Genomic DNA, 55,219 nt, shown 5'->3' with positions numbered 1-55,219 from the left:
GCGGGGGCTTGGCCCCTCCCGCGACCGGACTTTCACCGGCTAGAAGATGCGTGCCTCTGGGCACGCATAAACACAAAAAACGCACGCCCGCGGGCGTGCGTTTCCTATAAAGAGTCACCCCCGTAAAGCACGCAGTCCGAGCGCCAACGAGCCGCACAGTCCAGCGTTGTCGCCGAGTCCCGGAGGAACAATGTACTGATCGATGCCTTCCGCGAGCGCCGACGCGCTGACGTAGCCGTTCAAGTTGCGGCGCACTTGCTCGCGAATGAGCGGGAACAGCTGCATCTGGTGCATGACGCCGCCACCGAGAATGACGCGTTTCGGCGATACGAGTAGCACAGCCGAAGCGATCGCTTGTCCGATGTAGAACGCTTCGATCTCCCAGGCTTGATGGTCGGCCGGCAGCTCGCTGGCTTTGACGCCCCAACGGGCCTCGATCGCGGGACCCGCGGCGACTCCCTCCAGGCAATCGCCGTGATATGGGCAGACGCCGGCGAACGTTTCTCCCGGATAATGCCGCGTCAGCACATGGCCGCCCTCCGGATGGACGAGTCCGTGCGTTAATTTATCTTCGATATAAACGCCGACTCCGACGCCGGTGCCGATCGTATAGTACAAGCAGCTATCCAAGCCTTTGGCCACGCCCCAAGTCGCTTCTCCGAGAGCCGCCGCGTTCACGTCCGTATCCCAGCCGAACGGTACGTCGAACGCCCGCTTCAACTCCGGCAATACGGGGTAGTTACCCCAACCCGGCTTAGGGGTCGTCGTGACGTAGCCGTATTCCGGGCTGTTCACGTCTATATTAATAGGACCGAACGAGCCGATTCCGATTGCCGACACGTTCTTGTCGCGGAAATAGTCGATGACTCGCCCTAGCGTCTTCTCCGGTTGTTCCGTCGGAAAGCTTACCCGATCCAGCACTTCTCCCGCTTCATTGCCGATCCCGCAGACGAACTTCGTTCCGCCCGCTTCTACCGCTCCGATTAACACGATAATTCCCTCCAATGAATGACAATTGCTCATACATCTTCAAGTTTACCGTCCCCTGCCAAGTAACGCCAGTCCCTCCGGCAAAATATCGCTCACAAACGCTCCCGCAACCATCTCATCACAACGTCGACAGTCAGCGTAAGGTTAGATAGTCCGAGCGCGTTCACGAACGGCGGCTGATCCCGAAAATAATCCGCATGTCCCCCGATAATGCGCAGCCCGCTGGCATGCGCCGGCGCATGCTTGTCCATCCGCCACGAGGGCAACCGCCACCGCCCGATTTGCCAGCCGCCGAACGAGCCGAGGCGAGTGATTGGATCGCTCAGCCTGACCGTCATCCAGCGCGCGCCCGGCGACGACGTTCGCGCCGCGTACACATAGAGCACCGTATCGCGCAGCTCCTCGGGAATGCGGCATCGCGGAGAGCCGACCATGACGACGAGCGGCGGCGAACCACCTTCGCGAACATGCAGCAGCCGCGCCGCATGCACCGCCGCCACGCCTCCGGCGCTATGTCCGACGATTATCGTGCGCGGGCGGGATGCGCCGCTCTCCGTCCGGCGTTTGTCGTCGATCATCGCGAGTAATCGGTTGCCGCCCAGCGACCCGTCGAGCCAGCCGTCTTTTAGCCGTATGTCTCGGCCGACTTCCCTCAACTGCCCTAACAACGAACGCTCCCGGTCGCCGTAAGGAAACAGCAGCGAGGATCGAACGGATCCGATCGCCGTCTCCAAGCCGCTATGCAACGCTTGACGCAGCCGTTCCATGAATAACGGCGACGTCGCGACTCCCGCGGGCAAATATAACTCGATATCCTTATTGCTCATGCTGCTTTTCGAACTCCAATGCTTTGACGATTCGTTCCATGTCGCTCGGATGCGTGCTTCTGAACCATTTGACGAGGAGAGGAGGATTCATGTCGCTTAGCGATACGATCGCCATCGTCTGATCCATCGTTACAGAACCTTCCGCGCTCCCGATCAGCTTCAACGCATAAGCATCGGCCGCCGATTCCGCGTTACGCGAAATCGCGTTCGAGACCGGCAACGAGGCGAACGAGATCACCGACATGAGCAAGAGAGCCAGCGGCAACGCCGCCATATCGGACGGCCCCCGAATCCCCCATCCCGCACCCCGTCTACGCGCGATGCGGGCATATAACCATCCGCCGACGCTGAGCAAGACGAACGAACCGCCCACCGCGCCTACCGCGCTCCACTCTAGATGGTGCTTCACGTAATGACCCATTTCGTGCGCCATGATCAGCAAAATTTCTTTCTCGTCCAACTTCTTCAGCGTCGTATCCCACAGCACGATCCGAAGCGACGAGCCGAGCCCGGTCACGTAAGCGTTAAGCGCGTTCGTCTTCGTCGACATGTCGACCTCGTACACGCGATCCGCCGGAATGTCCGCCCGCTTAGCCAAGTCGAGAATATGCTTTTCCAGCACCGGATCCTTCAAGCGATAGTAGTCGTTATAGAGCGGGTCGATGATAACCGGCTGGACGTACATCATGAACACGGTAAAAGGGATCGAAAGCAGCCACAGCTTAAGCCACCAACGCCCCCCGCGCGAAATGATCCAGAACGCGACCGCGGACACCGCTAGCATAATGACGTAACCGATGCCGAAGTCGACCAGCTTATCGCGAATCCATCCGGACACCGGCTGCGTCGTTATGCCATAGCTTCTCGACAGCGAATACCCGATAATTCGTAACGGCATGTACAGCAAGAAAGACGCGCCCTGAACGAGCAACACGAATAGCGGAAAACGAATATAAATCGGCAACCCGCGCCGCTCTAGCGCATCCCGCCAATAGCGCGAGAGACCGCCTGCTAGCAACAGAACATAGATGAGCCACTCCCAAGGAGCGCTCATGAAGAAAATCCAAACGCGAGCCGCGTTTAACGTCTGGCTATCGTGAAGCTGCCCGGGCGTAAAAAACGTCGCCGGATCGGCAGCCGTTCCTTGATACGCGCTCGGCACGTTATTGGGCGACGTGTACCAGGCGAAGACCGCCATCGCGACGGCATATAGGACGAACAGAACGAGAACGCTCTTGAGAATCGATTTTTGGCGCGAATACAAAGGTATCTTCTCCCCTTCGAGGAAACGAATGGAATAATTATAGCCTATTCTTGACGTCTAAGCGACTTGGCCAAAGCTCCTTACGTTTGCAAACGCCTACGGCATTCTCATTAACGGACTCGGCGTTTGCCAAAGCTACGCGGAAGCGTTCAAGCTGCTGGCCGACGCGGCGGGCTTGCCTTCCGTCGTTATGACGGGTTAACTCGGCTCCGTGTCGCATGCCTGGAACATGGTTAAGCTCGACGGCATGTGGTTCCACGTGGACGCGACGAACAACGATTCCGATATCCCTTACGTCACGTACAACTCGAGCGACAATCTCGTCGCAAGCAACTATACGTTCGACGATTCCTTCGAGATCGACAGTCAAATCCCATCTTATAAGAGCACGAAGGACTCCTACGACTATTATGTTAAACAAGGTCTCTACGCTTCGAGCGAAAGCCAATTGCAGACGTTGATCGATCAAGGCTTCGCATCCGGAGACGACTTCTATATTAAAGTCGCATCCGCGATCCCGACGGACAAGACGATCGAGATTTTGTACGATCGGTTCCAGAACAACGCCTCGGCAGCCGACTATAATCTCTACGGCAGCGTGATGAACGTGCTCGCGGTCATGAAATAATCATTCGTTATCGTTCCTAAAAAGACTCCTCCGCCCGCGATGAAGGGCGTAAGGAGTCTTTTCGTTGAGCTTATGTTGCCGTTACATCTGTTGACCTTGCGATTGATCTTGATCCTGCGTCTGGCCTTGATCCTGCGTCTGGCTTTGATCCTGCGTCTGACCTTGATCCTGTTGCTGCCCCTGATCTTGTTGCTGACCAGGGTCTTGTTGTTGGCCTTGTCCGCGCTGTCCGCCTCTTCCGAAGCCTCCGCCGCCAAAACCTCCGCCCCCGAATCCGCCCATGCCCAGCGTAATCGTCTCGGCTTCCTGCGTGCCGTCCTTTAAGTCGATGCTAAGAATGTCGTCCGCCTTCAAGTCGGCAAGCGTAAGCTCGGTTTCCTGCATCTGATTGTCGACGAACTCCCGTTTGAGTATCTTCGTGCCGTCGGTCACCGTAACTTCGACGACTTCATCCGTGAACAGGTTGTCCATATTCATTTGACCGCGACCGCCGCCGAAGTTGCCGCCGGATGGCGGCTGCGCGTCGCCTTGCGGCTGATCGCCGGAATTCGCCTGCTGCTGACCGTCGCCTGAAGGGCGCTGCCTCGTCCGGTTCGCACCGCCTTGTCCCTGGCCCCCGCCGCCGGGCGTGAACGAAGACTTATACACGCTGATCGTGTTGCCGTCTATACTTTTCACTTTGCCGAACAAGTCGACGGGTGCGCGATTCACCCCGGAATTGCCGCCCTGCGCCTGCTGCTGCTGTTGCTCCTGGGTTGCCGCCGCGTTCGCGCTCCCGCCCGATTGGTTCGCGTCCTTAGAACCGCACCCCGTCATTAGCGTTAGCGCTAAGGCTGCCCCTATTGCGAAATATTGTGACCTTTTCATTCTACTCTCTCCTTCAAACGTATCTATCCCAAGTACGAATACGCAAGAAGAAAAGTCGCGCGAATGGCGATCTTATGTTAGTTCATGTTACTTGACTGACCCGGCGTGAATTGCTGGCGCTTAATCGAACCCCAGGCATGGCGGCCTCTTCTATACTTGAAGATACCCTCTATCCGGAACAGTATGGTGATCTGTCGATACCCCAAATTTTCCAGCAACGCGAATAGGACTAGACGCATAATATCCCCGAACGACGTATATTTGCGGAACGACATTTGTTCGAGCAAAATACTCCCGAGCGACAAGGTCGTACCCAGCAAGAACGCGACAACGAAATAAACAAGGAAGCTCTTGAACGCGAGCAACCCGAACAAGTAGGCCAGGGGAATGAAGATATAGCCTAGAAACTCGACGACGGGACCGAACAATTCGAACACCCAATAATACGGAATCGACAACATACCAACCGTGCCGTACTTTGGATTGAGCAGCATTTTCCGATAGGAAACCAGGTTGTCGAACAACCCGATCTGCCAGCGCCTGCGTTGCACGCGCAAGTCCTTGAGCGTTTCCGGGGCTTGGGTCCAGCAGATAGGATCCGCCAAAAATTTAATTTTGTATTTTCGTTTGTCGTCCCTGAATTTTCGATGCAGCTTCATGATAATATCCATGTCCTCGCCGATGCTGTTAACCTTGTATCCACCGCACTCGATGACTGCGTTCTTATTGAACGCGCCGAACGCACCCGAAATAATCAGAACGGAGTTCAACCGGCTAAGGCTCGTGCGTCCCGTTAGAAACGCCCGCAAATATTCGATGATTTGAAACCCCGCCACTTTGCTCTTAGGGATTCGCATATCGATCAGCTTGCCGTCCCGAATGTCCGAGCCGTTGGCCAGCCTGACGATTCCGCCTACCGCCACCGTCTCCGGATTTTCGACGAACAGCATCGTCAGCTTGATTAAGGCTTCGTTCTCCAATATCGAATCCGCATCGATGCAAGCGAAGATCGGGTAAGACGACACGTTGATACCCGCGTTCAAGGCGTCCGCCTTGCCCCCGTTCTCTTTGTCGACCAAGATTAACCGCTCGTACTGCTCGTTGCGGTAGATTCCCGTAATTTCGTTCGTCTGAAGGCTTCTCTTGACGGGCTGATTGACTTTAACGAGATCGAACTCTCTAATAATTAGATCCCGCGTCGAATCCTTGGAACCGTCGTTCACGACGATGATCTCGTATTCGTAATAGTTCAATCCGAGCAAAGACTTAATGTTATCGACGATCGTCTTCTCTTCGTTATACGCCGGCACGATAATGGAAATAGGAATCATGTTTTTGGAATCCACGTATCTTTTATAGTCCGACGACTTCATCTTCCTCAAGTAACCGAACAGATCGACGACGGACAACAGCATTTGGCCGTTATAGAACACGTTGATAGCAATCGTATAGAGCATGCAAAATTCGCTGAAAAATAAGATGAATTTCCAAAAGTAATACATTCGCGCCCCTCCTATCTTGGTTAAGGCGATACGGACATCACGCCGAGCAACGCGTCCCTTGCGAATTTATCGTCGCCATCGATGATTCGGTTCGCGATCTCTATTCCGCCGGGAATGGTTATAAGCGCGCTTGCGGCGTTCTGTCTAACCCACCATTCCTTATCTTGAACCGCTTTGCCTAGACTGGCGCAGCTGTTCTCCGTACCGATCTTCTCTAAGCTCTTGGCCGCTGCTGCCCGAACCTCCCACTCCGCGTCTTCGAGCATGTCGGCTACGTAGGACTCGTTAGCGGTATCCTCAAGCTCCGAGATCGCCCGTATGCACGCGATTCTCAAGTTCTTGTTATTGCTGCTCAAGTACCGAATGTAATAGTCGATCAGACCTTGGCACTTATTGTCCGCAGCTGCTTTGATCAAGATGCCTTTGATGTAATCGTCGCTATATTCGATCGTTTCCCTCACTAACTCCTCGAGCGAGCCTCTGAACGCCCTTACGATTTCTACGATGGCTCTGAACGATAATCCGAATTGGCCGGAATTCGCGCGAAGGCTTTCCGACAGCCCTTGCAGATCAGCCATCTTGGCCAACGCGAGCAGTGCGTTGTAGACAACATCGTTGTTGCTGCTTTGCATGAGAGGGTAGATGTAGGTTTGGACGCCGTGCACTCTCAGATCTCCCGCAAATCGGCATGCGAGCGATTGTTTGTGCGGATTTTTTGTCGAGAGCAGCTTGATCAGCAACGTTTGAATGCCGGACTGTTCTATGACGGACGCCATTCTGTCTTGATGGTCAACCAAGTATTCGTCTCCGAGCCGGATCAGCATTTGCATTAGCAATTCTTGTTTAACAAAGCTGTTCTTCACGTATCGCCGCAGCTTCGGGATGCCTAGACGTCCTTCTTCCTTTCTTAATACGAGCGCCAAGATGCCTTCTAACTCCCGGTTGATTGTCCGGACCGAGCGCATGCGAATATAGGAGTAGAGCCACGTGCATACGATCGCGAGGAAGAACGAAAACAGCAAACCCGCCGACACGATCAACAATAAACTACCGTCAATTGCCATAGGTCCCTCCGATTTCTATTCCGCTGCGTATGCGTTCCCGATGATGTCGTAGCTCGATTTCATGCGTTGCTCGAATTGCGGCACATCCCAAGCATTCCATGCGAAAGTTTTATAGCCCGGCGAGTTTATGCTCTCCGGAAAATGATAATCCACGTGCGATGTCCCTTGATCCATGACGACCAGAGAAGCAACGATTCCATCCGTTAATCTCACGGCAACAACGTTCCCTGGCGCAATCTTTCCCTTGCTCTTCTCGTCGTTAATAACGAGCAAACTCGATGGATCCGTGAAGTTCAACCGGGACCACGGAATTCGGACTTTCAAGACGTCTCCCTCCACGTTGAAGCTATTGCCGTTGTCCATATATGGACCCGAGATCAAAGAAGACGCGTCTTCGTGTACGGCGTTCACTCGGTCCCCTGATCTCGTGACATAAGCGGGAGTCAACTCTTTGATCATTTTCTCGTAGATGCCCGCCTTAGAGACGCGCGTATAATAGGAGCCTTTGCCCGTATTGTAGCTTGGAATGACGAGTAATTCGGCAGCATTAGCATCATGAACCCGGACGCTGAACTCCGCCCCCGACCAGTTCTCGTTCACGTCGGGCGCGAGCATGTATTCCCCGTTCTTCCGATCGATCGTATCCAGGTACAGCAAGATGTCTTTGCGACTCAGATCGGGCATGGCGCTGAATTTCGCTCTCAAATACAAATACGATTCGTCCACGGAGAGCGCGAGCGAGTCAAGCGGGGCGTGGCCCTGCAGCGTCATGGAGAATTGTTCAGGTTGCTTAGACTCCAGCGATACGATCCCGTAATTTTGAGCCGGATCGACGACGTTATGCCATAACGACGCGCGATCGGCGGGATTAGCGAAAGCGGACGTATAGGCGGACGTTTTCCCCCATTCGTCGGCCCACTCATAGATGAGACCGCCCATTGCGCCGCTATCGTTAATGATGGAGATCAGCGACGCTAGACCCTCGCCCTGCACTTTCTCCGACAAGCCGTTAATCGTCGGAATTCCGAATTCGCTAATGAGAATCGGATATTTATTTGGAGCTTGCAGCAACGCGTTAACATATTTCTTGAATCCGGCGAACGTGGAGGCAGAGATCCCCTCATCCCCCGGCGCGAAGCCGAAGCCTCGCTGATCCGGAAATACGTTGTAAGCCTCGAATAGCCCGCTCATGGCCCGATCACCCAGCTCCAGATGCTTCAGATCGATTGTCGCGCCTGTCTGCGTACCCACAGGATCGAACAGCTCATGATAGGACCGCTCCAGCTCGGGACCGCTCACGATCGACGTCGGGTGCTGCATGCCGTAGTGCGTTTGTTCGACCCGGTAGACGCGATCGGCCAAGGCGGCCAACCACGCCTCGGTGCGAGTCGCGTTGGCGACAGTAGAGACGTATTCGCCCGCGTATGTCGCCTTGGCATTGCTCGAATCCGTCGCCGCAACGGCTTCGGGAGTCCATTCGGGATCGATGAGATAACCTAATACATAGGCTGACACATCGCTCCAATACGCCGTTGATTGTCCGTCCGCCAACACCGTCTCCAAGTTCCCGTGCATGGCGTCGATCGTATGGTCGATCGTCCGCTCGAAAGCCCCGGCATAATCCGAATCGGTATACGGCCCGTTTTCCGGAGCTTGTTCGGGCGCGATATTCTGCAGCAAGTACAGTCTGCGATCAGGATGGCTGAAATTATAGTTATCTAACGCACGGTAAAATTCGGCCGGCATCAACTTATATACTCGAATGGTGTTCGCGTGCATTGCGGCTATCTTCTCTAGCCACTCCCCGTACATGGCGGGATCGTCGGGTAACGCGCCGCTCGTATCGCCGGGCATCGACGAGCCGATATTTACGCCCTTGACGACCCATTCGTTCCACGAGCCGTTCCGATAGACGGAAAACTTGCCGTCCTTCGCCTTCGATACGAGCTTGGTACCGTCATTCGCGACTGCGAGCTCGGGATCGAATTGCACCGAGGAATCTATCGGCTTCACGTCCTTCAGCACCTCGGTCATGAACGGCACGTAGAAAAGCCAATAAAAATATGAAAGGTCGCCTTCGCTTTCGATACTGAAGTAGCGATAGACCGTCGTTGCTCCAATGAACTGCTTAATCTTATTGGGGCCTCTGTAATCCGTAAAATCGCCCGCCATGTAATAGGCATGCTTGCCGCTGGCCCGATTGTCGATGATCGCCGGAAAGCGTCCGTTAAGTCCGAACGGCTTGAGCTGGGCTGCCCCCTCCTCCGTCAGATCGAGGTCATACCATGCGATGACGGACTGCTGATCTACAGGCTGCACGATCTCGAACCAGTTGTAATAATCGACCGAATGGGTATTGTACTTATCCGCATTGGCGTCGGTCATACTAATCCGTATAGATGTCCCATTAAATCCCGTCCCTTGTTGCAGAACAACGATACGGTTATTACCCGCGATGACGATTCCCGCGCCGGTCAAGCTCCACTTCTTCCCGTATTGCTGCTCGTAGATCGCGCGAATCCAGTTCGGCACGTCGGCCGTCGAGGATAAATCGGAGAAAAATTTGCCCGCCATGCCCGAATAGCGCACGCCGAAGATTTCTTCCAATTCCTTCGTCACGTTCGGCTTTGTCGGATCTCCCGCGATATTGTATTCGCCGATCACCGTCGTCCCTCTCGCATAGCTGGACGAGATGATACCGACTTCTTCTTTCGTCAACCCCGATACGCCGGGAGGAACGATGCTATCGACTCGCGCATTCCCCGTACCGTACATGTCGGAGAGGTAGATGACGTCGGGCACGTGAGTCAACCGTCGCAACGGTTTATTAACGAGTCGGCCGTTCTCAAGGAAGTTTCCATAATAATCACGGTTAACGTTATACTTCTTCTTCGTCTCCGAATTCGTGATCCCCATTTCATTAAGCAACCAATAAAGTCCTCGTTGCTTGCTGTAATCGAGCTTCTCCACTTGTCCGGAGGCGTTCACCCGGGTCGGAAAAGTTTTATTGACGACGACAATGTCTAGCTGGCGATGAACGGCGATTTTCCACCATGCAAAAGGCGTAACGATTACGAGTATCGCGAATGCCAGAATGACATAACGAATTTTGATTGTTCGCTTACTCATTCGGTTGTGCTCCATTGCCCGCATCGAGGTTCGAGAACCCTTGCTGCAGAATGTAGTAGGAAGGCTTCAGTCTCTCATGCGCGGTCGGAACGTCCCACTCGGGCCAACGATAAGCGGTCATTGCCACGGGCCCGGTCACGGACGGCTTGCCGTCCTTCAGCCGTTCGACGCCGAATTTGAATTCGTCCACTTTAAGCGGTGAGATTATGCCTCGCGCTTGCATATCGTCGATAATGATCTTCTTCGAGGGGTCCATCACGTTGAGCAATTGCCACGGGATTCGGATTTCCAATTGCCCTTTGTCATAATAGAAGTCGCTCAGCGAGTCGAATTGCGGGCTGCTCGGATTGGCGATGCCATAATGAAGCAAGCCGGTCTCGTAACCCGTGAAGGCAATCGCTTGATCGGTATTGGGCACTTTAAACGGCTTGTTTAACGCGAGCTTAATGGGGTTATAGATACCCGAGTTCTTCTGCTGGTAAGCTTCCTTCTTCTCAAGGAAGCTATTCTGAATCGCGTAGCGGAAGTAATAATTGTCGTAATACGCGTCGACTAACAGACGTGAATCGTTCCGTCCGTGGATCTTCAGCACGAAATCGGCCGGACTGCCGAACGCGACGCCATAATCGGAATACCCGTCATTCCCTTGTCCGCCGATCGTATCGATCGGTAGGATCAGCGTATCGCGATCGAAATCGTACGAAGCGGCATCGATTCTTAGATACACGTAAGCTTCATCGCTCGTTACATACAAATTCATACCGTCCTTTGAATATAGAGGCTTGTCGTTGCTCCAGTCGTCGACCTGACCGTCCACGTATCTGATGCTTTGGGATTGTCCCGGATCGAACGCCAGAAGTCCGAAATGCTGTTCGTTCGTCTGTACGTTGGACCAGTACGGACGGGAATCAGGCAAATCCAGGTCGTTGTTATTCCACGTACGCTTGAACCATTCGTCTTGCCACGAGAAGACGAGTCCGCCGGCCAGATTAGCCGAGTGAATATCGTTCATCATGTGCATCAGCATGTCGCCTTGCGTTGCCTCGTCAATAAACCCTTGGTTAAAGCCGGTGATTCGATTCTCGTGCGCCTTCCCGCGGGATGCCGGAATACCGAACTCGGACACGACGATTGGCATCGAGTGAACCTTCTTAATATCCTCCAAGTAGGCGAGATAAGGATCCGGCTTGCCATCTGGACCTTTGAACTGTATATAGTCCGTCTGATAGCTGAAGGAATCCGGGTAGTACGGATATACGTGATACGAGGCGAACATGCCCGGCTTGAAGGCTTCGTGTCGCTTCACGTGCTCTACGTTCACTTCCACGAGATCTTCGTTCTGGTAGGGCTCGTTCGGATGCTTCAACGGATCGGTCGTTACCCAATTGGAGAACGCAACCGGACGTTGCATGTTGTACTTCGACGTCTCATAACCGATAATCTTATCTCCAAGCTCGGCAAGAAATGTCTCGAAAGGTGAAGCTCCGTCCGTGTATAAATATTGTCCGTCGTAATGATTGCGAGCCGGGTTATTCTCGTTAGTTCCGACGACAAAAGAAGGATCCCACTCGATCCCGAGTATCCATCCGATGACGTACGGGGAGACGTCCGACGTATAGGTGCCATCCGCGTAACCTTTATGTACCGGCAAGTAATGCTGGCCGTGAATAATATCGACGATGTCCTTGCCGCTCTGGACGACGTCATTCAAGATCTTATCTTTGCTTCCGTAAGCATCGTCGATGGTCATGATGTCGCTCTCGTTCACCCACACGCCGTGAATAACATAGATCGGCTGCTTGCCCTCATGCTGCGCTTGCTTATTGAAGTCGTACAACGCATTGTAAAATTGCGGCCTTTGCGTCGTATATACTCGAATTACGTTGGCGTTCATTTCGGAGATATAACCGAACCAGCGATAATACTCATCGTAGGTAATCGCTACCTCGCCCGGAAAGGCACCGGGCTTGCCCGCCCCGAGATTAACTCCCTTTATAAAGGTTTTTTTCCATTCATTATCTTTCAACACATAAAATGCGGAGGCATCCGTCTTGCTAATGAATTGCAGTTCGCTCGGTTTATCGGATTTGCCGGACGGATTCGCATGATTCGACCTTGAATAGCTATATAAACCGATAGCAATCGCAATAACAGCGATTAACATGATCGATACAATCCCAATCTTCTTTCCAACCACAGCTACCGCCCCCCATCGCTTTATAATATAGGTACTTGTACCCAACGTCAACACTTATACATTTCTTGATCTATCTGCATTTTTATAGGCAATTTAGCCGTAATACTGTGAAAAAAAACCTTGTAAATACAATAAAATTCAATAAAAAAACAATTGCTAAATATGGATAATTGTAAGAAAACAAGTCAAAACGATCGGAATAGGCATTTAGTAGCAGTTGAGGTTTTCCATTGCAATCATTTGTTACCTGCCCTTCCGTATGCGATCGTAACGCGCCGACAACATTTTCATCCTTTTCCGGTCCGGACTGTTATATAATACCTGTATTAGTTAATGCGTTTAACGACAAGCCGATTAGGAGAATCGACATGGATATTATCGAACTCGCCACAGCGCTAATAGATGAAGATACGGACCAGCCCCGCTACCAATTCGACGACGAAGCGCTCCAGGAATTAATGAGCAGCATCGGGGAAATCGGCCTTCTTTCCCCGATCAAGGTGCGCGCCGTTCCGGGCGGCCGCTACAAAATCATATACGGCAACCGCCGGTACAAAGCTTGTAAAATGCTGAACCGTCCGACCATTCCGTGCATCGTCTCCACGACGACGGACGAGCTGGAAATCTACTTCGAGCAGATTGCAGAGAACTTGACGAGACAAGGCTTCTCTCCGATCGAGGAAGCGGAAGCGTTCCACAAGCTGCTCAACGATCCGAAATTCAGTAGCTCCGTCAAGTACGTGTCCAGCAAGCTCGGCAAGCCGGAAGCCTATATCAAGAACAAGTTGGAGCTGCTGAAGTTCAGCAACGCCGTCAAGAAGCTGATCGTCGGCGGCACGGAAATCCGCAAGGACAAGCTAACCGAAGACCAGCTCATGCCGCTGAAGGATTTGCCGATGGAGCACCGCGACTCCCTTGCGCTCATCATGGCTCGCGATGAAATGGCCGTGACCGACGTGAAGAAGATCGCCAAGCTATTCAAGGACAAGGATATTTCCGACAACACCAAAGGCAAGCTGTTGTTCAAGTCCGGCTACGAGCTTCTCGAGACGTGGGCCACGTTCGAGCACAACCGGAAAGAAAGGGAGAAAGCCGCCAAGCAACGGGAAGAAGAAGCGGACGAACCCAAAAAGCCGGTCGCGAAGCAACCGGCCGAGCCTATCGAACAAATCCAGCTATTACCCGAACAATTGGTTTCTCAACCTCAATTCACAACATCGCAGCCGCAACAGCCTGCGCAACCGGCGGCTTCTCTGCTCGGTTACCTTCAGCCGCTGCTCGCATCGATCCCGGCGCCTACACCGTTGCCGCAAGAAATCGTACAGTCGCTCGAGCGGCTAACGTCCGGCGAAACCGACCAGCTCATGGACGGCATCGACGCGCTCATCGGCAACTTGGAGAAGCATATCGCCGAGTGGCGCGCGATCCGCGACGCGGCTCACAAGTACCAAGCTCTGTAATCAACCCGTTCGTGCCTAAACTTCGCCCCAAAACACTTCGGTCTCGTAGTCGAAAGACACGAGGCCGTTCTCGTTGCACCGGTCGAAAATAGCCCGCAACTCCGCCATCATCGGCTCGTAATTCGGATGGCCCGGCATCGGACTGTAAGAGGACGATAGCAGCCGACCGCTGAGAGCTTCGTAATCCAGCAGTTGCCCGCTCGGAAACCGAGCGACGCGCATGTCGCCCGGTTGGAAAAACAACGCCAGCGCTTCTTCTGAAATATTCTTATGCCCGACCCGCGCATAGTCGATCCCGAACGTATGCAGCAGCCTGTCGTAGGCTTCGAGGAACGGAGTCCCCTGCGTCAGTCGCGAATTCCAGATGAGCGCTACCTTGCCGCCCGGACGCAAAATACGTTGGAACTCCGCCTTCGTCTTCTCCCTGTCGAACCAGTGGAACGCCTGCGCGCATACGACGTGATCGACAGATCCGTCCGGCAGCAGCGTGTCTTCCGCGGTTCCAGGTACAGCGCGGAAGCCCGGCATGCCGCCGAGCGTCTCCTCCGCCGCTTCCCGCATCGCGTCGTTCGGCTCGACCGCGGCAACGAGGCTTCCCCGTTCGCATAACAACCGCGTGAACTTGCCCGTCCCCGCTCCGACGTCCGCCACTTCTCCGCCTGCCCTCAGCCCGACCGTATCATACAAATAATCGATCGCCTCCGGCGGATAGCTCGGCCGGTATTTGACGTACGTCTCGACTCTGTCCGTGAACCTATTCGTGTTATCCATCGCTCACTACTCCTTCGCTCTAAGCTCTGTTCGTCCTTGCATATACGGCCGCAACGCCTCCGGAATATACACGCTGCCGTCTTCGCGCTGGTGATTCTCCAATAGCGGAATCAAAATGCGGGGCGACGCGATCGCCGTATTGTTAAGCATGTGGCAGTATTGCAGCTTCCCGTCCGCGTCCCGGTAGCGAATGCCCGCGCGACGCGCTTGAAAATCGTGCACGTTCGACGACGAATGCGTCTCCCCGAACGCTTCGCGGCTCGGCATCCACGTCTCGATGTCGTATTGCTTGTAGTTTTTTTGCGACATGTCGCCGATGCAGACCGATACGACCCGATAAGGCAATTCCAACAACTGCAGGATGCGCTCGGCGTTACCGGTAATTTCTTGGAGCAGGCGCTCCGACAGCTCCGGATCGTTCTCGCACAGGACGACCTGCTCGACCTTCGAGAATTGATGCACCCGGTATAGCCCGCGCACGTCGCGCCCCTGCGAGCCGACTTCCCTGCGGAAGCATGCCGACTGCGCGGCCAAGCGGATCGGCTGGCGAACGTCGACGATCTCGTCGCCGTAATACGCCGCCAAGCTTACTTCCGACGTCCCGACCAAATACTTGTTGTCGTCCGAGAGCGCATAAGTCTGTTCCCGCCCCAGCGGAAAATATCCCGAAACCAGCAGCGCGTCTTCGCGCACGAGCATCGGCACGTCCATCGGCGTGAAGCCCGCCTCTTCCAGCACGTCCATCGCGAGCTGTTGCACCGCTTGGTGCAGACGGAAGCCCGCTCCCTTCAGCACGTAGTTTCGCGCCCCCGCGATCTTAACCCCGCGCGGAATGTCGAACAGCCCGAGCAGTTCTCCTAGCGCGACGTGATCCCGCGGCTCGAAGTCGAACGACGGCTGCTCGCCGACCCGTCTGATCTCCACGTTATCCGCGTCCGATCGTCCCTCCGGGGTGTCGAGCGATACCGGATTAGGCACGAGCTTCATCAGCTCGGCATACGCCGTCTCCACTTCCGACTGCTGCTCTTCCAGTCTCGTTAACATATCGTTGTTCCAATTCACTTCCGCCTTCAAACGCTCCGCTTCATCAAGCTCCCGGCTCGCCATCAGCTTGCCGATCCGCTCCGAAGCCCGGTTTCGATGGTTGCGCAGCCGATCGATCTCCTGCATGAGTCCGCGCCTGCGTTCGTCCAGCTCCAGCAAGCGAGCAACCGATAACGGAATGCCTTTGGCGTCCGCCGTATGCTGCAGCATCGTTTCATTGTCCCTGATATAACGAATATCTAGCATAGCGTCCGCCCCCTTAACCGTTACGGCGCTGGAAGTCGCGCATGAAGTCGACCAACGCCTCGCAGGCCCTCACCGGAACGGCGTTGTAAGCCGAAGCGCGCAACCCGCCTACGCTGCGGTGACCCGCCAAGCCTTCAAAGCCGGCCAGCTCCGCTTCGCGGACGAACCGTTGCTCGAGCTCCTCGTCTTGCATGCGCCACGTTACGTTCATGAGCGAACGGTCGCCTCGCTCCGCGAAGCCGATATAGAAGCCTCCGCTCGCGTCGATCGTCTCGTACAGCAAGCCGGTCCGCTCGGCTGCTCGCCGCGCCATCTCCTCGACTCCGCCCTGGCGCTTCGTCCATTCCAGCACGAGCTTCATCACGTAGATCGAATGAACCGGCGGCGTATTGTACAGCGACTGATTGCTCGCGAACGTCGCGTATTTCAGGATCGTCGGGATTCGGCGATCCGCGCTAGTCTTAAGCAGGTCGTCTCGTACGATCGCGACGGTGACGCCGGCGGGGCCGAGATTCTTTTGCGCGCCCGCGTACATGAACCCGAGCTTCGTCCAATCCAGCTTGCGGCTGAGCATATCGCTTGTCATATCGGCGATCAGCGGTACTGCGCCGGCGTCCGGAAGCGCGCGGAACTGCGTGCCTTCGATCGTATTATTCGTCGTCAGGTGGACGTAAGCGGCACGTTCTTCCGCGCCAAGCCCGCCGATGTCCGGCAGCTTCCGCCACTTATCCGCCTTGCCGCTAGCGATCGCGGCCGTCTCGCCGATCGTTGCCGCCTCTTGATACGCTTTGTCCGAGAAGCTGCCCGATAGCACGTATTGACCGACCTTACCCTCCGTCAAGAAGTTCATCGGGATGAGCGCGAATTGCGTGCTCGCTCCGCCGCCCATGAACAGTACTTGATAGCCTGCCGGCAGCCCGAGCAAATCCGCGAGCAATTGCTGCGTCTCCTCCATCATGCGCTCGACCGGCTTGCTCCGATGCGACATTTCCATGAGCGACATCCCTAGACCGCCGTATTCCGTCAGCTCTTGCTTCGCTTGCTCCAATACTTCCAGCGGCAATGCCGCCGGACCCGCGTTGAAATTGTACTTTCTGTTCATCGTCCCCACGTCCTTATCAAGTTTAATGGCACAAGCATAAACACTTGCCGCTTTCCTCTGGAAATGCGGTATCGTGTTTGTGTCGGAGGTTATTCAAAAACGAGTAAACGCGAAGCTTACAGGTTCTGAATAACACAAAAAACGCCCTTCGCCTGATTGGGACGAGGAGCGTTCGCTCGCGGTGCCACCCAACTTGATCGATTCGCGCGCGCGGCTCGATCCTCTTGGTTCCGCGGTAACGGGCGGATGCCGGTAAACTTAGGACACGGTCTCGCAAGACCGCTCTTGACGGGTACGCCTCGGAGTTGGATTCTCGTCATCGGCATAATCACGTATCGAATTGTTATGCTTGATTATACGCCGATCGATTCCGATGTCAAGGGACGAATTCGGCGGGTAGCCGCAAATCGAGCCACTCCGCTTCCTGCGCGGTTAAACCGACATCTAACCCCTGCAGGCTGGAACGCAGCTCTTGCGGATTGTTCGGTCCGATGATCGCGCACGTCGGATAACGCTGATGGAGAACGTACGCGAGCGCGATCTGGTTGGCGTCGCAGCCCTTGCGGTCCGCTAACTGTCTGGCACGGCGAAGACGTTCCCAATTCGCCTCGCTATAGTAGACGCGCACCGCTTCGGCGTCATCAAGCCGATCCGGCGCGAATCGCCCCGTGAAAAATCCGCCGGCTTGAGACGACCACGACAGCAGCGGCAGCTGCGAACGTTCATGCCACGCGATTTCCGACTCGCCCGCGGATACGCAACCCGCCCAACGCGGCTCGTTCGGCTTCGCCAAGCTTAAGTTAGGGCTATTGCACGAGAAGCCGATCAACCCGTGCGCCTCGGCATATTCATTCGCTTCCGCGAGACGCTCCACACTCCAATTGGAAGCCCCAATCGCGCGGCATTGCTTCGCCTCCAGCAACGCGTTCAACGATTCGAGAATATAGCCCACCGTCTTGGCCGGATCGTCGCGATGCAGCATGTAAATGTCCACGTAATCGGTCTGAAGCCGATCCAACGACTCGTTCATATCCCGCGTCATCGCTTCCAGGGTCATCCTCGGACCGTGTTCGTCCGGATGCGCTCCTTTGCCGATAAGGACGAGCTCGTCGCGATTGCCGCGTTCGCTCATCCATCTTCCGAGCGCCTTGGCACCGGAAGCGCCGTAGACGTGCGCCGTGTCGATCGCGTTGCCGCCGGATGCCGCGTAGGCATCGAGCAGCTCGGCCGACTCGGTCATTTTCTCCTCGCTAAGCATCATCGAGCCTTGAATGAGCTTGGACACCGGCTGCCTTACGCCGGCGATGCGAATCGAGGGTAGGGTTGCTTGCGTCATCGTGAGTGATCCCCCTCGAGCACGATTCTCGTTCTGCCGCGCGCGGATTCAAGGCAAGCTTCGAGAATTTTCATGTTCCGCGCGGCGTCGTCCGCCGGGAAGCTCGGAGATTGCTCTCCCCATACGGTACGGGCGAACTCATTCACCTGCAGCGTATACGTATTGACCGATGCCGGCCGTTCCGTCCGTCTTCCGTCCCGCGTTATGACGTCGAAAGCCGCATCGTCGCCGTTCGCGATAAAAGCGTGAGGAATTTCGATTCGCCCGTCCGTGCCGACGATCTCAAAGTTTTGACGGAAGTCCGCCCACATGCCGCAGTCGAACGTCAACGAGACGCCTCCCGGGAATTCCGCTAGTCCCGAAGCCATCATGTCGACGTTGCCATGCTCGGGCGAGAACAACGCATGGACGGTTACCGCTTCCGGCTCCTTGCCCATGAAGTAGCGCGCCGCGCTGAGCGGGTAACAGCCGACGTCGTAAATACCGCCTCCGCCCCACTCTTCGCGATACCGAATGTTTCCCTTATCCCCCGCGTTATTGAATGTGAACGCCCCGCGAAACGCGCGCAGCTCCCCGATTTCTCCGCTTTCGATCAAGCTTCTGATTTGCTCCATCCGAGGGTGATAGCGGTACATGAATGCTTCCGCGAGCACGACTCCCGCCTTGTCGCAGGCGTCGATCATTTCCTCGGCTTCCGCGGCTGTCAACGCCAGCGGCTTCTCGCACAGCACGTGCTTGCCCGCTTCCGCGGCGCGAATCGTCCATTCCCTATGCAGATGGTTCGGCAAAGGAATATAGACCGCGTCGATGTTCGGATCCGCGAGCAGCTCTTCATAGCTGCCGTATGCCTGTTCGATTCCGAACTTGTCGGCGACCGCTCTCGCTTTGTCGATTCCGCGGCTCGCCACCGCTTGCAACATTCCCGTCTCCGACGCTTGAATGGCCGGCATGACCGCACGCACGGCGATGCCCGCCGCGCCTATAATTCCCCATCTCAACTTCTCGCGCATGTTGATCCCCTTCCAATGACTATACGAATATTGTTATTATAAAATCATCACTACCTTTCGTATATAAAACCATTTTGAACTCGATATAACGATATTGTCATCAAGGAGGCCGAAACGCGCATGCGCATCCATTGCACGCTCCCCACTATGGAGCCGAGTCCATACGTGATTCTGCCGGAGTCCGTCGGCCGCTATTCGGCCATGCCCGAGCATTACGCATATCGCGCGTCCGGAGCTTTGCCGTTCTTCAACCTGCACGTCGTCGCCAGCGGCGAAGGTTACGTGGAAGAAGACGGAGAGCGGCGACTCCTGCAAGCCGGAGACGCCTTCTTCTACTTTCCTAACGAAACGCAAAAATACGGTTCGAGCGAGCACGAACCGTGGGACGTGTATTGGATTCATTTTTACGGGACGCTTATTCCGGAGTTGTTGACGCAGCAAGGCTTCCGAGGTTCGACCGTATGGTCGATCCACCGGCCGGAGCGACTTCTTTACCATTTCGAATCGCTTATGCAAGAAGCGCAAGAGGGCACGCTGTTGCGGCCGGCCGCGCTGTCGTCGTTAACGTACGGCATACTCGCGGAATTTATTGCCGAAGCCGTTCCGTACCGCGCAAGACGAGCGACGAATTCGGACGCCGATCTGGCGGTCCTCGTGCCCGCGATGCAGCGAGCGGCATGCGAGCCGTTCTCTTTGGAACGCTGGGCAAGCGAGGCGAACGTCAGCACCCACTACTTTTGCAAGCTGTTCCGCCGGAACATGCAGATGTCGCCGATGGACTTCATTACGCTATGCCGCATCCGCCGCGCCAAACAACTGCTTTTGGACGACCCAGAGCAATCCGTGCAGCAAGTCGCCGACGCCTGCGGTTACCCGAGCGCGAGCTATTTCATTAAGCGGTTCAAGGAAAAGGAAGGCGTAACGCCCGCGGCTTACCGGATGCTGCACGGACGTTAACGACGCGAAGTTTAGCGGTTCAAAATATTGTCTTCGAGCACGGCGAACTTATCTCCGTACTCCTTGATAATATGCTTCTCCCCCCACGCGCATAGGGAGTCCAAAATGGCCTTCAGGCTCCCGCCATAATCGCTAAGCTCGTATTCAACCTTGGGCGGCACTTGGTTATAAACGATCCGATTGACGATGCCGTCCTCTTCCAATTCCCGAAGCTGTTGGGTCAGCATCTTTTGCGTGATGGCCGGCATAAGCTTCTTCAGGTCCCCAGTCCGCTTCTTGCCGTGTGTCAGATGGCACAAAATAACGCATTTCCACTTGCCGCCGATAACCTCCAGCGTTGCCTCCACGGATATATTGTATTTTTTCTTCGGTTCGGTTACTTTCTCCACTTGTTTCTCCTCCTACGCCGAGTCCCTATTACCTTCATAGGAACTTCAAAGTAACTATGATACTGTAAAGTACGTACTATCCATCCTAAACCTTAGCACGCATAATAGCACTTACCGGCCGGATATCGCAACACAGAAGAGGGAGAACGATGCTTGAACAGCAAAGAAACAACACGATGGCCTTGCTGGCGTTAGCCATTAGCGCTTTTGCCATCGGAACGACCGAATTCATAAGCGTGGGCTTGCTACCGCTTATTGCCGATGACTTGCATATATCCGTCACGACCGCGGGATTGACGGTTTCCTTATACGCACTAGGCGTCACGTTCGGTGCGCCGGTGTTAACGTCGCTAACTTCGCGCATGTCCAGAAAAACATTATTGCTGGCCATCATGGTCGTGTTCATCGCTGGCAACACGCTTGCCGCCGTATCGAGCGGAATCGCCATGCTGCTGATCGCGCGCGTCGTATCGGCGTTGTCGCACGGCGTATTCATGTCGATCGGCTCCACGATCGCGGCGGACCTCGTGCCGGAGCAACGCAGGGCAAGCGCCATTGCCATTATGTTCTCCGGACTTACGATAGCGACGGTGACAGGGGTTCCGCTAGGCACGTTCATCGGGGAACAACTCGGATGGCGGGCCGCGCTCGTCGCGATCGTCGCCATTGGCGTATTGGCTTTTGCGGCTAACCTGATACTAGTGCCAGCGAATTTGCGCAAGGGCTTGCCCATGCGCATCAGCGATCAAATCAAGCTTGTAACGAACAGCAGGCTTTTGCTCGTATTCCTCATTACTGCGCTAGGTTACGGAGGCACGTTCGTCGTCTTCACCTATTTATCCCCATTGCTCAGAGAAATATCGGGCTTCGGAGCAGGTACGATTAACGTAATTCTGCTTGCGTACGGAATCGCGATCGCCGTCGGCAACGTCATCGGCGGCAAAGCCGCCAACCGTAACCCGATCCGGGCGTTGCTATATATGTTCGTCGCGCAGACCGTCGTTCTATTCGCATTGTCGTTCGCCGCTCCATACCAGGCCGCTTCGCTTATCGTAATCTTCCTGATGGGTTTGTTTGCCTTCATGAACGTGCCCGGCCTGCAAGTGTACGTCGTGATGCTTGCCGAACGGTTCGCCCCGCAGGCAAAGGACGTTGCTTCAGCGGTCAATATCGCCGCGTTCAACGCCGGCATTGCGCTCGGCGCTTATCTGGGAGGCATCGTAGCCCGCGAATGGGGCATTATTCATACGACGTGGGTCGGAGCTTTAATGGTATTAGGCGCGGTGCTGCTAGCCGCGCGTGCCCGCTACTTGGACGACAAAGACAGAAATCCCGCCGCGATTCATCGGGCACATCGCATGGAGGAATCTCATCATGATTAACCATCTGCAAGACACCGTAACGCTCCATAACGGCATTAAAATGCCGGGTCTCGGACTCGGGGTATTCAAAGTGGAAGAAGGCGAAACGCTAGTGCAAGCGGTCAAGACGGCGATCGCCCACGGGTACCGCAGCATCGATACCGCGGCGATCTACCAGAACGAACGCAGCGTAGGTCAGGGGATCAAGGAAGCTTTGTCGGAAAGCGGCCTTCGGCGGGACGACCTCTTCGTGACCTCGAAAGTATGGAACGCCGATCTCGGCTATGACGCCACGTTGGCTGCTTATCAAGGGAGCCTGGACAAGCTCGGCCTCGACTATCTCGACCTATACCTCATTCATTGGCCCGTCAAAGGCAAATATAAAGAAGCATGGAGAGCGTTGGAGACGATCTACCAAGAAGGCCGGGTGAAGGCAATCGGCGTCAGCAACTTCCAGATTCATCATCTGGAAGACGTCATGCAGGACGCGCGCATTAAACCGATGGTCAATCAGGTCGAATTCCATCCGCACCTAACGCAAAAAGAGCTGCTCGCCTTCTCGAAGGAGCAAGGCATTCAGCTCGAAGCGTGGTCGCCGCTTATGCAAGGAGAGCTTCTCGATAACGACGTACTGAAAACGATCGCGTCCCAATGCGGTAAGTCCGTCGCGCAAGTTATTCTACGCTGGGATATTCAACACGGCGTAGTAACGATTCCGAAGTCTACGCAGGCTTCGCGTATCGTAGAGAACGCTTCGCTGTTCGACTTCGAATTATCGCAGGAGCAGATGGAGCAAATCGACGGATTGAACCTCAACCAACGCGTCGGTCCCGATCCGGACAACTTCGATTTCTGAATAAATAAAGCATACCCGATCCGCCGCTATGGCGCGAGTCGAGCATGCTTTATTTTAGTTCCGAAGCGAGAAACGAATCGTCTTCACTTCGAACGGAGTGAACGACAACGAGTAAGCATTAGAACCGCTAGCCGAGATGTCGGCGAGTTCAGCCTGCTCCATCATATCCGTCTCGCCAGCCCGATCCGTCTCGAATCCGCAGACGATCGCGCATCGGGTAGACGCGCCTTTCGCTTCGTACAGTCTTGCAACGATGTCCCCTGAGCCGTCTTCGGCCAGCTTCACCGTATCGATGATGACGTTGTCGCGATCGCATTTGATAAGCTCAAATGCCGGTTGATCGGCAAAGCGGCTTCCGCTGCCCGGTACCGCGACCACGGGACAGTTCAGCTCGTACGCTTTCCGGATGACCGGATTGCCCATGAAGCCGTCGTTCCAGACGTGAAGCGCGTAGACGAATTCGTGCACGCCTTCGTCCGCCCGATCGTCGGGATAAGTAGGCGATCGAAGCAGCGTCAAATTCATCGATTGGCCAAGTACGTTCAGACCGTACTTGCAGTCGTTCAGCAACGAGAAGCAGCGATCGCCTTCGACGAGCGAAGACCATTTGTGCTGGTTCACCTCGAACCGGTCGGCGTCATGCGGACGCGACAAGTGCGTCGGACGCTTCACGTAGCCGAACTGAATTTCATGCAACGCTTCCCGCGAGCGCAAATTCGTCTCGAAGCCGACCTTCAGCAGCTTGTGCTTCTCTTTCCAATCGATGCGCGTATGGAACTCGACCGTCCGGCTTCCCGCTTCCAACCGGATTTCCTGAATGAGCACGGAGCGGTTCAACACGCGCTCGACGCGAAGCGTCGCATAGTGCGGTTGCTCCGCAACGACGGTCATGCGCGCCGGCTCCGACAGATCGATCCGCGAAGACGCGTACCGGCGATCGATCTCCCAGGCATCGTAGTTCGAAGTTTGGTCCCGATACATCAAGAACCGGTTGCCCGTTCCTTGCAGCCATTCCGAGTTCGACTCCTTGTCGAACAAGCTGAAGATCTCTCCGTATTCATTGAAGCGAACGGCGAGTTTATCGTTCTCCAGCGAGCTTGGAGTGGCGTGAACGGCATACGGAACCGCCATCGCAGCCGTCGCAGTCACCGCAACTTCGGCTTCAGCCTCATCGCCTGCAATGCTAACGGTGACATACCCCATGGACGGTAACTGTACGCGCACGGGTACCGATGCCTTCTCTCCGGCTTTCGTCGGAAGCTGGACGATCGCCGTTCGCTCCCAAGGAAGCGAGTTGAACACGGTGTAAGTGCCGTCTTCAGCCGAACCGCCTCCGCCCGTTAGCGCTGCCTGCGCTTCAGACCTCAGCCTTCCGACTTCCGCCAACAGCCGCTCGTATTCCCGCTCCGCTTCTACATGTACCCGCGTAATCGAGGTTCCCGGCAGAATATCATGGAATTGCAGCAGCAACAGCGTCCGCCAAGCATCGTCGAGCGCTTCCTTCGGATACGCAAGCTTGCCTTGCAGCGACGCGATCGTGCTCCACAGCTCGACTTCCCGGAGAAGCAGCTCCGTCTTGCGGTTGCCCGTCTTCATCTTCGCTTGGGAAGTCAACGTGCCGCGATGCGCAGGGTAGTAGAGCTCTCCCGCGTAATGCGCGTCCGGCATGCCGCGTGCAACTTGATCCTCGAAATAGTCGATCGGCGAGCTGATTACCGTACGCGGTACGCCCTCGAGATCGCCCATCCGGCGAAGGAACTCCAAGTCGTCGCGGTTCGCTCCCCCGCCGCCGTCGCCGTAACCGAACTGGACGAGCCGCGTCGAGATGCCGTCCTTCTGAATGCGCTCATTCCATTGGAATTGCGCATACGAGACGTCGGTCGGGTTCGGGAACGGTCCGTAGTCCAGCAAATGAACCGGTACGGAAGAGCCGTCGATGCCTTCCCAAGTAAACGTATTATAAGGGAACGGATCGGCGACGTTGTCGTACGTCTGGAACATCTTGACCGAGGCGAAGTACTTAATGCCGCTCTTGCGCATGATCTGCGGCAGATTGCCCGAATAGCCGAATACGTCAGGCAACCACAGCATCTCGTTGTCTACGCCGAACTCCTCCCGGAAGAACCGCTTGCCGTAAAGGAACTGACGGACCATGCTTTCTCCGCTCGGGACGTTCGTGTCCGGCTCGACCCACATGCCGCCCTCGGGAATAATTCTGCCTTCGGCCACGTACTTCTTGATCCGAGCGTACAGCTCCGGATACAGTCGCTTCGCCAAATCAAACAAATACGGCTGGCTTTGCGTGTAGCGGTATTCCGGATACTGGTCCAGCAGCGCCAGCTGATTGGACATCGTGCGCGCGATTTTGCGCTTCGTCTCTTCGATCGGCCACAGCCACGCGATGTCCAGATGCGATTGCCCCATCATGAACAGCTTAGGCGCGGTCGAACCGTTGACGCATGCGAGCAGAGGATTCAAGATCGCCCGCCCTTGCAACGCGACACCCCGCAGCTTCGGGTCGGACACGGACCAATCCAACTCCGCGATCAACCGGCTGAAGCCGCGATCGATCTCGGCGACCCGCAGCTCGCTCGGCGCAAGCCCGTTACGCAGTTGATACAGCACGTTCAAATCGATGAAGAACTGATACAACTCTTCGTTCACGACGTGCGCGACCGACCGGCCTAACTCCGGTTGTCCCCCGCGATCGTGCCCGCCATACGCCTCGGCGACGATCTCGTAAACATCGCCCGGCACGCCCGACGTCGTCACCGTAATGCTGTCGTGCTGCAAATCGATCGCGCCCGCTAGCTTACCGTTAACATACACCGTGCTTTCCGCTCCGAACGCCAGCTTGAGCGAGATACGCTCGCCTGCGGCTTCCAGCGGAACCGTGAACGATCCGCGAAACCAGGCGTAACCCCACTTTTCGCCCCACTTCGTACCGGGCTCGATCGGACCGAACGGTCCCGCGATCGCGGTCTCGCAGCTCATCCACTCGTTCGCTTCGTAATATCGTAACGCCACCTGACCGATCGGACGGTAGATGAGACGATCTTTCTCTCTCAACCATTTTTCAATATGGAATAGTCTCTCTCTGGCATGCATGTCGTTATCCTCCGCGTCTCCTAGATGGGGTTCTTGTTAGCCCTTGGTCGCCCCAGCCGTCAACCCTTTCACGAGCGCTTTCTGGAATAGGATGAAAATAACGAGGACGGGAAGCGTCGTCACGATGCCCGAAGCGTTAAGCGGACCCCACTGAATGCCCGATCTCGTAATGAAATTGTTGATGCCCGCAGGTAATGTCCGCATTGCGTCGTCGCTGACGAACGTCATGGAAATGAGCATCTCTTGCCAGACGGTAATGCAGACGGTCAAGCCGACCGCGACCAATCCGGACCTGGCGAGCGGCAAAACCATGCGCACGAGAATGCCGAACGAAGAACAGCCGTCGATCGTCGCCGCTTCGTCTATGTCTTTCGGAATGCTTTTGAAATAGCCGGTCAATAACCAGATGGCCATCGGCGTAAGAATCGCGCAATAAGTCAGGATGATGCTAGTAAAAGAATTCAGCATGTCGAGCTTGCCCCACATAATGTAGAGAGGCACGATCAGCGTAGTTAGCGGCATGACTTGCGCGAACAAAATCGTAATGAAATAAGCGACTTTGCCGCGGAATTGATAGCGAGTGACGCTGTACGCCGCGAGGCTGGCCACCGTCAGAACGATGAACACGGTCGCTGCCGCGATCACCATGGAGTTATAAAAGTAGGTCGGAATTTCAGAGTTGCGAAAGACGTTCGTATAATGGGCCCAGCTGAAATGCTTCGGGAAAATCGTCGGCGGAGACGCGAAAATCTCGTCGCTCGGTTTAAGGGAAGTCGCGAGCAGCCAATATAACGGGAATAAAATCACGATGCCGATAACGAGCATGATTAACGCATGACTTCCGTGCCTTATGTTTCTCATAGCTGCCGTCACTCCCTAATAGACTTCAGCATCGAACGCATGTAAGGCGAGCAAATGATGCCGATCAGCACGAGACTGACGATCGCCATGGCGGAAGATTTACCGAAGTCGAAAAATTCGAATGCAAGACGGTACGTATAGATAGGCAGCGTCGACGTCGCGTCGAGCGGTCCGCCCTTCGTCGTCACCCAGATCAAGTCGAAATAATTAAGCGTCCAGATCGTTGTAATGACGCCCGTCGCGCCGATCATCGGACGCAAATGCGGCAGCTTGACGTAACGCACGATGCCCCACCATCTGGCTCCGTCGATTTTCGCCGCCTCGATCTGATCGCCCGGAATGTCCTGCAAGCCGGCAAGCAGCATAAGGAACCAGAACGGGAACGCCTTCCACGTGTTGACGAAGATGAGCGTCCATAGCGCGCGGTTGCTCGAGCCGAGCCAAGAGATATTGTCGTTAGTCAGATGCAGAAACTTCAGCACCTCGTTAATAATTCCGGTGTCGGTCTGCAGCATCCAGCTCCACATGAGCGCCGTTACGACGCCCGGAAGAACCCACGGCAACAACAGAATCGAGCGCAGAACGCCTTTGCTGCGACGTCGTTCGTCGACGTACAACGCGCATAGTAAACCAATGACCATTTGCAGGGCGACGCCTGCCACGGTCCATATAATCGTCGTTGTCATGACCTTCGTGAACACATCGTCCGTCAAAACCGACTTAAAGTTATCGAAGCCGTTAAACGGCCTATCCGGTCTGCTCAGCTGCCAGCGGTGAACGCTGACGTACAGGTTGTAAAAGAGAGGATAAGCAAGCAGCCCGACGATGATGACGATGGAAGGCAGCAGATATAGGTAAGGAACGGTTTTTCGGAAAAGCCGTTTTTGGTTCATATTCATGTCTCCCAGGTTGTTCGATTGACAAAGGGCAGAGGAAGCTTCAATCCTCCTCTGCCCTTATGCCGACTAGCGGTTTACTTATTTGGCTGCAGCGATTTCTTTGATCTTGCCTTCGAGATCCGCGACGGCTTCGTCTACCTTTTGCCCGCCGACGATGACTTTCGTAACCGTGTCGTATACAGCGGCGTCGATTTCTTTGTAGAACAACGTCTTCGGTTGCGATTGTCTTGCGAATTTAATTTGATCCATGAAGATCTTGTACGCCGGATCGGTCGCGAACTTGGATACCGCGAGCGAAGCGTTGTTAGCGGGAACGTCGCTCATCGTGCGAGCGTTGAAGTCAACGGAAGTGAGCAGTTGCGCCAGCTTGATCGCTTGCTCCGGATGCTTGCTGTTCGCCGATACTCCGATGCCGAAGCCGCCGCCGAAGGAACCGTCCGGCGCGCTTTCGTTCATTTTCGGTACGAGCGATTGACCGATCCATGCAGCGCCTTTGATGTCCGGATTTTGATCCGTGACCCACGTTCCGGCGATGACCATAGCGACTTTCTGTTGCGCGAACAGCGTGCCGACTTTCAAATGATCAAGCGTCGCGTAGTCGGATTCGTAAGCGGGTTTCATGTCCGCAAGCGTTTGCAGGTAGCCTTTGAAGGCTTCCGTGTTAACCGTCGGCGTAATGGCGCCGGCTGCGTCCACGCTGATGATGTTGCTGTCCGACGCGGTGAACAAGCTTTGCGCCGGGAATTCTTTAAGGCCGAGGTCCATGCCGTAGCCGGCCGCGTCCGTTTTCTCTTCGATTTGCAGCGCGTCGGCTTTCAGTTCCGCCCAAGTTTTCGGCGGCGAGTTCGGATCGAGGCCCGCTTTCGTGAAGAGGTCTTTGTTATACCAGAGAACGCGAGCATCCGTCGTGTACGGAAGCGCCATATTCTTGCCGTTCCATTTGTACATCGAGAGGATACCCGGGAAGTAATCGCCGAATGCCGCAGCATCCATCTTCGAACCCAGATCCAGCAAGTAGCCGGAGTTCGCGAACGTCGGGAAGTCCGGGTTGTTCACGATGAATACGTCTGGCGCGTTGCCGGAAGCGAACATGACTTTGTATTTCGTCTCCCAAGTGCCCCACGGGTCGCTTTGGAAATCGACCGTATAGCCCGGGTTGTCGCTCTCGAACTTCGCTTTCAGTTCTTCGAATACCGGAGCGTATGCCGGATCCGCCGTCCATTCCGAGAAGCCGTAGTACACGAGCGTTTCTTTCTTGCCGGAATCTTGGGAAGGTTCTGGCGTAGTGCTTGCGGAGGAGGAAGATGAAGCCGTATTGCTAGGCGATGCATTGCTGCTGTTGTTGTCGCTGTTGCCGCATGCCGTCGCGACGAGCGCCGTAACAGCCGTGATCAACAGAACGTTCGAGAGCTTGCCGAAGCTTTTTTTCATTGTCTGCTATCCCCTTTGTAGATTGTTTATATTGTAGCACGCCGTTTCGACACTCCGTAACGACAGCGCTTACAATCGGGTGAAAAAAATGATTCCTTCGTGTGCTTCTCCTGATGTCCCTTGCTCGACTTCGTTTAACAACTGTGTCACTTAGTTGATACAACATACCTTAATCTGTGTTACTTTTACAACGTAATCTTAAAATAAAGCGCATTCTGTGTCAATACATATTTATAATTTGATTTTATATTAATACAGTTGATACAAAAACAAGAAGACCCCGGAACGTATCCGGGGTCTTCTCGCCTTTACTAACGCTACTTTTTCAAAAACTCGTCGATCTGGCGTTGCTTCTCTTGGATGATCTTATCCACTCCGGCTTTCTTGAGCTTGGAGAGGAACTCCGCGTAACGATCCAGCAGCTGCGCTTCCGTGCCCGAGCCGCTCTCCAGTACTTTGCGATACTCGGTGACCACCGCGTTAACTTTGGAAATTTCGGACTTCACCGCATCCGGGTTAAACTCGAAGCCCGCGATGACGGATTTGACGAAATTGTTCGGATCGGTGATGAAGGCGATCGATTGTTTATCCGTCTCCGTCGCCGTCGCCGGAATACGCGCGTTTTTCCACGGCGTGACCATCCACCATTCGTTCTGGAACACCTTCGTGCGGTCGAGACCGTCGGGATATTTGAATTGGTTGTCGCCGACAGCGATGAAATCTTGCCCTTCGATACCATACAAGTAGTTGTCGCGGATATCTTTGTCCGCGTAGATCAGGTTAAGCAGCATGAGCACGCGCTCCGGATTTTTGGACGACGGGGACAGCACCGTAAAGTTACCGGCCTTGAACGAGCTGACCATCTTAACTCCTTGCTCCATGAACACTTGCTCGAACCGAGCGCCCGGCTCGATCTTGGAAATGGTTGCCGTGCGATCCCCGAGCGAGCCCTCTGAAGGGTTTCCGATCGATCCGATCGTTTTCGCGTCCGTGTTGGTTTCGTTCACGACCGTAGCCTTGTTATTCAAGGAGTCTTTGTCGACGAGTCCGCCGTTAAAGCCTTTGTTCGCGTAGAGCAGCACGTTCTTGTAATAATCGGTCTCGAATTGGTTAATGACCTTAGGCTCGTTGTTCAGCAGCATTCCCGGCGAGTTGAAGTCGTTGCTCGGAATATATTCCCGTTGCATGCCAAGGAACGCAAGCGCCTGATAGTTGCCCGTGAATTCGCCGTTCAACCGCCCGATGCGGGTCGGATCGGCCGCGACCGCCTTGAACGCGAAGTCTTGCACGTCTTCCTTCGTCTTGAGATTATCGGCCGAATAACCTAATTTCTCCGCTATATCCGCCCGATAGACGAACGCCATCGGATATTCTAGCGGTCCGGGTACGGGGATGCCGTAGATTTTGCCATTATAGCGGTTCGTGTTGACGTATTCCGCCGACAGTCCGTTATAGAGATCCGGCGCATATTTCTCGAACAGGTCGCTAATGTCCATCGCGCCGCCCTTGGAGAGAACTTGCGCGTAGTTTTGCCACCAGCCGTCGTAATAGAAGTCGAAGCTCTCGCCCGCGGCGAGCTTAACTAGAATTTGGTCCTTATAGCTATCCCAAGGAATGTACTGGACATCCAGCGTCGCTTGGATTTTCTCGGTGAGTTTGTCGTTGAGCGCCTTCATGACGTCGTCGTAGTGCTGCGGCTTGTCGCCGGGTAGCAGCAGCTTGAGGCTGACTTGATCCAGCTTCGCCGGAGCAGCCGACGGGGACGGTTCGTCTTTCGGGGTATCGCTCGGCTTCGCGCTTACCGCTGGCGACGAGGCTGCGGCACTCTCTTTATTATTGCCGTTATTGCCCGAGCAACCTGCCAATACGAGAATGATAGCTAGCGATAGCCATGTTGCCTTGAAGAAACGCGTCTTCATCGGTTCATAACCTCCCATGATTTATATGCTATACCGAGTAACGGTCTATAGCCAAGCTTAATATTCGGGCACTAGCCCTTAATGCTGCCGATCGTCAATCCTTTGACGAAAAACTTCTGAATGTACGGATATACGAGGAAAATCGGACCGATCGACACCATCGTCGTCGCCATCTGCACGCCGTTCGCCGGCACTTGGATAAATTTCGACGTGTCTATCTGGCTGGAAATGAACGTGAGATTGGATATCATCTTCTTGAGCAGCAACTGGACGGGCATAAGCTTGTCGGACTCGATGAAGTTGAGCGACAACCACCAGTCGTTCCAATAGGAGAGGGCGTAAAACAACCCGATCGTCGCGAGGCCCGGCGTCGACAGCGGGACGACAATGTTCAAGAACGCCCGAAAATGGCTTGCGCCGTCGATGCGCGCCGACTCCGTAATCTCCCTCGGTATCGTCTCGAAGAAGCTTTTGAGCACGAACATATTGAACGGGTTCACGAGATAAGGAACGATGAGCACCCAGAGCGTATCTTTCAGGTGCAAATATTTGGTGATCAGGATATACCAGGGCACGAGTCCGCCGCTGAAAAGCATCGTAACGAGCACATAACCGAGAATGACGCCGCGGAACTTCATTTCTCTTTGCGCCAGCGGATAAGCGAGCAGACTCGTTACGATCAGCGCGAATATCGTTCCAAGCACCGTCACGGTCGTGCTGACGAAAAACGATCGCATGACCGAGTTGAGCTGGAACACCGTCTCGTACGAGAAGAACGTGAAATGTTTAGGGATAAGCGCGAAGCCGACATCCTTCAAGCGGTCTTCCGATTCAAAGGAGCTTCCGAGCACGATAAGGAACGGTATCAGGCAGACGATGCCGAACACGGTAAAGAGCGCGTAATTGAACGCGTTGAAAATCCGGAAGCCGAGCGATTTATGTTCGACCACTGTATTGCTCCTTTCTGACGTAAGCGAGGTTAGTAGAGGACGCCTTTGTTATCGTCGCTGAGCTTCTTCGAAATCCAGTTCGCGGCGACGACCATCACGAAGCCCATGAACGATTGGTACAAGCCGACCGCGGACGTCATGCCGAAATCGCCGTACGTGCGCATCGAGCGGAACACGTAAGTATCGATGACGTCGGTCGTCGGATATAATTGGCCGTTATCGCCGACGAGCGCGTAGATCATTCCGAAGTCCCCGTAGAAAATCCGACCGACCGCCAATATGATCAGGATTAGAATCGTCGGCCGCAGCTGCGGAAGCAAAATCCGCATGATTTGTTGCAGCCGGTTTGCTCCGTCAATTCGGGCGGCTTCATAATATTCCGGATTGATGCCGGCGATTGCCGCCAAGTAGATGACGAGTCCGTAGCCCGTCGATTTCCACAAATATACGATGACGAGAATCGCGGGCCACAACCCCGGCGAATTCATGAAGTCGACGCGGTCGATGCCCACGCTAGTCAATACGCCGTTGATGATGCCCCGCTCCGACGAGAGGAACGTCCCGAGGAACAGCGAGACGACGATCCAGGAGATGAAGTAAGGGAAGAAGATGAACGTCTGGAAAATGCGGGCGCTCAGCTTGCTGCGTATTTCGTTCAGCAGGATCGCGGCTACGACGGCGGCCAACGTCCCGAACAAGATGAACAGCGCGTTCAGGAACAACGTGTTGTACGTAATCCGGTACAAGTCGGGCGACGTGAAGAAAAACTCGAAGTTATCGAAGCCCGCCCAAGGGCTTCCCAAGATGCCGTCCTTGAAATTGTAGTTTTTGAATGCGATGATGACCCCGAACATCGGCAAATAACTAAAGACGAAGAAGAACAGGATGCCGGGTAACGCCATGAGATAGAAGGCGCTGTTGTCGGACCTCGTCAGCTTGCCGCGGAGTCGCCGGGTAACGGCTTTCATCGGGTAACCTCCTCTGCCTAATGACTCCTTGCCCCCTCATATTGGGCCATGCAACAGCTTCGCGACTACTCCGAAATCCGCTTATCTCTCAGAAATCCCGCGAATCGGGAGATATTACAGTCCCTATCGCGCATCTGAGTCGACAGGAGGCCATAACAAAGAAGAGCCCGGCTGAATGCCGGGCCCTTCGATCGGGTGTTCATTTTAATAACTCAGTCGTGCCGCGCTATTCCTATCGTCCGCGGCCGTTTCCCTTCAGTAACTTCACACTTCGCATGCCTCCAACCTCGCCACATGAGGCTACAGCGCCAAAACTCGGCTTCGCACGATTCTAACCTCGCCACATGAGGCTACAGCGGCGAAACTCGGCTTCGTACGATTCTAACCTCGCCACATGAGGCTACAGCGGTGAACACGGGGATCCCGCCGCGCTATTCCTCGTCATTCCGCTCCGCCATGTTGCTTACGATACGCGTTCGGCGTCATGCCGAACTCTTTCTTGAATACGAAATAGAAATAATTGCTGGAGCTGAAGCCCGCCATCGCGGCGATATCGTTGATCAGCGCGTCCGACTTCTCGATCAGCTCCTTCGACCGTTGCAGCCGCTTTCGGTTAATGTACTCGTGGACGGAGAAGCCGATGCTATCGTTGAACAGCTTGTTTAAGTAGCTGACCGAATACCGCAAATGCTCCGCCACGTCGTTTACCGAGAACTCAACCCGCGAATAGTTCGCGTCGATGTATTGGACGCCTCTCTCTATCGTGCCCGCCGCTTTGGCGATTTTGCCCTCTTCCTTATGCTCGATGAACCCGACGAGTATTTCCGTCACGCATGCGCTCATATCGTCCGCCGTCTCCACTTGCGACAACTTCGCGTACAGCTCCTCTTCGTTCAGCGCGCGCCGCGGCGCGAGCTTCTGCGGCATCGCTTGCATCGCTTTAGCGACGTTCGCGACTATGCGCGCCAATACCGCGTAAGGGTCTCGGCAAGGGTGTCGGTCCAGCGCGAGCAACAAGCCGTCGACCGCTTCCTTCGTCTTGTGCGGACGGCCGAGCCGAAGCTCGTCGAGAATCGCCTTCTCCCGATCGTAGGACGCTTCCTCCGTTTGGCCGAACAGCCGATCATGCACATGCACGGCGCCCGGTCCGCGGAACAGCCGGCAATGCGTGGCGGAAAGCGCGCTTTCGTACGAATAATCGGCTTCGGACAAAGCCTCGACGGTGTCGCCGATGCCGACCGTGACGCCAAGCTTCAAATACTCGCCGACGTTGTGTTGCAATTGCCGTACGTCGGCAATTAGCGCGTCCTCCGATAAGCTGGACGCATCGACGAGAACGGCAATCTGATCCTCGCCGATCTCGACGGCGATCGGACGGCAGGCGCCCGCGAACGTCTCTTCGGCGATATTCCGCATGGCGTAGCGGAATAGGTAACGGCTCTCTTGATCATAGCGGTTCTCGAACGCCCGATAGCCGTCGATCCGGCACAGCACGACGCGAACGCGCTCGGCGTCGCCCAAGGCGAGCCGGTGCTCCTTCACCCAACGATTCAGCGCTATGCGGCTATCCTTGTGGCCGAGCAGCAAACTGCGCAACAGCTGATCCCTTAGCAATAGCCGCATTCTCGAAGACGCGATGCCCAGCGATTCGTTGTCTTTGATCACATTGGCGAACACGCGGGAGATCGTTGCCAGATCCCCGTCCTTCGCGGTATCCGGCGCGCCTCTCAACTGCTTCTTGGCGAATTGGGCGAGCGATTGGATCGGGACGTACAGCCGCTTGGACAGCAGCACCGATAACAACAAGCTCAACGCGATAAGCATGCCGCTTCCGATCATCGTCAGCTCGCGAATCCGGATGAGGCTGCCGAAAAGCTTCGTGTACGGGTAAAGGCTTACGTAAGTGAAACCGGTGCTCTCCAAGTTCGTTCGTTGATAAGCCAGCACGTATTTTTCCCCGTCGATGTTCTCGATGAAGGTACCATTTGGAGAGCTGGATTCGGCGATTGCCTGTTGGTATTTGAACTTGCCTTTCTCGTTCGCTAGGGAAGGCATGCCCGCGGACGTCACGAACGAGCCGTCGTCCTGCAAAATGAACAGCTTATTAATCGGATCGCTCGACAGCTCGGACAGCATATTTTGCAGCTGGTCGTCGTCGATGTTGATAATCATAGCCCCTTCGATGTAGTCCGCTCGCGAAGAAGGCTCCGACAAGAGGAGCGAAAGCGTCGGTGCGCCTTCCGGTTTGCTGGGCATCGCGTGTCGCAGCAGAAACGGGATTTTCGGGGAACGGTAATGAAAATCGCGCACGATCCCGGTCATTTCCGTATCCGGAAATTGGTCGATGCGCTTATTTGAATACGCCGTAGATACGACGACGTCCAATTGCGTGTTGTACAAGTAAATCGAATGAACGATCGGATTGGACTGAATGAAGCGGTTCAGCCGGTTCGCCAGCTTGAATTGGTTATAGACGTCCATTTCGTCGCCGGAGAACATCGCGGCGTAAATCGTATCGTCGTAATACAAGTCAAGCCCGCCCTTGATCGTAGACGTGTACAAATAATTGGACACGTTCTGCGTCTGGGCGAGCAGCTTGTGGGAGAGCCGGTCTATTTCTTCCTTCATGATTCTGTCCGATTGAAAATAGTAGAGGCCGAACACGACGACGACGTTCAGGATATTGAGCACGATGAACGACAATAGCAGCTTCACGTACGTGCTTCTTTTTAACGATAAGGATGCGTTCCTCAGCAATTTCAACGGTTTCATCGTCGCTCCCCCTCCCGTCGTCCCGCATCGGCTAAGCCCAATTTACCAGCGATCCAAGCCTAGCAGCTTGCGCCCCAGCCCCGAGAGCTGAGGGCGGCTTGCGTTATTGTTGCGTTCCCAGCCTCTCGGATCCTTCGGCAGGAAAGTAGATTCATACGCCTCGAACGCGCGAATCCGCGCTTCCGTCTCTATCGGATCGTCCTGGTTCGCCGGGGACATGAGAATATATTGGGCGAATCGGATGTCGTTCGAGAGATTTTCGCCGTTGCCGTGCGGAAGCAAGGCATCCCAGATAAGCAAGTCGCCGGCTTCCCCCGGAATAGGCGTAATCTCGTAACCTTCCAAGTTCGGAATCGTCGGGTTACGGTCGGCCGGCTGGCGGGCGATGTACCCTTCCAGGTCGCGATAGATTTCGGGCACGCATTGGAAGCCGCCTTGGTTGGCCGCGGTGTCCGCCAAATACAGAACGCCTTGCAGCCCGCTCTCGCCTACGCGCATCGGGAACTTCAAATTCGACGTATCCCGGTCCCAGTGAATGAAGCTTTGGTTCAGCTTCAGATGACTTTCCCGCTTCGGCAGCTTCATGTTGACCCGATCGAGCGACACCCACAGCTTCTCTTCGCCGAGCAGCTCCTTGAACACTTCGTATACTTTCGGATACATACGATTGTCCCACAACGTCTGATCATGGAAGAACGGAAGCATCCCCCGCTCCTGATCCTCGAAATAATCGTCCGCGCCTTCGGCGGGGGTATACCAGCCTTCGCGGTCGTCCGGGCTTTTGCCGACGAATTCGAAAATGCGCCGAACCGTCTTCTCGCACAGTTCCCTAGGTACGGCATTTTTCACGAGCACGTATCCGTTGTTATTGAAAAACTCCAAATAAGAGCCTGGTTTGCTTTCAGCCTGCATTGCCATTTCCTCCCTTGAACGATACCATACTCGTAAATATTGGGAAAGCGCTTCCTTATAGCTTCAACGACGAGCGTATCTCCAACGTCCGCTTGTTCCATTGCTCCGTCGCCGAAATCATGTCGCTCACGTCCCCGTCCTCGAAAATGATTTTGTTGCCGAGGCCGTTCCACTGGTATTCGCCGTAAGCCGGAATCATATAGCCCATTTCGGGAATACCATTATCGCGCGAAATTTTTACCGCTCCCGTGTTTTTGCCCTTCCAGAGCGGAATTTGGTCGGTGTAGGCGTCAAGCTCGGGATCGATGATCGCGGCGTTGTTGCCTTGCTCCATTTTCCACTTCTGAATTTCCTTCGAGAATTGGAAGCTGATGTACAAGAACGCCTCGTCCTTGTGCTTGGAGCCCGCGAGCAGCGTCATAGGACCGTAGATGCTGTAGCCCGGCTGACCGGACGCCCCCTTCGGGAACGGCAAAATATCCCAATCGAAATTCGCGTTTTTCCACAAGTCCGGAATGTTCCAGCTGCCCCCGATCGCGAGACCCGTCTTGCCGTTCAAGAAGTTCGACACGACGTCGCCCTGCGTTTTGGCGTCCGCGTAGGACAGTATCGAACCGTCCGTCGTGACGAACGACTTCAGCCAGCGAAAATCGTCCATGACGCCCGGAGTGTTCATCAAGCTCTGGGACAAATCCTCGTTCATGTACTGCAAGTAAGACGCATGCCCGTCCGCGATCGCCTTCGTGCTGAGCAAACGCATTTGCCATTCCGGCATCGTCGTCATGCCGTACTCGCCTGCTGTCGGATCAGTTAGCTTCTTGGCGATGTCGCGCAGGTCGTCGTACGTCCAATCGTTGGACGGCATGTCGACCCCGTGCTTATTAAGCAGGTCCTTGTTGACGAGAATCCACATCGGCACGTCCACGAACGGAATCGCCACGCGCTTGCCGTTCACTTTATACAGATCGAGCAGGCCTTGCTTGATCGTCACGCTTTGCATCGTAGGGTCTTTATCGATGTAGGGCGTAAGATCCTCCACGATTCCGTTCTGCTCGAAAGCGAACAAGTCCTGGTCGACCCATGTCAAGTCTGCCGGCGTTCCGGCCGCTTCCAACGCGGCGACGACCTCGAGAATCGGCTTGCCGTCCACCGGAACGTTCTCGATCGTGATCCATGGATATTTTTCGTGGAATTTCTGGTAGAGCGGCACGTAGTCGTCACCCGCCCAGCTGACGATTTTCAGCTTCACGGGCTCGTGTTCCACCGTTGCGTCTTCGGATGCGGGCGCGGACGGTTCGACGGATTCGGATGGAGCCGCCGTCGCGGAGGCCGGGCTTGCGCTCGGCGACCCGGACGTATTATTCGCGTTGTCTTTCGAACAGGCCGACAATACAAGCGTTGCCGTGAATACGGCGCATATGAGCCAGGCTAACGTTTTCCTTGAGCTTCGGTTCACTTCGTATCCTCCTAATTGGTCCAATAGTTCAAATTGATTCCGCCGTCGAGCATTTCAAGCCGCACCGTATGGTACGTGCCCGATCCGAACGAGAACGTTCCCGCGTTGATCGTTTGGTACGATTGCCAGTCTCCGGTGTTCGGCACCGTTACGGTCGCTCCCGCGACGCCGTCGATGACGAAACGGATTCGTTTGCCGCTAAGCGGCGAAGCTACGCGCAACTTCAACGTCACGGCGCCCTGCAGCGGCACTTCCTTCCACTCCAGCCATTCGCCGGCCTCCGTATAGCCGACGTCCCAGCCGCCTCCTGCATCCGAGGTCGTCTCGACGTCCATGGAACCGTCGCGATACACGCCGGTCGCGCTGCCGCTCGTCGTGTCGTTATAGCTGTCGGCGCTCTCCGCCTCGATCCGCAGTTGCGCCGGGAACGGACTGCGCGAGAACCTGCGCAGGATGTTGATCATTTGGTTCGGATAATCGTACTTGGTAGCGGCGTACGCGCCTTCTCTCCCCCGCCACGTCGCTGCGTTCTCCTCCCAGTCCGTGAATCCTTCGACGAGGGTGACGAGACTGTTAGGCACGGTGGCGTTCAGATTGTCGATGAGCGTTTGACCGTGATTCGGGTCGATATTCATGTTCGTCGAACCGACGACGAACCGGAACGACGGCACCGCGACGCCGAAGTTGTTGCCGCCGAACGTCGTGACGGTGCGGCCGCCCGGCACCGGAAACCAACCATGCACGCCGTCGACCACGGAAGCAACCGTCGGATCCTCGCTCAGCCAGCTTTGATCGACGATCAAGTACGGGTTGACGCCGAACTCGGCTTGGGCGCGCTGCCGAATGTATTCGACCATTTTCTTCAGATTGCCGTTACCTTGGTTCGTGAACGCGAAGTCTCCCATCGCCCACTCGTAAATGACGGGACGCCCGTCTATTTTAAAGCGTAAATTGTCGGGGACAGCCGTGAAAAACGCCCGTAGATTATGGTCCCAAATGTACGCGTAACCGCCTTCGCCCGTACCGTTCGCATCCCCGACGTCAAACGGCGGGTTGTATCCGCCCGTACCGTGCTTGAAAGCATTTTTCTTGTCGGTCATCGATGCCGGCGTATCGTCGAGAGCGCTGATTTTCAGCTGCGCGCCCGCGCCTCTACGGTTAATCGCGTCAACCAACCCGCTCAACTTCCGCGTGTCACCGCCATTATTGGCCGGGTGCGCCGGATCGAGATAACCGCGAATGGTCGGCGCGACGAAGTCGACTCCCGACGTGACCAGCTCCTCGACGTAGTTGTCCCAGAACTTCGCCTCGTCCGCCGTGCTCTTGAACAGCGGCAAATCGAAAATCTGATTGCCCTGGTTCACGTAAGGTCCGCCGGTCATCGTCTCTTTGGAAATACCGAACGTCACGCCGAGATAATGCGGCCCTTGCGGCTGCGGCGTGGAAACGACGACCTTCTGGAACGTCTCCCACGGACCGGCGCTAGCCCGGTTCGCGATGAGCGGCAGCGTCGGGGAAATATCCGCGTCGACATACTGATTGTTCGCGCCGGATTTCAGATAGACGTTGTTGCCGCCGGCGTCGATGATCTGAAATTTTTCGTTGGCCCCGATCGTCGTCGCGCTAGCGATCAGCACGTTGTCCGCGCGTTTGGACACGTACTTGTTATTGGCATTGGACTGCAGCGCGAACAAGCCGCCTCCCGCGTCCCTTACGACGAATTGCTCCCATACGCCGGCCGTAGCCCGATTGGCGATGAGCGGATCCGCCCCCGCGTTGTCCGCGCACACGTAATTGTTGTTGGAGAGCGCCTTCAGCGCGATCGTCTCTCCGATGACCGGCAACGCCGCGTCGGCTTTGCCTGGACCGTTCAGCGCCAACGCGGGCAGCACCAATAGCGCAGCCAATAAGAGCAGCGCCTTCTTCATGCTCCGCGATAACATCCATCCTGCATTTCCTCGTGTCATTTAAGAACCCCTCCATCGTATGGTTTAGCATTCAGAATGCGAAGACCAAGGTGTCAAGTACCGCATCGCCTCCTTGAATTACGGACTCCCGGGGCTCTAGCATATTCCACCACCCCCGCGCCATCAAAGTCAGAAATTAAGCGATTACTCAGAAAAACGATGGTTTTGCGATAATCGTACTTTTGCAGGGATATCGGACTTGGCGTTTCGGTCGCGGGCACGAAAAAACCGCCCTCGGGATCACTCCCGAAGGCGGCTTCATGATGGACAACGCTACAGGATATTAACTACGCCCGCTGAAATTTCTCCCACGGTCCGACCGACGCCCGGTTGGCGATCAGCGGACTTGCTCCCGCGGCTTCCGCGCTTACGTACTGGCCGTTCACCGACGCTTGCAACGAAAACGTGCCGTCGCCGTTATCGACCCATACGAACTTCTGACCCGTGCCGATCGTCGTCGCGCCGGCGATCAAATTCGCGGTCGTCGAAGCGGTCACGTATTTGCCGTTGGCAACGGCCTTCAGCGCGATCGTCCCGCCGCCGGCGTCTTCCACGGCGAACTGCTCCCACGGTCCGGCGGAATCGCGGTTGGCGATGAGCGGATCTGCCCCGCCGTTATCCGCGCACACCAGCTTGCCGTTAACCGTCGCCCTCATCGAGATCGTCTGTCCGACCGGCGCACCCGTGCCTCCGCCTCCGGAGCCTGGCGTCCCGTACGCCTCGAATTCGTATATTCTAGCATTGCTGCGATCTCCCGGCGTTTGGAAGTAGGCGGCGTTATCCTGCACCGGAGTGGTAATGTACAGCCTGACGTATCTCGCATTGAACGATGTCACGTTCCGGTCCGTGACGGAAGCCGTATTGTTAGCCACCGTATCGACGTCCGTCCACGTATTGCCGTCGCTGCTTCGCTGCAGCTTGAAGTTTTTCGTGTTATACGTCGTCGATTCGCCGTTCGAGCCCGCATGCTTCACGACCCAACGGGTAATGTCGTAGTTCGAGCCAAGGTCGACGCGAAGCCACTTGTCACCGGGAACGGAGCTCGGCGGCTGCGACGTCCACTTCGTCGTTGCGATCCCGTCCACCGCTTGATTCGCCGACTCGTTGGAAGCGATAACGTCGCTGGCCGTCGCCGTCTTGTTCAGCGCGAGGTTGCCGGACGGGTTGGAGACCCCTCCGCCGAGCGGCGAGCTCATCTTCGTCAATAGATCGGAATAGACGGCGCCGTTCGGAGCCAGCATTAACGTTTCGTTCGCGGACGTCGTGAGCGAGATCTCCGCCCCCGACACCGTGCCCGCATCAGAACCGTTGCGGTATAGGCGCAGCGTTTGACCCGGCCAAGGATTGACGAGCGTCGCGGTCTTGCCTTTTTCGCTAATAATGCGGACGTACTGCGCGACGTTGTTCCGCTTCTCGGCCGATACGAGAAATGCGCCTACCGCCCGATGATCGCCGAACTTCGCGTCCGTGTTCGCCGGCCAGTTCGGGAAAATCCGCAGCTTGTTCTGGAACGATTGCAGCATCATTTCGGACAACGTGGCCGGAACGGTATTGAACGTCTCGATGCCTCCGCCGGACAACCGCATATGCAGGTTGTTGTAGCTGCGAACCGAAATATGGTTAGCCAGCTGCGATAAAATCGTCGCCGGATCGTAGCCGACCCGCGCCGCGGCCGGATAGAACGTGTTGGAGCCGTTGCCGTCGTCCCAGCGCGCCATTTGGCCGATCATGTTGCGCGCGATCTGCAAAGTCGCCGCATCGCTGGACAGTCCGATTTGTCCGCCCGGGTATATATGCTGAATGCCGATCGAATTGTCCCCGCTCCAATCGCGGCCGACTTCGGTATACCGGAACACCGTCTGCCCGTTGCGGGTGAACGTCGGGAACGGACTCATGTTGTTCAGGAGGTTCTGCCACGTCGAGCGGAGCGTCGCGTCTTGATTCAATGCGGTGCTAATGTCAATGCTGCCTTGCAATAAATAGCGGACGAGGCCGAGCGACATGACGCCGTTTGTCTGCGGGTAGGCATCCCCTTCGTGCTGCGCGTCGTTCACGATATCGTAGCGCGAGCCGTCCCACACGAGGTAATTTTGCCAGAATAGCGCGACCTGCTTCAGGTAGTTGTACACGGAATTCGCGTACGTCGTATCTTGAGTGACGTAGTAGCGCATGATCATGTTCGTCGCAGCGAACGCAGCATTCGTCTTCTGGTTGTGAAGAGACTCGTCGCCGGAACCGTTCGGTAACGGTCCAATGCCGACCGGATAATAGACGCCGCTAAAGCCGTTGGCCGACGCTAGCGCCTGGCCTTTCGGGATCCATTCGACGACGGGCTTGTCGTAGTTTTCCGCCAGCTCGACGTGGTTGTTCGTCAGCGTCCAATAGAACGGCACTTCATAGTTGTAGTTCAAATGGTAATCGCCGCGCCAATCGCCGTTGCGCGCCAGCCAGTTGCCCCACAAGCCGGGAGCCAGCTCGCCTGCACGGGATACGCTGCCCATCAAATAGAGAGAAGCATAATAAGAGCGCTCGATCGTCTTGTTCGGAATCTCGATGAACGATTTGCCGTAATAGGCGTTCCACCAAGCTTGATGAGAGGATTTAAGGTTGTCGATGTCGGTCTGCGTCTTGCCGCTCACGTTGTTGATCGCCGCCGTCTGGTAGCTGCCGTTATCCTTATTGCTGACGATGCTCGTGACGAGCGTGTACGTGCCGCCCGGATTCATCGTGAAGCTAAGCGTCCCGCCGCTCACGGTGCCGGTCGTTCCGATGACCCGCGTAGCGAGGCGCGCCCGAACGGTGCTCATCCCGGCCACCGTGTCCGCCGAGTCCGCCCGAACGTCAAGGTACAAAACATCCCCCGATGCGCCCGTGCTGCTCGCGAACGTATTCTGGTTGCCGCGCGCCATCGAGACCGACACCGCTCTGGTACCGCTGCCCGTGTACGTGAACTTCGTAATAAGCAAGTTCGTCGACGTGTCCGTCGCCTGCATCCAGCTAGTCGTCTTGATCGTGTTGCCCGACAAGGCGAACGTGCCGTCCACTTGCGCGCTGCCCAGCTTTTGCTCCGTCAAGTAGCTGGAGCCGGCCATCGTAGGGACGGCAATGTTCAACCTTGCCATCGACTTGACTTGGCGCTCCTCTTGCGACCAAAACTCGTTTTTGCCGAGTACCATGACCATCGCGTTAATATTGCCGACGATAGCCACCCCCACGTCGCCGTTACCGAGCAGCGGCGCGTCCGGCGTGTTGCCGTAATCGCTGTTCGTCGGCGGCGTTGTGTAAGTACCTTGGTATTGCGCGACGATGCGCTGACCCTGGTTGGCGGTAATACTATCGGCGCTCGCCTTCTTCGATCCGAACGGGCCGACGGCGAACAGACTAAACAATAATGCGCTAGACAACGATATCACTCCTACTTTTCTGGCGAATCGGGATTTACTTACCTTGTTCTTTGTTGGCATTTCAAATCCTCCCTGATTTAGTGGGTTATGTTTCACGAAATCGTTGCGGGCGAACGTCTCCCCCTTTCGAACAAATTATTAAAGCGCTTACATTAATCGTGCGAACATCGCCTCCTCTCCTACTGAAGGTGGAATGACGCCAACTATGCCGGCTAATGCGAAGAATGGGAATCCCTATAGATCGGTCGATTTGGACAATGAGATTGGGAGTTCGGCGTTGGGAAAAGAGAGTGGTCGACCTGAGGGATAACTCGACGTCTGTATCATTTAATTAATACAATAAACGACTATCTGTGTTACTTTTACACCGAGATCATACTTTGTGGTTCAATAATTGTCAACATTTTCATTAAATATATAAAAATATCAATACAGATGATACAAAAAATGGAGCTAGGCACGTAGCCTAGCTCCCTTGCGAGTATCGATTATCGCGTCTTCGCGACGCCGATCGAATTGCCCGGATTGATTTCCGCCCGGCAAATTTGACCGAGCACGGACAGATGGTCCTTGCCTTCGATCAAGTTCATCAATTGGATCGCCGCGGTTCGGCCCATGTCGTAGAAAGGCTGATTCACCCCGGTTACGTCGAGCTTAAGCTTGCGGTTCAAGTTCCATGCGTCGTAAGTGACGAGCGACACGTCTTCGGGGAACCGGATTCCGAGGTTGTTCAACGCCGCGATTACGGATTCCGCGATTTGGTCGTTCGCGCTGAAGACGGCGGTGCAGTTCAATTCCTTGATCTTGGCCGCTACGCGCGCGCTGTACGCTTCGAATTCCTCTTCGAAATCCTCGAACTCCGTCGGAATGAGCACGTCCAGCTCGTCGTCGAACGAGATCGCCGAATCGAGGAACGCTTGCTTCACGCCGAGCAGCCGCTCATGGAACGTGCTCAGATTGGAGTTACGGATGAACATGATCCGGCGATGGCCCCGATCGATCAACATTTTCGTCAAATTATACGCTCCGGATACGTTATCGCTCGTCACGTAAGGAATATCGCTATGGTACATATGGCGGTCGAGGAAAATAATTTTAATGCCGTTGCTCTTAAGCAGCTCGTACAAACGCTCGTTGCGTTCCAAATGTCCCTTGTCGAAGATCGGACTGAGTATGACTCCGTCCACTCGCTTCGCGACGGCGCCTTTGATCAGCGACTCCAGCTTGTCCAAGTTGCGATCGTCGCTGTAACTGAGCAGGTGGAAGCCGTGCAGATGAAGGACGTCCTCGATGCCTCGCAGCGCGGTCGCCCATAGCGGGTTCTCGATGCCGACGACGGACGCGGCCACGAGTCCGGTGCGACTTTGCCCGAGCGGAGAGACGACTCCGTTCTCGATGAACGTGCCTCTGCGGTTGTCGCGCTTCAGCAGCCCTTCCGTGCATAGCTCCTTAATAGCTTTTTCCACTGTGTTAACGCTTGATTTATACGATTCGGCGAAGTCTCTGCTAGAGGGCAACTTCATCTCTCTAAGCCATTCGCCCTCCATGATTCTTCGCTTAATGTCTTCCTTGATTCGGGTGTACGGATAGCTCGACATGTCATCCCTTACTTTCGCCTATGAATACATAGACTATATATGATTGTATCAACTGTGTCAATTTATTGATTTCAATTAATACAGATCCAACACTATATGACATTCGTCATATGCGCATCCCTGACGTTTATGACTACCTTGTCTACCGGTCCCTCCCCTACAATGGAAGATAGCATACTAGCATCTTGTGCCCGAATCCGAGGAGGAATTCTATCCATGGCGACAGCCCCAGAATTGCAATTGAAGAAGAAGATGGCTCCCTTCGAGAAGAACGATACGAAAGCAAGCATCAGACAACTCGTCAATACGCTCGTTCCGTTAGCCCTATCCTGGATGGCCGCTTATTATTGCTTGGCTGTTTCTTTTTGGCTTACGCTTCCGATCGCTATTATTACAGCCGGCTTCGTCGTTCGTACATTCATCATATTCCACGATTGCTGCCATCAATCGTTCTTCAGAAGCAAGCTCGCCAACGAGATCGTCGGCACGATTACGGGCGTCCTGACCGTCGTCCCTTACCATCAATGGAAAACGACCCACTCTATCCACCACGCATCGAGTAGCAACTTGGACAAGCGCGGAATCGGCGACATGTGGATCATGACGGTCGACGAATACGCCGCAGCATCGACTTGGGAACGGTTCATGTATCGTTTTTATCGCAATCCTCTCGTCATGTTCGTCATCGGTCCGATTTATATTTTCCTCATCGATTATCGGTTTAACCGCAAGGGCGCGAGACGCCGGGAAAAAATCAACACGTACGTTACGAACGCCTCGATCCTGCTGCTTTACGCGTTGCTCGGCTGGGCGCTCGGCTGGGAAGCATTCCTGCTCGTCCAGGCTCCCGTCTTCTTCTTCTCCGGGCTGGCCGGTATTTGGTTGTTCTACGTCCAGCATCAATACGAGGATTCCTTCTTCGAGCACGAAGAGGAATGGAGCTACGTGAAAGCCGCGGTCGAAGGAAGCTCTTATTATAAGCTGCCGAAGATTCTGCAGTGGTTCACCGGCAATATCGGATTCCACCACGTTCACCATCTAAGCCCGAGAGTACCGAATTATCGGCTCGAAGAAGCGCATAACGCGACGCCGCCGCTCCATATGGCTACGACAATCGACCTGCGCACGAGTTTGAAGTCGATCAAATTCCGGTTGTGGGACGAGGAGAACAAGAAGTTCATCGGGTTCAAGGAATTCAAACGCGGCAGACGCGCGCACAAGCTCGCGGCCTAATTAAGCATAGTGCGGATCGGCAATTGGCATGCCCTGCGGACGGTTATGGTAAAATAAAGGACATAAAGCCGCGCGCAAGGGGGCGTCGACAATCCAAAAGTGGCATCAGACGTTTCACCGCAATACGGGACTAGGCCCTTACGTATGGGTCGTCTTCTGCATTCTTCCGTTCTACTTCATCGTTCGGTCGTCGTCGATGCTGGAAACCGCGATCGGCATCGCGATGATCATCGGCTTCTTCGGTTGCTACGTCCTGTCGTTCTTGGCCAAGGGTTGGCAGGTGTACTTCTGGACAAGCGCCCAGATCGTGATTTCAGTTGCCATGACCGTCGGGTACGGATACGTTTATTTCTCTTTGTTTTTGGCTTTTTTCATCGGAAATATCCGCAACAAAGCAGGCTTCTTCACGTTGTATACGATCCATCTGGTCGGTACGATCGCCACGATCAACTACGGCTTCGTCACCAAAAACCCGCTCTTGCTCTCCCAATTTCCGTTTGTTCTCATAAGCTTGATAGCCGTTATTTTGTTGCCGATCAACACGTACAACCGGAACAAGCGGGAGCAGCTGGAAGGCCAGCTCGAGAACGCGAACAAGCGAATTTCCGACCTCGTCAAGCTGGAGGAACGGCAACGGATCGCCCGCGACTTGCACGACACGCTCGGCCAGAAGCTATCGCTCATCGGACTGAAGAGCGACTTGGCCGTTAAGCTCATAAGCAGAGATCCCGATCGTGCCCAGGCCGAGCTGTTCGACGTCAGGCAGACGGCCAGAAGCGCGCTCAAGGAAGTACGCGAAATCGTCACGAATATGCGCGGCATGCGGATCGAGGACGAAATCATCCATATGCAGCAAATGTTGAAGGCGGCCCAGATCGAGCTGAACCTGGAAGGCGATACGAAGAGAATCGCCACCACGCTGCTGAACGAGAACGTCGTAAGCATGTGCCTGAAGGAAGCCGTCACCAACATCGTGAAGCATAGCCATGCCACGAGCTGCTCGGTATCGTTCGATTCCACGGATTCGGAGCTTGTCATCAAGGTGTCGGACAACGGCATCGGAATCAATAAGCGGAGCGGCGGCACCGGCAATAGGCAGAACAAAGCCACTGGTACCGCTCAGGAAAACGGCTTGCGCGGCATGAAGGAACGTCTCGAATTCATAAACGGTAGTCTAGAGATCGTGTCGGAGAACGGAACGACGTTGCTCATGCGGGTGCCTAAACCTGTTAAACAACCGCTCGAGGAGGTCAGATCATGATACGAATCGTCATCGCCGAAGACCAGCGGATGCTGCTTGGCGCCTTCGCGTCTCTGCTCAACTTGGAGCCGGGCATGGAGGTCGTCGGCCAAGCCAACAACGGAAAAGAAGCGATTGAGCTCGTTCATCGGCATAAGCCGGATATTTGCTTGATGGATATCGAGATGCCGGTCAAGAGCGGTCTGGAGGCAGCCGAGGAGCTTAAGGACCAGGACTGCAAAATCATTATTTTGACGACGTTCGCGAGGTCCGGTTACTTCGAAAAGGCGATGAAATGCGGGGTTCGCGGCTACTTGCTGAAGGACAGCCCGATCGAGGAGCTGGCGGATTCCATCCGCAGCATTATGGCCGGTCGCCGGATCTATTCCTCCGAGCTGGTCGACGAAGCCTACCGCGAGGAGAACCCGCTGACTGAACGGGAACGCGAAGTGCTCGGACTGATCGCCGACGGCAAGAGCACGAAGGAAATCGCCAGACAGCTGTACATTACGACGGGCACCGTGCGCAATTACATCTCCGTCATTCTTGATAAGCTGAAGGTAACTAATCGGATCGAGGCGATTACTCGGTTTAAAGAGAAGGGTTGGTTTAAGTGATGTTGCGGGGCTTGCGGTCGATTACTGCTCCTTCTCGGAGCGACGTAGTGTCAAATACCTACAAAAGTACATTCATTCCCTCTTAGTGACCTAGATAGTGAGAAATGTCTGCCAATGCGCAGGCTTTCCGGTCATCGTCGCCATAAAGAACGAAAACAACGAAGAATGCCTGCACATTTTGCAGGCATTCTTTCGTTGTATTATGGGGTTTGTTGAATTGCCTGCACTTTTGCAGTAATGATCTGTTGCATCGTATCTAGTTCGTGAAGGTTATCATTCACGTAGCGGCAATCGGAGTAACAAGTCTTACGGTAGTAACGTATCCCCCATCAAAAACCGGTCGCACTCGCGAGCCGCCTCGCGGCCTTCGTTGATCGCCCAGACGACGAGGCTTTGGCCGCGGCGCATGTCGCCGGCGGAGAAGACGCCGGGGACGTTCGTCGCGTACTTGCCGTATTCCGCCTTGGCGTTGGAGCGTTCGTCCTTCTCCACGCCGAGCTGATCGAGCACCGTCGATTCCGGCCCAAGGAACCCCATGGCCAGCAGAACGAGCTGCGCCGGCCATTCGCGCTCCGAACCCGGTACTTCTACCGGTCCGAAGCGGCCGTTCGCGTCGGCCTTCCACTCGATCTCGACCGTATGAAGCGCCTTGAGATTACCTTCCTCGTCCCCGACGAACCGCTTCGTCGAGATGAGATATTGCCGCGGATCGCTGCCGTACAACGCCTTCGCTTCCTCTTGGCCGTAGTCCAGCTTGTAAACCCGCGGGAACTGCGGCCACGGATTGTTCGCCGCGCGGGTCTCGGGCGGCTTCGCCATGATCTCGAACTGCGTGATGCTGTTGCAGCCGTGACGCAGCGACGTGCCCACGCAGTCGGTGCCGGTATCGCCGCCGCCGATGACGATGACGTCCTTGCCTTCAGCAGAAATATATTGACCGTCCTCGTGATCGGAATCGAGCAGGCTTTTCGTATTTTTGTGCAGAAACTCCATTGCCAGATGGATCCCCTTCAGTTCGCGACCTTCGATCGGAAGATCGCGTCCTTTGGTCGCTCCGCCGCACAGCACGATCGCGTCGAACTCTTCCTTGAGGCGCGAAGCCGGAATGTCGCGACCGATCTCCGTGCCCGTCACGAACGTAACGCCTTCCTGCCGCAGCAGCTCGACGCGCCGTTCGACCGTCCGCTTATCCAGCTTCATGTTCGGAATGCCGTACATGAGCAAGCCGCCGACCCGGTCCGCCCGCTCGTAGACGGTAACCGTATGTCCCGCCTTATTAAGCTGCGCCGCGCAAGCAAGCCCGGACGGTCCCGAGCCTACGACCGCGACCTTCTTGCCGGTTCTTGCTTCCGGCGGCTCCGGCACGATCCATCCTTCGGCAAAGCCGCGGTCGACGATCGCCTTCTCGATATTCTTGATCGTAACGGGCGGATCGTAGATGCCGACCGTACACGAGCCTTCGCATGGCGCAGGGCATACCCGCCCCGTAAACTCCGGAAAATTGTTCGTCTGATGAAGCCGGTCGAGCGCCTGCCTCCACAACCCGCGGTAGACGAGGTCGTTCCACTCCGGAATGACGTTGTTGATCGGACAGCCCGCAGCCATGCCGTTAATGATTTGTCCGGTGTGACAGAACGGAATGCCGCAATCCATGCATCTGGCGCCTTGTTCCCTAAGCTGCTCCTCCGACGCTTTGAGCTGAAATTCCCTCCAATTCCGTATGCGTTCCAAGGGGTTCATTTCTGGAGGCAATTCGCGCTTATACTCCATGAAACCGGTCGATTTCCCCATCGTTACTCCTCCGTAGCCTTGGGCTCAGTTGCCGCTTACGCGGGACAAGTCTTTCATATTCGCTTCGAACGCGGCCATCGCGGCTTCGCCGGCGCCTAGACCGTCCGAAGTAAGCCGCTCCATTGCCTCCAGCATCCGCTTGTAATCTTTCGGAATGACTTTGACGAACTGCGGCAGACATTCCTCCCACCGGTCCAAAATCGACATCGCGCGCTCGCTATCCGTGTAACGGGCATGGCGTTCGATCGTCCGGCGGAGCATCTCGGACTCTACCTTGTGCTCCATGCGCTCCAGATGCACCATCTCCAAGTTGCAGCGGTTGACGAACGAGCCGTCCGCATCCCACACGTACGCGATGCCGCCTGACATTCCCGCCGCGAAGTTGCGTCCCGTCCGCCCGAGAATGACGACCCTGCCTCCGGTCATATATTCGCAACCGTGGTCGCCGACGCCTTCGACGACCGCGTACACGCCGCTGTTACGCACGCAGAAGCGCTCGCCCGCTATGCCGCGGATGTAGGCTTCTCCCCCAGTCGCGCCATAAAAGCCAACGTTACCGACGACGATGTTGTCTTCCGCCTTGAACGAAGCTTCCCTCGGCGGGGCGACGATGATTTTGCCGCCGGACAATCCTTTGCCGACGTAATCGTTCGTGTCGCCTTCGAGCCGAAGCGTCATGCCGCGGGGCACGAACGCCCCGAAGCTCTGACCCGCGGACCCGCGGAAATCGAATCGGATCGTATCCTCGGGCAAGCCTTTCGCGCCGTAACGGCGGGTCACTTCGCTGCCGAGAATCGTGCCGACGACCCGGTTCGTATTGCGGATCGGTACTGTCGCATGCACGGACTCTCCCGATTCGAGCGCCGGTTCGGCCAAACCGATCAGCGTCGTCCGGTCGAGCGATTGGTCCAAACCGTGATCCTGCGCCACGGTACGATAACGCCCTACGTCCGAGCCGACCTCCGGTTGATATAAGAGCGGCGACAAGTCGACGCCTTTCGCTTTCCAGTGCGCGATCGCCTTGCGCGGGTTCAGCTTGTCGGTCCGGCCGATCATCTCGTTCACCGTTCGGAAACCAAGCTGAGCCATCACTTCCCGCAGCTCTTGCGCCACGAAGCGCATAAAGTTGACGACGTGCGCCGGATCGCCGGCGAATTTGGCGCGCAGCTCCGGATTTTGCGTCGCGACGCCGACCGGACACGTATCGAGATGGCAGACGCGCATCATGACGCAGCCGAGCACGATAAGCGGCGATGTCGCGAAGCCGAATTCCTCGGCGCCGAGCAAAGCGGCGATCGCGAGATCGCGCCCCGTCATCAGCTTGCCGTCGGTCTCGACGACGATTCGGTCGCGCAAATTGTTGAGCACGAGCGTCTGATGCGTCTCGGCGAGTCCGAGCTCCCACGGCAAGCCAGCGTGGCGAATGCTCGTCTGCGGCGATGCGCCGGTGCCGCCGTCGTAGCCGCTGATAAGCACGACGTCCGCGCGCCCTTTGGCTACGCCCGCCGCGATCGTGCCTACGCCGACCTCGGACACGAGCTTCACGTTGATTCTCGCGCGCGGGTTAGCGTTTTTCAAATCGTGGATCAGCTCTGCCAAATCCTCGATCGAATAGATGTCATGGTGAGGAGGAGGTGAGATCAAGCCGACGCCAGGCGTCGAGCCGCGCACCTCAGCGATCCACGGGTACACTTTGCGTCCGGGCAACTGCCCGCCTTCGCCGGGCTTCGCGCCCTGCGCCATCTTGATCTGAATCTCGTCGGCGTTCACCAAGTAGTTGCTCGTGACGCCGAACCGTCCCGACGCCACCTGCTTGATCGCGCTGCGACGAGAATCGCCGTTAGCATCCGGAACAAACCGCGCCGGATCTTCACCGCCCTCGCCGGTGTTGCTCTTCGCGCCGATCCTGTTCATCGCGATCGCCATGCTCTCGTGCGCTTCCTTGCTGATCGAGCCGTACGACATCGCGCCGGACTTGAACCGTCGCACGATCTCGTCGACCGGCTCGACTTCGTCGATCGGCACGCCGCCCCCGTCTTCCGCCGCGAACTCCAACAGCCCGCGAAGCGTGAACAATCTCCCCTGCTGGCCGTTAACCGCGTCCGTGAACTTCTTGAACAACGCGTAATCGTTGTTCCGGCAAGCCTGCTGCAGCGCATGGATAGTCTGCGATTGGTAAATGTGCTCTTCCCCATCGCGCCGCCACTGGTACTCGCCGCCGGACGGCAGCACGAGCTCTCCCCGTTCCTGCTGCGCGTAAGCTTTCTCGTGCGGAATGAGCGCTTCCCGAGCGATAACGTCCAGGCCAATGCCCCCGATGCGGGAAGGCGTCCAAGTAAAATACTTGTCCACGAACGGCTGCGCCAAGCCGACCGCTTCGAAAATTTGCGCGCCGCGGTAGCTCTGAATCGTCGATATGCCCATTTTGGACAACACTTTCACGACGCCTTTGACCGAAGCTTTCATATAGTTGTAGATCGCCTTGTCATGGGTAATATTCACCAACAACCCTTGGCGGATCATATCCTCAAGTGACTCGAGCGCAAGGTACGGATTGATCGCGCTCGCCCCGTATCCTAGCAACAACGCAAAGTGATGCACCTCGCGCGGATCGCCGGACTCCACGAGCAAGCTGACTTTCGTCCGAGTACCTTGGCGGATGAGATGGTGGTGCAGACACGCGACGGCGAGCAAAGCCGGAATCGCCGCGTTGTCCCGATCCATCTCGCGGTCGGATAAGATCAGCAAATTGTGACCGTGTGCGATGACCCGATCGGCCGCTTCGCACAACCCTTCCAAAGCCGCTTTCAATCCCCGTTCCCCTTCGCTCGCGACGAACACGATCGGCAAAGTAATCGACTTGAAGCCGGGTCTGCGAATGTGACGGAGCTTGGCGAATTCCTCGTTCGTCAGAATCGGAGACTTCACCTTAATGTGCCTACAGCTCTCAGGCTCAGGCTGCAGCAAGTTCCGCTCCGGCCCGATCGTCGTGCCCGTCGCCGTAATGATCTCCTCGCGGATCGCGTCGATCGGCGGGTTCGTCACTTGCGCGAACAGCTGCTTGAAGTAGCTATAAATGCGCTGCGGTCGTTGCGAGAGCACCGCGAGCGGCGCATCGTAGCCCATCGAACCGATCGGCTCGACGCCGCTTTGCGCCATCGGCTCGAACACTTTGCGCAGCTCCTCGTACGTATAGCCGAAAGCGCGCTGCCGCTGGAAGACCGTCGCATGATTCGGCTGCGGAACTTCGAGCGCTTCCGGGAGATCTTCCAACTCGACCAAATGCTCGCTCAGCCATTCCCCGTAAGGCTGCTTCGACGCAATACCGCGCTTCAGTTCCTCGTCGGCGATGATTCGGCCTTCCTTCGTATCGACAAGCAGCATGCGACCGGGGTGCAGCCGCTCCTTACATACGATTTTGTCCGCCGGGATATCGAGTACCCCTACCTCCGAGGAGAGCACGATCAGATCGTCGCTCGTCACGTAGTAACGCGCCGGGCGAAGCCCGTTCCGGTCTAGAAACGCACCGATCCGCGTGCCGTCGGTGAACGCCATCGCCGCGGGTCCGTCCCATGGCTCCATCAAAGTCCCATGATACTCGTAAAACGCTTTCATCTGAGCGTCCATGCTTTCGTGGTTCGCCCAAGGCTCCGGCACCATCATCATGGCGGCGTGCGGCAAAGATCGTCCCGACATATACAGAAATTCCAGCGCGTTATCGAACATCGCCGTGTCGCTGCCGTCCTGATCGATGACCGGCTTCACCTTCGCCATATCCGCCTTCTCGCCGAACAGTTCGGACTCCGCCAATGCCTGCCGAGCATGCATCCAGTTCACGTTGCCGCGAAGCGTGTTGATCTCGCCGTTATGAATAACGTACCGATACGGATGCGCGCGCTCCCAGCTCGGAAACGTGTTCGTGCTGAACCGCGAGTGGACGAGCGCCAGCGCCGTTACGACGTCCGGATCTTGAAGCTCGGCATAGAACGAATCCACCTGCTCGGGAATGAGCATGCCTTTGTACACGATCGTCTTGCAAGACAAGCTGGAGACGTAAAAGCTCTCCCCGCCGTCCAGGCCGCTATATCGGATCGCTTGTTCGGCGCGTTTGCGAATGACGTACAGCTTGCGTTCGAAGGCGAGCTCGTCGTCGCCCTCAGCCCCCAGCCGCCCGATGAACACTTGCCGCATGAACGGCTGAACCGCTTTGGCCGTCTCGCCGAGCAGCTCGTCGTTCGTCGGCACCGTTCGCCAACTGATCAGCGTCTGGCCTTCCTCGCGGATAATGCGTTCCATCTGCTGCTCGAACGTCCGTCTGAGCGCCTCATCCTGCGGCAAGAACAGCATTCCGACCCCGTAATCTCCCGCATTCGGGAGCGCGATTCCTTCCATGCCAAGCTCGCGCCGAAAATACTTGTCCGGGATTTGAAGCAAAATACCCGCGCCGTCCCCCGTGTTCGTCTCGCAGCCTTGTCCGCCGCGATGGTCGAGGTTTCGCAATACCGTAATGGCTTGACGGACGAGCTCGTGCGACTTGCTCCCCTTGATATTCGCTACGAAGCCCATGCCGCAGGCGTCGTGCTCATAACGGGGATCGTACATGCCTTGTTTAGCCGGTAACCGATTCCGCATCATCGTGTGCAACCTTTCTCTTCGTAGAATGAGGGTTGTTCATGCACGACTGACTGGATGTCTATCTATTGATAATTCAAGATACGAGCCGATATTCCTTTTTTTGCTAGTAAAAATGATCCATGGTGGATCGTAGTGATACGGGTGGGGCGGAAAATGGAAAGGGAGCTTCAGCGCGCTGCAGTTCGGGTTGGCGCTACAGTTCGGGTTAGTCAAACTACGTGCGGGAAAAGTAGCGTTATGCGCGTTATAGTTCGGGTTAGTCAAACTGCGTGCGGATCTAGGAGCAGTCGGCACGTTGCAGTTCGGGTTAGTCAAACTGCGTGCGGGAAATGAAACATACGGCGCGCTACAGTTCGGGTTTATCTAACTGCGGTTAGCAGCTCTTTTCGTCGCTAGAGTAAAGGGCTGAGATTATCAGCCCCTCCTCATCAAACCGTACGTGAGGTTTTCCCTCATAC

General features: G+C 55.7%; 37 protein-coding genes. 8 read left to right on the top strand and 29 right to left on the bottom strand.

The window, feature by feature from the left end:
• Positions 1–114: 114 nt before the first annotated feature.
• The 3 genes from ACFPQ4_RS24670 to ACFPQ4_RS24660 form a co-directional block, all read right to left on the bottom strand.
• Positions 115–990 (bottom strand): ROK family protein, encoded by an 876-nt coding sequence (locus ACFPQ4_RS24670; RefSeq protein ID WP_378114614.1) that lies wholly within the window; start codon positions 988–990, stop codon positions 115–117.
• A gap of 92 nt (positions 991–1,082) precedes the next feature.
• On the bottom strand, positions 1,083–1,817 hold the full coding sequence (locus ACFPQ4_RS24665; protein ID WP_378114613.1) for a hypothetical protein: 735 nt from the start codon (positions 1,815–1,817) through the stop codon (positions 1,083–1,085).
• Complete coding sequence (locus tag ACFPQ4_RS24660) at positions 1,807–3,081, bottom strand: M48 family metallopeptidase (protein WP_378114612.1); 1,275 nt, start codon at positions 3,079–3,081, stop codon at positions 1,807–1,809. Before ACFPQ4_RS24660 ends, ACFPQ4_RS24665 begins: the two co-directional genes overlap by 11 nt.
• A 211-nt stretch (positions 3,082–3,292) precedes the next feature.
• Here ACFPQ4_RS24660 and ACFPQ4_RS24655 point away from each other — a divergent pair, with 211 nt between their 5' ends.
• Positions 3,293–3,709, top strand: a complete 417-nt coding sequence (locus ACFPQ4_RS24655; RefSeq protein ID WP_378114611.1) for a hypothetical protein — start codon at positions 3,293–3,295, stop codon at positions 3,707–3,709.
• A gap of 81 nt (positions 3,710–3,790) precedes the next feature.
• Here ACFPQ4_RS24655 and ACFPQ4_RS24650 read toward each other — a convergent pair whose 3' ends face one another.
• The 5 genes from ACFPQ4_RS24650 to ACFPQ4_RS24630 all read right to left on the bottom strand — a co-directional run bounded on the left by ACFPQ4_RS24650 (position 3,791) and on the right by ACFPQ4_RS24630 (position 12,468).
• A complete protein-coding gene (locus ACFPQ4_RS24650; protein ID WP_378114610.1) occupies positions 3,791–4,576 on the bottom strand; it encodes a hypothetical protein in 786 nt (261 codons plus the stop codon).
• 77 nt (positions 4,577–4,653) lie between these two features.
• The gene (locus ACFPQ4_RS24645) at positions 4,654–6,078 is read right to left on the bottom strand and encodes a glycosyltransferase family 2 protein (RefSeq protein ID WP_378114609.1); all 1,425 of its coding nucleotides are present in this window, start codon (positions 6,076–6,078) and stop codon (positions 4,654–4,656) included.
• Positions 6,079–6,098: 20 nt separating this feature from the next.
• Positions 6,099–7,142 (bottom strand): HEAT repeat domain-containing protein, encoded by a 1,044-nt coding sequence (locus ACFPQ4_RS24640; protein WP_378114608.1) that lies wholly within the window; start codon positions 7,140–7,142, stop codon positions 6,099–6,101.
• A gap of 15 nt (positions 7,143–7,157) precedes the next feature.
• Positions 7,158–10,271, bottom strand: a complete 3,114-nt coding sequence (locus tag ACFPQ4_RS24635; RefSeq protein WP_378114607.1) for a hypothetical protein — start codon at positions 10,269–10,271, stop codon at positions 7,158–7,160.
• Positions 10,264–12,468 carry a family 2 glycosyl transferase gene (locus ACFPQ4_RS24630; RefSeq protein WP_378114606.1) on the bottom strand — a complete coding sequence of 735 codons (2,205 nt, stop codon included), beginning with the start codon at positions 12,466–12,468 and terminating at the stop codon, positions 10,264–10,266. Before ACFPQ4_RS24630 ends, ACFPQ4_RS24635 begins: the two co-directional genes overlap by 8 nt.
• A 368-nt stretch (positions 12,469–12,836) precedes the next feature.
• Between ACFPQ4_RS24630 and ACFPQ4_RS24625 the strand changes: the two genes are divergently transcribed.
• Positions 12,837–13,928 carry a ParB/RepB/Spo0J family partition protein gene (locus ACFPQ4_RS24625; RefSeq protein ID WP_378114605.1) on the top strand — a complete coding sequence of 364 codons (1,092 nt, stop codon included), beginning with the start codon at positions 12,837–12,839 and terminating at the stop codon, positions 13,926–13,928.
• A 15-nt stretch (positions 13,929–13,943) separates the two neighbouring features.
• On the opposite strand, the gene ACFPQ4_RS24620 is transcribed toward ACFPQ4_RS24625, so the two are convergent.
• From ACFPQ4_RS24620 to ACFPQ4_RS24600, 5 genes are all read right to left on the bottom strand, one after another.
• On the bottom strand, positions 13,944–14,699 hold the full coding sequence (locus ACFPQ4_RS24620) for a class I SAM-dependent methyltransferase (protein ID WP_378114604.1): 756 nt from the start codon (positions 14,697–14,699) through the stop codon (positions 13,944–13,946).
• Between the two features lie 6 nt (positions 14,700–14,705).
• On the bottom strand, positions 14,706–15,989 hold the full coding sequence (gene serS / locus ACFPQ4_RS24615; RefSeq protein ID WP_378114603.1) for a serine--tRNA ligase: 1,284 nt from the start codon (positions 15,987–15,989) through the stop codon (positions 14,706–14,708).
• Between the two features lie 13 nt (positions 15,990–16,002).
• A complete protein-coding gene (gene serC, locus ACFPQ4_RS24610; protein ID WP_378114602.1) occupies positions 16,003–17,091 on the bottom strand; it encodes a 3-phosphoserine/phosphohydroxythreonine transaminase in 1,089 nt (362 codons plus the stop codon).
• A 376-nt stretch (positions 17,092–17,467) separates the two neighbouring features.
• Positions 17,468–18,427 (bottom strand): aldo/keto reductase, encoded by a 960-nt coding sequence (locus tag ACFPQ4_RS24605; protein ID WP_378114601.1) that lies wholly within the window; start codon positions 18,425–18,427, stop codon positions 17,468–17,470.
• Positions 18,424–19,437 (bottom strand): Gfo/Idh/MocA family protein, encoded by a 1,014-nt coding sequence (locus ACFPQ4_RS24600; RefSeq protein ID WP_378114600.1) that lies wholly within the window; start codon positions 19,435–19,437, stop codon positions 18,424–18,426. Before ACFPQ4_RS24600 ends, ACFPQ4_RS24605 begins: the two co-directional genes overlap by 4 nt.
• Positions 19,438–19,557: 120 nt before the next feature.
• Between ACFPQ4_RS24600 and ACFPQ4_RS24595 the strand changes: the two genes are divergently transcribed.
• Entirely contained in the window at positions 19,558–20,394 is an 837-nt protein-coding gene (locus tag ACFPQ4_RS24595; protein ID WP_378114599.1) for a helix-turn-helix transcriptional regulator, read from the top strand.
• 11 nt (positions 20,395–20,405) lie between these two features.
• Here ACFPQ4_RS24595 and ACFPQ4_RS24590 read toward each other — a convergent pair whose 3' ends face one another.
• A complete protein-coding gene (locus ACFPQ4_RS24590) occupies positions 20,406–20,783 on the bottom strand; it encodes a winged helix-turn-helix transcriptional regulator (protein WP_378114598.1) in 378 nt (125 codons plus the stop codon).
• Between the two features lie 149 nt (positions 20,784–20,932).
• Here ACFPQ4_RS24590 and ACFPQ4_RS24585 point away from each other — a divergent pair, with 149 nt between their 5' ends.
• Both ACFPQ4_RS24585 and ACFPQ4_RS24580 read left to right on the top strand, forming a co-directional pair.
• A complete protein-coding gene (locus ACFPQ4_RS24585) occupies positions 20,933–22,165 on the top strand; it encodes an MFS transporter (protein ID WP_378114597.1) in 1,233 nt (410 codons plus the stop codon).
• Positions 22,158–23,000: an aldo/keto reductase gene (locus ACFPQ4_RS24580; RefSeq protein WP_378114596.1), complete on the top strand. Its 843-nt coding sequence runs from the start codon at positions 22,158–22,160 to the stop codon at positions 22,998–23,000. The genes ACFPQ4_RS24585 and ACFPQ4_RS24580 overlap by 8 nt, the downstream gene beginning before the upstream one ends.
• Positions 23,001–23,054: 54 nt before the next feature.
• On the opposite strand, the gene ACFPQ4_RS24575 is transcribed toward ACFPQ4_RS24580, so the two are convergent.
• The 13 genes from ACFPQ4_RS24575 to ACFPQ4_RS24515 form a co-directional block, all read right to left on the bottom strand.
• Entirely contained in the window at positions 23,055–26,108 is a 3,054-nt protein-coding gene (locus ACFPQ4_RS24575; protein WP_378114595.1) for an alpha-mannosidase, read from the bottom strand.
• Positions 26,109–26,144: 36 nt separating this feature from the next.
• Positions 26,145–26,969 carry a carbohydrate ABC transporter permease gene (locus ACFPQ4_RS24570; RefSeq protein ID WP_378114594.1) on the bottom strand — a complete coding sequence of 275 codons (825 nt, stop codon included), beginning with the start codon at positions 26,967–26,969 and terminating at the stop codon, positions 26,145–26,147.
• Between the two features lie 8 nt (positions 26,970–26,977).
• Positions 26,978–27,862: a carbohydrate ABC transporter permease gene (locus ACFPQ4_RS24565; RefSeq protein WP_378114593.1), complete on the bottom strand. Its 885-nt coding sequence runs from the start codon at positions 27,860–27,862 to the stop codon at positions 26,978–26,980.
• Between the two features lie 84 nt (positions 27,863–27,946).
• Positions 27,947–29,299: an ABC transporter substrate-binding protein gene (locus ACFPQ4_RS24560; protein ID WP_378114592.1), complete on the bottom strand. Its 1,353-nt coding sequence runs from the start codon at positions 29,297–29,299 to the stop codon at positions 27,947–27,949.
• A gap of 317 nt (positions 29,300–29,616) precedes the next feature.
• Positions 29,617–31,218, bottom strand: a complete 1,602-nt coding sequence (locus tag ACFPQ4_RS24555) for an extracellular solute-binding protein (RefSeq protein ID WP_378114591.1) — start codon at positions 31,216–31,218, stop codon at positions 29,617–29,619.
• Between the two features lie 71 nt (positions 31,219–31,289).
• Positions 31,290–32,168: a carbohydrate ABC transporter permease gene (locus ACFPQ4_RS24550; RefSeq protein ID WP_378114590.1), complete on the bottom strand. Its 879-nt coding sequence runs from the start codon at positions 32,166–32,168 to the stop codon at positions 31,290–31,292.
• Positions 32,169–32,197: 29 nt separating this feature from the next.
• Positions 32,198–33,136 carry an ABC transporter permease gene (locus ACFPQ4_RS24545; RefSeq protein WP_378114589.1) on the bottom strand — a complete coding sequence of 313 codons (939 nt, stop codon included), beginning with the start codon at positions 33,134–33,136 and terminating at the stop codon, positions 32,198–32,200.
• 441 nt (positions 33,137–33,577) lie between these two features.
• Positions 33,578–35,908 (bottom strand): helix-turn-helix domain-containing protein, encoded by a 2,331-nt coding sequence (locus tag ACFPQ4_RS24540; RefSeq protein WP_378114588.1) that lies wholly within the window; start codon positions 35,906–35,908, stop codon positions 33,578–33,580.
• Positions 35,909–35,950: 42 nt separating this feature from the next.
• Positions 35,951–36,820 carry a phytanoyl-CoA dioxygenase family protein gene (locus ACFPQ4_RS24535; protein WP_378114587.1) on the bottom strand — a complete coding sequence of 290 codons (870 nt, stop codon included), beginning with the start codon at positions 36,818–36,820 and terminating at the stop codon, positions 35,951–35,953.
• 55 nt (positions 36,821–36,875) lie between these two features.
• Complete coding sequence (locus ACFPQ4_RS24530; protein ID WP_378114586.1) at positions 36,876–38,276, bottom strand: ABC transporter substrate-binding protein; 1,401 nt, start codon at positions 38,274–38,276, stop codon at positions 36,876–36,878.
• A gap of 11 nt (positions 38,277–38,287) precedes the next feature.
• Complete coding sequence (locus tag ACFPQ4_RS24525) at positions 38,288–40,243, bottom strand: DUF5010 domain-containing protein (RefSeq protein WP_378114585.1); 1,956 nt, start codon at positions 40,241–40,243, stop codon at positions 38,288–38,290.
• A gap of 287 nt (positions 40,244–40,530) precedes the next feature.
• Entirely contained in the window at positions 40,531–43,707 is a 3,177-nt protein-coding gene (locus ACFPQ4_RS24520; protein WP_378114584.1) for a galactose-binding domain-containing protein, read from the bottom strand.
• Positions 43,708–44,135: 428 nt separating this feature from the next.
• A complete protein-coding gene (locus ACFPQ4_RS24515; protein WP_378114583.1) occupies positions 44,136–45,245 on the bottom strand; it encodes a GntR family transcriptional regulator in 1,110 nt (369 codons plus the stop codon).
• 216 nt (positions 45,246–45,461) lie between these two features.
• On the opposite strand from ACFPQ4_RS24515, the gene desA reads away from it, so the two are divergent.
• The 3 genes from desA to ACFPQ4_RS24500 all read left to right on the top strand — a co-directional run bounded on the left by desA (position 45,462) and on the right by ACFPQ4_RS24500 (position 48,335).
• On the top strand, positions 45,462–46,478 hold the full coding sequence (gene desA / locus ACFPQ4_RS24510; RefSeq protein ID WP_378114582.1) for a Delta(5) desaturase DesA: 1,017 nt from the start codon (positions 45,462–45,464) through the stop codon (positions 46,476–46,478).
• 91 nt (positions 46,479–46,569) lie between these two features.
• On the top strand, positions 46,570–47,739 hold the full coding sequence (locus ACFPQ4_RS24505; protein WP_378114615.1) for a sensor histidine kinase: 1,170 nt from the start codon (positions 46,570–46,572) through the stop codon (positions 47,737–47,739).
• Positions 47,736–48,335, top strand: coding sequence for a response regulator (locus tag ACFPQ4_RS24500; RefSeq protein ID WP_378114581.1), 600 nt, complete (start codon positions 47,736–47,738; stop codon positions 48,333–48,335). Before ACFPQ4_RS24505 ends, ACFPQ4_RS24500 begins: the two co-directional genes overlap by 4 nt.
• 306 nt (positions 48,336–48,641) lie before the next feature.
• Here ACFPQ4_RS24500 and ACFPQ4_RS24495 read toward each other — a convergent pair whose 3' ends face one another.
• Both ACFPQ4_RS24495 and gltB read right to left on the bottom strand, forming a co-directional pair.
• Positions 48,642–50,126 (bottom strand): glutamate synthase subunit beta, encoded by a 1,485-nt coding sequence (locus tag ACFPQ4_RS24495; protein ID WP_378114580.1) that lies wholly within the window; start codon positions 50,124–50,126, stop codon positions 48,642–48,644.
• Positions 50,127–50,150: 24 nt separating this feature from the next.
• Positions 50,151–54,761 carry a glutamate synthase large subunit gene (gltB, locus tag ACFPQ4_RS24490; protein ID WP_378114579.1) on the bottom strand — a complete coding sequence of 1,537 codons (4,611 nt, stop codon included), beginning with the start codon at positions 54,759–54,761 and terminating at the stop codon, positions 50,151–50,153.
• Positions 54,762–55,219: the final 458 nt, after the last annotated feature.

Source organism: Cohnella yongneupensis, assembly GCF_042655785.1.
In the GTDB taxonomy this organism is placed as follows: domain Bacteria; phylum Bacillota; class Bacilli; order Paenibacillales; family Paenibacillaceae; genus Cohnella; species Cohnella yongneupensis.
The sequence above is the reverse complement of the archived record's forward strand: the minus strand, read 5'-3'. Positions and strand labels throughout refer to the sequence as shown.

Coding starts and splice junctions, on each gene's coding strand:
- ACFPQ4_RS24525 (WP_378114585.1), bottom strand. CDS start 40,243: ATGACACGAGGAAATGCAGGATGGATGTTATCGCGGAGCATGAAGAAG.
- ACFPQ4_RS24650 (WP_378114610.1), bottom strand. CDS start 4,576: ATGAAAAGGTCACAATATTTCGCAATAGGGGCAGCCTTAGCGCTAACG.
- ACFPQ4_RS24495 (WP_378114580.1), bottom strand. CDS start 50,126: ATGGGGAAATCGACCGGTTTCATGGAGTATAAGCGCGAATTGCCTCCA.
- desA (WP_378114582.1), top strand. CDS start 45,462: ATGGCGACAGCCCCAGAATTGCAATTGAAGAAGAAGATGGCTCCCTTC.
- ACFPQ4_RS24545 (WP_378114589.1), bottom strand. CDS start 33,136: ATGAAAGCCGTTACCCGGCGACTCCGCGGCAAGCTGACGAGGTCCGAC.
- ACFPQ4_RS24605 (WP_378114601.1), bottom strand. CDS start 18,427: ATGACGCAAGCAACCCTACCCTCGATTCGCATCGCCGGCGTAAGGCAG.
- ACFPQ4_RS24555 (WP_378114591.1), bottom strand. CDS start 31,218: ATGAAGACGCGTTTCTTCAAGGCAACATGGCTATCGCTAGCTATCATT.
- gltB (WP_378114579.1), bottom strand. CDS start 54,761: ATGATGCGGAATCGGTTACCGGCTAAACAAGGCATGTACGATCCCCGT.
- ACFPQ4_RS24520 (WP_378114584.1), bottom strand. CDS start 43,707: ATGCCAACAAAGAACAAGGTAAGTAAATCCCGATTCGCCAGAAAAGTA.
- ACFPQ4_RS24560 (WP_378114592.1), bottom strand. CDS start 29,299: ATGAAAAAAAGCTTCGGCAAGCTCTCGAACGTTCTGTTGATCACGGCT.
- ACFPQ4_RS24580 (WP_378114596.1), top strand. CDS start 22,158: ATGATTAACCATCTGCAAGACACCGTAACGCTCCATAACGGCATTAAA.
- ACFPQ4_RS24665 (WP_378114613.1), bottom strand. CDS start 1,817: ATGAGCAATAAGGATATCGAGTTATATTTGCCCGCGGGAGTCGCGACG.
- ACFPQ4_RS24570 (WP_378114594.1), bottom strand. CDS start 26,969: ATGAGAAACATAAGGCACGGAAGTCATGCGTTAATCATGCTCGTTATC.
- ACFPQ4_RS24600 (WP_378114600.1), bottom strand. CDS start 19,437: ATGCGCGAGAAGTTGAGATGGGGAATTATAGGCGCGGCGGGCATCGCC.
- serS (WP_378114603.1), bottom strand. CDS start 15,989: ATGCTAGATATTCGTTATATCAGGGACAATGAAACGATGCTGCAGCAT.
- ACFPQ4_RS24585 (WP_378114597.1), top strand. CDS start 20,933: ATGCTTGAACAGCAAAGAAACAACACGATGGCCTTGCTGGCGTTAGCC.
- ACFPQ4_RS24515 (WP_378114583.1), bottom strand. CDS start 45,245: ATGTCGAGCTATCCGTACACCCGAATCAAGGAAGACATTAAGCGAAGA.
- ACFPQ4_RS24575 (WP_378114595.1), bottom strand. CDS start 26,108: ATGCATGCCAGAGAGAGACTATTCCATATTGAAAAATGGTTGAGAGAG.
- ACFPQ4_RS24645 (WP_378114609.1), bottom strand. CDS start 6,078: ATGTATTACTTTTGGAAATTCATCTTATTTTTCAGCGAATTTTGCATG.
- ACFPQ4_RS24625 (WP_378114605.1), top strand. CDS start 12,837: ATGGATATTATCGAACTCGCCACAGCGCTAATAGATGAAGATACGGAC.
- ACFPQ4_RS24620 (WP_378114604.1), bottom strand. CDS start 14,699: ATGGATAACACGAATAGGTTCACGGACAGAGTCGAGACGTACGTCAAA.
- ACFPQ4_RS24535 (WP_378114587.1), bottom strand. CDS start 36,820: ATGCAGGCTGAAAGCAAACCAGGCTCTTATTTGGAGTTTTTCAATAAC.
- ACFPQ4_RS24500 (WP_378114581.1), top strand. CDS start 47,736: ATGATACGAATCGTCATCGCCGAAGACCAGCGGATGCTGCTTGGCGCC.
- serC (WP_378114602.1), bottom strand. CDS start 17,091: ATGAACAGAAAGTACAATTTCAACGCGGGTCCGGCGGCATTGCCGCTG.
- ACFPQ4_RS24595 (WP_378114599.1), top strand. CDS start 19,558: ATGCGCATCCATTGCACGCTCCCCACTATGGAGCCGAGTCCATACGTG.
- ACFPQ4_RS24540 (WP_378114588.1), bottom strand. CDS start 35,908: ATGAAACCGTTGAAATTGCTGAGGAACGCATCCTTATCGTTAAAAAGA.
- ACFPQ4_RS24565 (WP_378114593.1), bottom strand. CDS start 27,862: ATGAACCAAAAACGGCTTTTCCGAAAAACCGTTCCTTACCTATATCTG.
- ACFPQ4_RS24640 (WP_378114608.1), bottom strand. CDS start 7,142: ATGGCAATTGACGGTAGTTTATTGTTGATCGTGTCGGCGGGTTTGCTG.
- ACFPQ4_RS24635 (WP_378114607.1), bottom strand. CDS start 10,271: ATGAGTAAGCGAACAATCAAAATTCGTTATGTCATTCTGGCATTCGCG.